This window comes from Aurantiacibacter sp. D1-12 (assembly GCF_028858515.1).
Classification (GTDB): domain Bacteria; phylum Pseudomonadota; class Alphaproteobacteria; order Sphingomonadales; family Sphingomonadaceae; genus Alteraurantiacibacter.
This window is the reverse complement of the sequence record NZ_JAPJZJ010000003.1, coordinates 519,783-575,109: the sequence shown is the minus strand read 5'-3', so window position 1 is coordinate 575,109 and position 55,327 is coordinate 519,783. Positions and strand designations below refer to the sequence as shown.

The 55,327-nt window shown below is 59.8% G+C and carries 61 protein-coding genes, 1 pseudogene and 1 riboswitch (2 of these 63 only partly in view); of the genes and pseudogenes, 18 read left to right on the top strand and 44 right to left on the bottom strand.

Annotated elements, in window-relative coordinates; genetic code table 11:
- Positions 1-1,367, top strand: the 3' portion of a protein-coding gene (locus tag OOZ52_RS09825; RefSeq protein ID WP_274698330.1) for a M3 family metallopeptidase. Its footprint begins 760 nt before the window's first position; only the last 1,367 of its 2,127 coding nucleotides appear in the window; the start codon falls outside the window, past its left edge; it ends in the stop codon at positions 1,365-1,367.
- A gap of 61 nt (positions 1,368-1,428) precedes the next feature.
- Here OOZ52_RS09825 and OOZ52_RS09820 read toward each other — a convergent pair whose 3' ends face one another.
- From OOZ52_RS09820 to OOZ52_RS09805, 4 genes are all read right to left on the bottom strand, one after another.
- Positions 1,429-2,166, bottom strand: a complete 738-nt coding sequence (locus tag OOZ52_RS09820) for an ABC transporter ATP-binding protein (RefSeq protein ID WP_274698329.1) — start codon at positions 2,164-2,166, stop codon at positions 1,429-1,431.
- Positions 2,163-3,125, bottom strand: coding sequence for a FecCD family ABC transporter permease (locus OOZ52_RS09815; RefSeq protein WP_274698328.1), 963 nt, complete (start codon positions 3,123-3,125; stop codon positions 2,163-2,165). Before OOZ52_RS09815 ends, OOZ52_RS09820 begins: the two co-directional genes overlap by 4 nt.
- Positions 3,122-3,853 (bottom strand): ABC transporter substrate-binding protein, encoded by a 732-nt coding sequence (locus tag OOZ52_RS09810; RefSeq protein WP_274698327.1) that lies wholly within the window; start codon positions 3,851-3,853, stop codon positions 3,122-3,124. The genes OOZ52_RS09815 and OOZ52_RS09810 overlap by 4 nt, the downstream gene beginning before the upstream one ends.
- 68 nt (positions 3,854-3,921) lie before the next feature.
- Entirely contained in the window at positions 3,922-5,817 is a 1,896-nt protein-coding gene (locus OOZ52_RS09805) for a TonB-dependent receptor plug domain-containing protein (protein WP_274698326.1), read from the bottom strand.
- A gap of 94 nt (positions 5,818-5,911) precedes the next feature.
- Positions 5,912-6,099: riboswitch (cobalamin riboswitch) on the bottom strand.
- Positions 6,100-6,233: 134 nt separating this feature from the next.
- Between OOZ52_RS09805 and OOZ52_RS09800 the strand changes: the two genes are divergently transcribed.
- The 14 genes from OOZ52_RS09800 (at position 6,234) to OOZ52_RS09735 (ending at position 21,927) form a co-directional block, all read left to right on the top strand.
- Positions 6,234-7,286 (top strand): cell wall hydrolase, encoded by a 1,053-nt coding sequence (locus OOZ52_RS09800; RefSeq protein ID WP_274698347.1) that lies wholly within the window; start codon positions 6,234-6,236, stop codon positions 7,284-7,286.
- Between the two features lie 157 nt (positions 7,287-7,443).
- Positions 7,444-7,749, top strand: a complete 306-nt coding sequence (locus tag OOZ52_RS09795; protein WP_274698325.1) for a hypothetical protein — start codon at positions 7,444-7,446, stop codon at positions 7,747-7,749.
- A gap of 107 nt (positions 7,750-7,856) precedes the next feature.
- Complete coding sequence (locus OOZ52_RS09790) at positions 7,857-9,458, top strand: putative bifunctional diguanylate cyclase/phosphodiesterase (protein WP_274698324.1); 1,602 nt, start codon at positions 7,857-7,859, stop codon at positions 9,456-9,458.
- 182 nt (positions 9,459-9,640) lie between these two features.
- A complete protein-coding gene (mdh, locus tag OOZ52_RS09785) occupies positions 9,641-10,603 on the top strand; it encodes a malate dehydrogenase (protein WP_274698323.1) in 963 nt (320 codons plus the stop codon).
- Between the two features lie 103 nt (positions 10,604-10,706).
- Positions 10,707-11,207, top strand: a complete 501-nt coding sequence (locus OOZ52_RS09780) for a hypothetical protein (protein ID WP_274698322.1) — start codon at positions 10,707-10,709, stop codon at positions 11,205-11,207.
- Between the two features lie 17 nt (positions 11,208-11,224).
- On the top strand, positions 11,225-12,115 hold the full coding sequence (sucD, locus tag OOZ52_RS09775; RefSeq protein WP_274698321.1) for a succinate--CoA ligase subunit alpha: 891 nt from the start codon (positions 11,225-11,227) through the stop codon (positions 12,113-12,115).
- A 19-nt stretch (positions 12,116-12,134) separates the two neighbouring features.
- A complete protein-coding gene (locus tag OOZ52_RS09770) occupies positions 12,135-14,972 on the top strand; it encodes a 2-oxoglutarate dehydrogenase E1 component (RefSeq protein WP_274698320.1) in 2,838 nt (945 codons plus the stop codon).
- A 22-nt stretch (positions 14,973-14,994) separates the two neighbouring features.
- Entirely contained in the window at positions 14,995-16,194 is a 1,200-nt protein-coding gene (odhB, locus tag OOZ52_RS09765) for a 2-oxoglutarate dehydrogenase complex dihydrolipoyllysine-residue succinyltransferase (RefSeq protein ID WP_274698319.1), read from the top strand.
- Between the two features lie 244 nt (positions 16,195-16,438).
- Positions 16,439-17,851 carry a dihydrolipoyl dehydrogenase gene (lpdA, locus tag OOZ52_RS09760; protein WP_274698318.1) on the top strand — a complete coding sequence of 471 codons (1,413 nt, stop codon included), beginning with the start codon at positions 16,439-16,441 and terminating at the stop codon, positions 17,849-17,851.
- A gap of 15 nt (positions 17,852-17,866) precedes the next feature.
- Positions 17,867-18,685, top strand: a complete 819-nt coding sequence (locus OOZ52_RS09755) for a hypothetical protein (protein ID WP_274698317.1) — start codon at positions 17,867-17,869, stop codon at positions 18,683-18,685.
- 98 nt (positions 18,686-18,783) lie between these two features.
- On the top strand, positions 18,784-20,127 hold the full coding sequence (locus tag OOZ52_RS09750) for a serine hydrolase (RefSeq protein ID WP_274698316.1): 1,344 nt from the start codon (positions 18,784-18,786) through the stop codon (positions 20,125-20,127).
- Between the two features lie 5 nt (positions 20,128-20,132).
- Positions 20,133-20,552, top strand: coding sequence for a VOC family protein (locus tag OOZ52_RS09745; protein ID WP_274698315.1), 420 nt, complete (start codon positions 20,133-20,135; stop codon positions 20,550-20,552).
- A gap of 32 nt (positions 20,553-20,584) precedes the next feature.
- A complete protein-coding gene (locus OOZ52_RS09740) occupies positions 20,585-21,298 on the top strand; it encodes a PepSY domain-containing protein (RefSeq protein ID WP_274698314.1) in 714 nt (237 codons plus the stop codon).
- Positions 21,295-21,927, top strand: a complete 633-nt coding sequence (locus tag OOZ52_RS09735; RefSeq protein WP_274698313.1) for a trimeric intracellular cation channel family protein — start codon at positions 21,295-21,297, stop codon at positions 21,925-21,927. The genes OOZ52_RS09740 and OOZ52_RS09735 overlap by 4 nt, the downstream gene beginning before the upstream one ends.
- Positions 21,928-21,936: 9 nt before the next feature.
- Here OOZ52_RS09735 and OOZ52_RS09730 read toward each other — a convergent pair whose 3' ends face one another.
- The 36 genes and pseudogenes from OOZ52_RS09730 to rpsL all read right to left on the bottom strand — a co-directional run bounded on the left by OOZ52_RS09730 (position 21,937) and on the right by rpsL (position 47,939).
- Entirely contained in the window at positions 21,937-22,710 is a 774-nt protein-coding gene (locus OOZ52_RS09730; RefSeq protein ID WP_274698312.1) for a hypothetical protein, read from the bottom strand.
- 91 nt (positions 22,711-22,801) lie between these two features.
- Positions 22,802-23,416 carry a hypothetical protein gene (locus OOZ52_RS09725; protein WP_274698311.1) on the bottom strand — a complete coding sequence of 205 codons (615 nt, stop codon included), beginning with the start codon at positions 23,414-23,416 and terminating at the stop codon, positions 22,802-22,804.
- 127 nt (positions 23,417-23,543) lie between these two features.
- Positions 23,544-25,691: a prolyl oligopeptidase family serine peptidase gene (locus tag OOZ52_RS09720; protein ID WP_274698310.1), complete on the bottom strand. Its 2,148-nt coding sequence runs from the start codon at positions 25,689-25,691 to the stop codon at positions 23,544-23,546.
- A gap of 77 nt (positions 25,692-25,768) precedes the next feature.
- Positions 25,769-27,151, bottom strand: a complete 1,383-nt coding sequence (locus tag OOZ52_RS09715) for a serine hydrolase domain-containing protein (RefSeq protein WP_274698309.1) — start codon at positions 27,149-27,151, stop codon at positions 25,769-25,771.
- A gap of 87 nt (positions 27,152-27,238) precedes the next feature.
- Positions 27,239-27,658 (bottom strand): 50S ribosomal protein L17, encoded by a 420-nt coding sequence (gene rplQ / locus OOZ52_RS09710; RefSeq protein ID WP_274698308.1) that lies wholly within the window; start codon positions 27,656-27,658, stop codon positions 27,239-27,241.
- A gap of 87 nt (positions 27,659-27,745) precedes the next feature.
- A complete protein-coding gene (locus tag OOZ52_RS09705) occupies positions 27,746-28,801 on the bottom strand; it encodes a DNA-directed RNA polymerase subunit alpha (RefSeq protein ID WP_274698307.1) in 1,056 nt (351 codons plus the stop codon).
- A gap of 113 nt (positions 28,802-28,914) precedes the next feature.
- Positions 28,915-29,304: a 30S ribosomal protein S11 gene (rpsK, locus tag OOZ52_RS09700; RefSeq protein WP_047005430.1), complete on the bottom strand. Its 390-nt coding sequence runs from the start codon at positions 29,302-29,304 to the stop codon at positions 28,915-28,917.
- A 54-nt stretch (positions 29,305-29,358) separates the two neighbouring features.
- A complete protein-coding gene (gene rpsM / locus OOZ52_RS09695) occupies positions 29,359-29,727 on the bottom strand; it encodes a 30S ribosomal protein S13 (RefSeq protein ID WP_274698306.1) in 369 nt (122 codons plus the stop codon).
- A gap of 293 nt (positions 29,728-30,020) precedes the next feature.
- Entirely contained in the window at positions 30,021-30,566 is a 546-nt protein-coding gene (locus OOZ52_RS09690; RefSeq protein ID WP_274698305.1) for an SRPBCC family protein, read from the bottom strand.
- Positions 30,567-30,609: 43 nt separating this feature from the next.
- Complete coding sequence (locus OOZ52_RS09685; protein WP_274698304.1) at positions 30,610-31,260, bottom strand: adenylate kinase; 651 nt, start codon at positions 31,258-31,260, stop codon at positions 30,610-30,612.
- Between the two features lie 43 nt (positions 31,261-31,303).
- The gene (gene secY, locus OOZ52_RS09680) at positions 31,304-32,674 is read right to left on the bottom strand and encodes a preprotein translocase subunit SecY (RefSeq protein ID WP_274698303.1); all 1,371 of its coding nucleotides are present in this window, start codon (positions 32,672-32,674) and stop codon (positions 31,304-31,306) included.
- Positions 32,675-32,776: 102 nt separating this feature from the next.
- Complete coding sequence (gene rplO, locus OOZ52_RS09675) at positions 32,777-33,262, bottom strand: 50S ribosomal protein L15 (protein WP_274698302.1); 486 nt, start codon at positions 33,260-33,262, stop codon at positions 32,777-32,779.
- Positions 33,263-33,311: 49 nt separating this feature from the next.
- Complete coding sequence (rpmD, locus tag OOZ52_RS09670) at positions 33,312-33,500, bottom strand: 50S ribosomal protein L30 (protein WP_274698301.1); 189 nt, start codon at positions 33,498-33,500, stop codon at positions 33,312-33,314.
- 5 nt (positions 33,501-33,505) lie between these two features.
- On the bottom strand, positions 33,506-34,342 hold the full coding sequence (gene rpsE, locus OOZ52_RS09665) for a 30S ribosomal protein S5 (protein WP_274698300.1): 837 nt from the start codon (positions 34,340-34,342) through the stop codon (positions 33,506-33,508).
- 1 nt (position 34,343) lies between these two features.
- Positions 34,344-34,688 carry a 50S ribosomal protein L18 gene (gene rplR / locus OOZ52_RS09660; protein WP_274698299.1) on the bottom strand — a complete coding sequence of 115 codons (345 nt, stop codon included), beginning with the start codon at positions 34,686-34,688 and terminating at the stop codon, positions 34,344-34,346.
- 1 nt (position 34,689) lies between these two features.
- Positions 34,690-35,223 (bottom strand): 50S ribosomal protein L6, encoded by a 534-nt coding sequence (gene rplF, locus OOZ52_RS09655; protein ID WP_274698298.1) that lies wholly within the window; start codon positions 35,221-35,223, stop codon positions 34,690-34,692.
- On the bottom strand, positions 35,223-35,618 hold the full coding sequence (gene rpsH, locus OOZ52_RS09650) for a 30S ribosomal protein S8 (protein WP_274698297.1): 396 nt from the start codon (positions 35,616-35,618) through the stop codon (positions 35,223-35,225). Before rpsH ends, rplF begins: the two co-directional genes overlap by 1 nt.
- Before the next feature lie 11 nt (positions 35,619-35,629).
- Positions 35,630-35,935 carry a 30S ribosomal protein S14 gene (gene rpsN / locus OOZ52_RS09645; RefSeq protein WP_274698296.1) on the bottom strand — a complete coding sequence of 102 codons (306 nt, stop codon included), beginning with the start codon at positions 35,933-35,935 and terminating at the stop codon, positions 35,630-35,632.
- A gap of 25 nt (positions 35,936-35,960) precedes the next feature.
- Positions 35,961-36,542, bottom strand: coding sequence for a 50S ribosomal protein L5 (gene rplE, locus OOZ52_RS09640; RefSeq protein ID WP_274698295.1), 582 nt, complete (start codon positions 36,540-36,542; stop codon positions 35,961-35,963).
- A complete protein-coding gene (rplX, locus tag OOZ52_RS09635) occupies positions 36,535-36,858 on the bottom strand; it encodes a 50S ribosomal protein L24 (protein ID WP_274698294.1) in 324 nt (107 codons plus the stop codon). The genes rplE and rplX overlap by 8 nt, the downstream gene beginning before the upstream one ends.
- Positions 36,858-37,226: a 50S ribosomal protein L14 gene (gene rplN, locus OOZ52_RS09630; protein WP_274698293.1), complete on the bottom strand. Its 369-nt coding sequence runs from the start codon at positions 37,224-37,226 to the stop codon at positions 36,858-36,860. Before rplN ends, rplX begins: the two co-directional genes overlap by 1 nt.
- Positions 37,227-37,413: 187 nt before the next feature.
- Positions 37,414-37,695, bottom strand: a pseudogene (rpsQ, locus tag OOZ52_RS09625) (30S ribosomal protein S17); the annotation flags it as partial.
- 10 nt (positions 37,696-37,705) lie between these two features.
- Complete coding sequence (gene rpmC / locus OOZ52_RS09620) at positions 37,706-37,924, bottom strand: 50S ribosomal protein L29 (protein WP_274698292.1); 219 nt, start codon at positions 37,922-37,924, stop codon at positions 37,706-37,708.
- Positions 37,924-38,361: a 50S ribosomal protein L16 gene (rplP, locus tag OOZ52_RS09615; RefSeq protein ID WP_274698291.1), complete on the bottom strand. Its 438-nt coding sequence runs from the start codon at positions 38,359-38,361 to the stop codon at positions 37,924-37,926. Before rplP ends, rpmC begins: the two co-directional genes overlap by 1 nt.
- Before the next feature lie 14 nt (positions 38,362-38,375).
- Positions 38,376-39,071, bottom strand: coding sequence for a 30S ribosomal protein S3 (rpsC, locus tag OOZ52_RS09610; RefSeq protein WP_274698290.1), 696 nt, complete (start codon positions 39,069-39,071; stop codon positions 38,376-38,378).
- Positions 39,071-39,448 (bottom strand): 50S ribosomal protein L22, encoded by a 378-nt coding sequence (rplV, locus tag OOZ52_RS09605; protein WP_197920906.1) that lies wholly within the window; start codon positions 39,446-39,448, stop codon positions 39,071-39,073. The genes rpsC and rplV overlap by 1 nt, the downstream gene beginning before the upstream one ends.
- The gene (gene rpsS / locus OOZ52_RS09600; protein WP_274698289.1) at positions 39,448-39,723 is read right to left on the bottom strand and encodes a 30S ribosomal protein S19; all 276 of its coding nucleotides are present in this window, start codon (positions 39,721-39,723) and stop codon (positions 39,448-39,450) included. The genes rplV and rpsS overlap by 1 nt, the downstream gene beginning before the upstream one ends.
- A 6-nt stretch (positions 39,724-39,729) precedes the next feature.
- Positions 39,730-40,566, bottom strand: a complete 837-nt coding sequence (rplB, locus tag OOZ52_RS09595) for a 50S ribosomal protein L2 (protein ID WP_274698288.1) — start codon at positions 40,564-40,566, stop codon at positions 39,730-39,732.
- A gap of 4 nt (positions 40,567-40,570) precedes the next feature.
- Positions 40,571-40,882, bottom strand: a complete 312-nt coding sequence (locus tag OOZ52_RS09590; RefSeq protein ID WP_274698287.1) for a 50S ribosomal protein L23 — start codon at positions 40,880-40,882, stop codon at positions 40,571-40,573.
- The gene (rplD, locus tag OOZ52_RS09585; RefSeq protein WP_274698286.1) at positions 40,875-41,510 is read right to left on the bottom strand and encodes a 50S ribosomal protein L4; all 636 of its coding nucleotides are present in this window, start codon (positions 41,508-41,510) and stop codon (positions 40,875-40,877) included. The genes OOZ52_RS09590 and rplD overlap by 8 nt, the downstream gene beginning before the upstream one ends.
- 3 nt (positions 41,511-41,513) lie before the next feature.
- Positions 41,514-42,365, bottom strand: coding sequence for a 50S ribosomal protein L3 (gene rplC / locus OOZ52_RS09580; protein ID WP_274698346.1), 852 nt, complete (start codon positions 42,363-42,365; stop codon positions 41,514-41,516).
- Positions 42,366-42,618: 253 nt separating this feature from the next.
- Positions 42,619-42,930 (bottom strand): 30S ribosomal protein S10, encoded by a 312-nt coding sequence (gene rpsJ / locus OOZ52_RS09575; RefSeq protein ID WP_274698285.1) that lies wholly within the window; start codon positions 42,928-42,930, stop codon positions 42,619-42,621.
- A gap of 440 nt (positions 42,931-43,370) precedes the next feature.
- Complete coding sequence (gene tuf / locus OOZ52_RS09570) at positions 43,371-44,546, bottom strand: elongation factor Tu (protein WP_274698284.1); 1,176 nt, start codon at positions 44,544-44,546, stop codon at positions 43,371-43,373.
- A 95-nt stretch (positions 44,547-44,641) separates the two neighbouring features.
- On the bottom strand, positions 44,642-46,777 hold the full coding sequence (fusA, locus tag OOZ52_RS09565; RefSeq protein WP_274698283.1) for an elongation factor G: 2,136 nt from the start codon (positions 46,775-46,777) through the stop codon (positions 44,642-44,644).
- Positions 46,778-46,841: 64 nt separating this feature from the next.
- Positions 46,842-47,312: a 30S ribosomal protein S7 gene (rpsG, locus tag OOZ52_RS09560; protein ID WP_274698282.1), complete on the bottom strand. Its 471-nt coding sequence runs from the start codon at positions 47,310-47,312 to the stop codon at positions 46,842-46,844.
- A 255-nt stretch (positions 47,313-47,567) separates the two neighbouring features.
- Positions 47,568-47,939 (bottom strand): 30S ribosomal protein S12, encoded by a 372-nt coding sequence (rpsL, locus tag OOZ52_RS09555; protein WP_197920898.1) that lies wholly within the window; start codon positions 47,937-47,939, stop codon positions 47,568-47,570.
- Positions 47,940-48,402: 463 nt separating this feature from the next.
- Here rpsL and OOZ52_RS09550 point away from each other — a divergent pair, with 463 nt between their 5' ends.
- Genes OOZ52_RS09550 through OOZ52_RS09540 form a run of 3 tightly spaced genes read left to right on the top strand, consistent with a single transcriptional unit; the run spans position 48,403 to position 51,289 of the window.
- Positions 48,403-50,121 (top strand): DUF6119 family protein, encoded by a 1,719-nt coding sequence (locus OOZ52_RS09550; RefSeq protein WP_274698281.1) that lies wholly within the window; start codon positions 48,403-48,405, stop codon positions 50,119-50,121.
- A 22-nt stretch (positions 50,122-50,143) separates the two neighbouring features.
- A complete protein-coding gene (locus OOZ52_RS09545; RefSeq protein WP_274698280.1) occupies positions 50,144-50,590 on the top strand; it encodes a hypothetical protein in 447 nt (148 codons plus the stop codon).
- Positions 50,591-50,632: 42 nt separating this feature from the next.
- Positions 50,633-51,289 carry a hypothetical protein gene (locus OOZ52_RS09540; RefSeq protein ID WP_274698279.1) on the top strand — a complete coding sequence of 219 codons (657 nt, stop codon included), beginning with the start codon at positions 50,633-50,635 and terminating at the stop codon, positions 51,287-51,289.
- Positions 51,290-51,676: 387 nt separating this feature from the next.
- Here the strand turns inward: OOZ52_RS09540 and OOZ52_RS09535 are convergent, their stop codons facing one another.
- The 4 genes from OOZ52_RS09535 to OOZ52_RS09520 form a co-directional block, all read right to left on the bottom strand.
- Positions 51,677-52,528 carry an SAM-dependent methyltransferase gene (locus OOZ52_RS09535; RefSeq protein ID WP_274698278.1) on the bottom strand — a complete coding sequence of 284 codons (852 nt, stop codon included), beginning with the start codon at positions 52,526-52,528 and terminating at the stop codon, positions 51,677-51,679.
- A 66-nt stretch (positions 52,529-52,594) separates the two neighbouring features.
- On the bottom strand, positions 52,595-53,854 hold the full coding sequence (locus OOZ52_RS09530; RefSeq protein WP_274698277.1) for a hypothetical protein: 1,260 nt from the start codon (positions 53,852-53,854) through the stop codon (positions 52,595-52,597).
- An 82-nt stretch (positions 53,855-53,936) separates the two neighbouring features.
- Positions 53,937-54,467 (bottom strand): GNAT family N-acetyltransferase, encoded by a 531-nt coding sequence (locus OOZ52_RS09525; RefSeq protein WP_274698276.1) that lies wholly within the window; start codon positions 54,465-54,467, stop codon positions 53,937-53,939.
- A gap of 69 nt (positions 54,468-54,536) precedes the next feature.
- Positions 54,537-55,327, bottom strand: partial view of a DODA-type extradiol aromatic ring-opening family dioxygenase gene (locus OOZ52_RS09520; protein WP_274698275.1) — the 3' portion only. The gene runs 16 nt beyond the window's last position; 791 of the gene's 807 nt are visible here — the last part of the coding sequence; its start codon lies off the right edge, out of view; the stop codon is at positions 54,537-54,539.

Genomic DNA, 55,327 nt, shown 5'->3' with positions numbered 1-55,327 from the left:
TCCCTGCCATAGCGCAGCTGCACAACCGTGAAGTGCGCGAGCGTCTTCACAGGGCCAGCGTTGATCGCAACCAGACGGGCGAGAACGCAACTCTGCCGATGATCCGCGAAACGATCGAGCTGCGTAATCGCCGTGCCGAGCTGTTCGGTGAACCGACCCACGCCAATTGGCAGATGTATGACCGCATGGTGAGCGACCCCGCCCGGGCCATCGGCTTCATGACCGATATGGTCCCTGCCCTGCGCGCGACGCAGGAACGTGAAGCCGCTTTGCTACAGGCGCGTCTCGAGCAGGACGGTCACGATTTCGAACTCGCCGCCTGGGACTGGCCGTACTACGCAGAGCTCGTCCGTCAGGAACAGTTCGCGCTCGATAACGAGGAAATCAAACAGTACTTCGAAGTCGACCGCGTGCTTGAAGACGGCGTCTTCTACATGGCCGGTGAGCTGTATGGCCTGACCTTCGAAAAGCGTGACGATATCCCGACCTATCACCCCGATGTGTCGGTCTACACCGTGTTCCATGACGGTGAAGAAATTGCTCTGTTCTACTTCGACCCGATGCAGCGTGACAGCAAGCGCGGCGGTGCGTGGATGAGCAACTTTGTCGAGCAAAGCCATCTTCTCGGCCTGCGTCCGGTTGTCACCAACACGCAGAACATCGCTCCGCCCGCGCCCGGCGAGCCACGCCTGGCCACCTGGGATGACGTGAACACGATGTTCCATGAGTTCGGTCATGCGCTGCACGGCATTTTCGCCGATCAGCAGTATCCGTCACTCTCGGGCACCAATACCGCGCGTGACTGGGTGGAGTTCCCCAGCCAGTTCCATGAAAACTTTGCGGCCCTGCCCGAAGTGCTGGAACGTTATGCCAAGCACCACGAAACCGGCGAAGTGATCCCGGCTGAACTGGTAGAGGCGATCGGCCGTGCCAGCCGCTTTAACCAGGGCCACAGCTTCGGTGAGATTATCGCTGCTTCGCTGCTCGATATGGAATGGCACTCGATGGACCCGAGCCAGGGCGCGCCGGACGATGTGATGGCATTTGAAGCCGAAGCGCTCGAGCGGATCGGCCTTCGCAGCGATCTGGTTCCGCCGCGCTATCGTACGCCGTACTTCCGGCACATCTTCGAGCACGGCTATGATGCGGGTTATTACGCCTACACCTGGACCGAAATGCTGCACCACGACGCCTACAGCTATGTCGAGGCGAATGGCGGCATGACCCGGGAAATGGGCGACCGCATCGTGTCGACCTTCCTCGGTCAGGGTCATTCGAAGACCTACGAACAGATGTTCCGCGACTTCACCGGCCGTGACCCGCAGGTCGAGCCGCTGCTGCGCGCTCGCGGCTTGCTGGACAGCTAAGCTTCAACGCAACGCTTAACGAAGGGGCCGGTCTGCAAAGACCGGCCCCTTTGCTTTGGGTTCAATAAATAAGTGCGCGACTGCCGGGTTCGCCGATCCATTTGGCCTCGACACCCCAGCCATTGGCAATGACCTCTGGCGACAGAGCCGCCTCCGGCGTGCCATCGGCGACCAGCTTGCCTTCGCGCAGCACCAGTACGCGGTCTGCATAATTCATCGCCAGCGAGAGATCATGCAGCACCAGCACGACACCGCTGCCCGCATCCGCCTCTTCGCGCAGCACTTTCAGCATCGCCAACTGGTGCGCGATATCAAGCGCGGCAAGCGGCTCGTCGGCGAGGATCCACTGTGGCTGTCCGGCAAGAACGCGGGCTAACAGCGCGCGTGCCTTTTCGCCGCCCGAAAGCGTGGATACCGGGCGATCCTGCAGCGCCTCAAGGTCGCACAGTCCGATCGCCTGCCGGATCTCCGCTTCTCCCGCGTCGCGGTGTGGCAAGCGCCCGAGCGATACCAGATTGCGCACAGAAACGTCCCACGCCACTTCTGCCGATTGCGGTAGATAGCCAATGTTGCGTGCGCGGGTGAGAGGGTGCATTTGCGCCACGTCACGGTCACTCAGCACCACCGATCCTGCCGCCGGAGTGACAAGGTTAGCCAGCGCGGAAAGCAGCGTCGATTTGCCAGCACCGTTCGGTCCGCAGATCGCGGTGATATCGCCCGGCATCAGCTGGCACTCGATCTGGTCGAGCACCAACGTGCTCTCGCGCTGGACCGACACACTTTCACACGACAGCATCATGTGAGGCCCCTCCGCATCCGCAGCAGCAGCCAGAGGAAGAATGGCGCGCCGATCAGGCTCAATGCAATGCCCAGCCGCAATTCGGTGACGAGCGGGAGAATGCGGCAGAGCACGTCCGCCACCAGCACCAGCAGCGCACCGGCAAGCGCACTCGGCACGATCAGGCTGGAAGGCCTCTTGTCTGTGAGCGGTCGCACCAGATGCGGGACAATAAGGCCGACAAAGCCGATGATCCCTGCCACCGCAACGCCGCTGCCCACGGTCAGTCCCGTTCCCAGCACCATCATGCCCATCAAAGCGCGCGGATTGACGCCGAGCGAGCGCGCGGCCTCTTCCCCAAGAGTGAGTGCGTCGAGCGCGCGGCCTGCCCGCCACAGCACGAGCACCCCGGCCAGCGTCAGCGGAGCAGCAAGCGTCACATCGTCCCAGCTGCGATCGGTCAGCGCGCCCATCAGCCACACGACGATGCTGCTCATGGCGAAGGCATTGGGCGCCAGGCTGATAGCAAGGCTGGTGAGCGCCCCTGCAAGGCTTGCGATCATCATGCCTGCAAGCGTGAACAGGGCGATGCCGTGTGCTGGATTGGCGGTCCTCCCCGCAATCAATGCAAGCAGAGCCATCGCACCACATGCTCCCGCAAGGGCGGAACCTGTCAGAAGCACGGTTGAGGCCGTGCCGAAATAGATGGCCAACACTGCTCCCAATGCCGCGCCGGGGGCAATGCCGAACAGACCCGGGTCGGCGAGCGGATTGCGGAGGTAGCCCTGCATAGCGGCACCGGCTGCTCCCAGACCTCCGCCGATCACAACGGCCAGCACCGCGCGCGGCAAGCGCAATTCGGCCAGGATAAGCGCTGCGTTGGGCGTCGTCTCGAGGTCAATCCAGACCCGCCCCGCCAAAAGCGACAGCGGGATCGCGATAGCGAGCAGCATGGCGAAGATCAGCGTTGCGCGGGTCACCGGGCCGCCTCCCGGATCTCCGCCAGCCGCTCCAGCGCGCGAGGTATCGTCGGGCCGCCGCAGTATAGGAGCGCGCTGTCGAATGTGTCGTATCGCACACCATCCAACTGCTCCAAGACCGGATGCGAGAGCATGCGCTCGTCTCCCGAGGCAAGGATCAGCTCGGGCGGGTCGGCCAGCACCTGCTCAAGCGGCAGATAGGTCCCTTGGCCCAATCCTCGCGCGGCGGAATGGCTGTCAAAACCACTTTGCTCCAGAAGCGCGAAAGCTAGCGAGCCTTCGCCCGCAACGATCCCGCCTTCCTGCCACAGCAGGGTGCTGATAACGGGCCCTTCGCTTGTATGGGTTACCCACGCCGCCTGAATGTCTTGGGCAAGACTCTCGCCGCGTTCCGGCTCCTGCGAAAGGCTGGAGAGCAATTCGATCTGCGCAAGGCTGTCTTCCAGCGACGTCACCATGCCCACTGTTACAATCTCGACGCCAGCTGCCTGCAGCGCCGAGCGGGTTGCGGGAGCGAGAAAGGTATCGGCAACGACCACGTCGGGATCGAATGCCAGGATCTCCTCCACTGTGCCGCCGGTTGGAGGATAGGCAAAGGCATCGCCAATCCGCATCGACGTAGCACCGGGATCATGGCTGTAATGCGAGACGGCCAGCAATTGTCCCGGTGCTGCGACCTCGTGCAGGATGGCATCGGCGCAAGGGTTGAGGCTGACGATAGTGGGCACCTCAGCCTCCCCCGGCCGGGCGTATCCGCTACACCCAGCCAGCAGGAAAACCGAAAGGCCAATCAACCTCAAAGCGCCAGCCTCGCTCCGACAAATACGCTGCGCCCGCGCGTCGCATAGCCGGCTGCGGTCTGGTAGTCCTCGTCCCACACATTTTCGATGCGACCGTAGAGCTGGACCTGATCGGTCACGTCATAGGCTGCGCGCAGGGTGAGCACTTCATACGGGTTGAGCGGGGTGAAGTTGCCCGCGTCATCGAAGCTGGAGGAGACGATGCGCAAGTCCGCTCCCAGCGACAGCGCGGCAAGTGGTTGCCACTCGCCGGTGAAGGTGGCCGCATGCCGGGGGCGGCGCGCAAGTACATTGCCCGTGTCACGGTTCTCGGTATCGGTCAGAGAATAGGCCGCGCCCAGCACCAATGTATCACCAATGCGGGTGCGCAATTCTGCCTCGACACCCTGAGCCCGGGTGCGAGCGACATTGTCGTAGGTGCCGAACGGGCGATTGTCGCAGATCGGATCGGTCGAACCAAAGCAGCTGACGAAGGCGATCTGGTCCTGCGTATCACGGCGGAACAGCGTCACTGCGGCATAGACATTCGTATCGTCCAACGCGCGGCCACCATAGGCGATGCCAAGATCGGCATTGGTCGACTGCTCGGGCGTCAGCGCAATATTGCCAAAGCCCGAATAGAGCTGGAACAACGAGGGTGCCTTGAAGCCCTCACCCGCGCTGCCACGAAGGCGAACATCGGGTGCAATTTCATAGCTGAGATCGGCACCAAAGCTGACCTCGCTGCCGAAATCGGCGTGATCATCCACGCGTGCGCCGAGATGACCCGAAATGCCACGCCACTCGATTCCCAACTGCGTATATGCACCGAAAATCCGTGTGTTATTGCCCGTATCGAACAATGTTTCGTAACTCGTCCACTCATTCTCGGCACCAAAGTTGACGATGATCGGCCCGATCGGGCGCCACTCACCGCGCAACGAGACCCGATCTGACCGCCCATCGCTGGTGAAGGTGGCCACGCCGCTTTCATCAAAGTTGTCGCGCGCAGTATCGGCGAAACTGTAGCTCGCCTGCAGGTAGAGCGGCCCGTTGTCGAGCACGAAGCCGGCCGAACCGAATGTCTGCCGGGTGTCTTGCACATCGTCCGTATCTGCGAGCGTAAAGGTCGGGGCCGGGAAGCCGTCGATCTCCAGCTCGCCCTCCGTGTGCCGCACACGGGCATAGAGCTCGACCGCCCATGAAAGGTAATAGCGGCCATAACCTCCCAGCGACCACTGCTCGAAGCCGTCTGCTTCGGTACCGCTTTCGGCAGCGGAAAACCCGTCCGTGCGCGCAAAGCTGGCCGAAGCGCCAAGGAAACCCGTCTCCGCGTCCGCAATGCCGCCCGAGGCAGCAGCGATGAAACTGTCATCCGCGCCGTACTCGATCATGCCATCAAGCCCGGTATCTGCACGGCTGGAGGCGACGAGCACGCCGCCAATCGCGTCCGATCCCCAGATCGTCGAATTGGAGCCACGCAGCACCTCTACCTTGGCAAGATTACCCGAAAGCAGATTACCGAAATCGAAGCCACCGCCGGGCGAAGCCGGATCGGCGACACGAACACCGTCAATTACGGTCAGCAATTGCTCGGCCTCTGCCCCGCGAACACGCACCCCGGTAAAGCTACCGAGCCCGCCGTTGCGGCTGAATGTGAGGCCCGGTACACGCTCCAGCACGCGAGTAAGGTCCGGTCCCTGCAGGCTGGCAATCTCGGCCTGACCCAGCACTGTAATCGCCTGACCGCTGCCGCTGACATTGCCGCGTGTACCGGTCGCGGTGACGGTGATCGTCTCCTCGCTCGTCTCCTGCGCCTCGCTGGAAAGAGTGATAGGCTCTTCCCTGTCCTGTGCAGCGACAGGCACCGAAAGAGCCGCAAGTGAAACACCGAAAAACAGATATTTAGACATTATTCCTCCAATCAAATGCGAACTTGCCGCCTTGACGGAGGATACGCCGGGATTGGCGCTCTCCCGCTGACTATCGGTACACCCCGCCCGAAGCCTCAAGCGACCGTCACCGGCAGGTCTCCTGGCTCCCGGATCGTCGCTCTCCCGCCGCCTTCCCGGCCCAAGGACCAGTGGCATGTAGCAGGATCGCTCCCCGGTCACAGTTGCGGGGGCAGCGGAGGATTGGCACCCCCTTCCCTCTTAGGCCTGCTTTCACAGACAACCCGTGACGTCACACCCGCCCTTAATCGCGCCTGAAATGCGGCGCAAGTCTTGCCCGGCGTTAACTCCTTCTCGCAAGGATAGTCCCGCCATGATACGCAGGGTATTCGTCAAGTGTTTGGCAACGCCTGTCAGGCTATGGCAGCTATGTGGAAATGTCCCCCGCCTTCCCCGCCCAGCCGCGGCGCGATTTTCGCACCCAGCGCGTGCCGCTGCGTGAGCGTGCAAAATCGTGGGGTTTAAAGCTGGGCGTGATCGCGCTGGCGATCGGGATTCCCACACTGGCGTCAACCGACAGTGTCGCTGCATTTCGCGCAGACCCTGAGCCCCAAGCGGTCGAACCGATGCCGTTCGAGATCCCGGGTTACAGCTTTCCGGGGTCCGCCTTCTATTACCTCGAACAATCGCCCGAACTGATGGCCTACGCCGGATCTGCCGATCCGGTCGAGGTGATTGGCCAGCCTGCGCTTTACGAGACCGATGACGGAAGCACCGCGCTGCTCGCAGCCCCATCACTGCGCGTTGTCGGGAGCGACCGCGACCATGTACGCGCGCAGCAGTGCATGACGCAGGCGATCTATTACGAAGCTGCAAGTGAAAGCGATTCCGGCCAACGTGCGGTCGCGCAAGTGGTGCTCAATCGCGTGTCGCACCCGGCCTATCCGCGCAGCGTGTGCGGCGTGGTGTTCCAGGGAAGCGAACGCAGCACGGGTTGCCAGTTCAGCTTCACCTGTGACGGGTCACTCGCGCGGCGCCCCTCTCAAGCTGCATGGAACCGCGCCAGCCGTATCGCGCGCGAGGCGCTGGCAGGCGTGGTCTATGGTCGCGTCGGCACGGCAACACATTACCACACGCTGGCAGTGAACCCCTATTGGGCGAGCAGCCTGGAGAGCGTCGGCGTGATCGGCGCACATATCTTCTACCGCTGGCCCGGCAGTGCCGGACAACCTAGCGCGTTCAGCGCTGGCTATGGCGGAAGCGAACCCGCGCCGACCCGTGCCCGCGCCGCAACTCCGGCCGCTCCCGATCCAGTGACGCCCGATGCGCTGTCGCGCTACGATATCCCGGAAAGTCCTGCCGCGGCCGCCGTGGCAAACCCGCTGACACCTCCACCGCAGCAGCCGAGCGAGGCCGACACGATCCGTCCCGGCAGCGGCAGCGTTCGGCCCGAGTTTGAAAACAGCGGTCGATGGATCGAACGGCCATAAGCTGCGACTTGCGCAAACCACCGGAAAACAAAGCTAAGATTTCGGAAACCATGCTGTCCAACGCTTGTTTAGCCAGTGCGTTTTACAAGTGTCACCAGTCGTAACGCGGCATTCCCCGTTGCAACACCATTGTGAGCTGACAGGACACAAATCTTCGATGTCGATCAAATTTGCCGCCCCCAGTGCAAAGCTTCGTCCGCGCATGTCGGCGGACAGGGTTCGCGCGATCCGGCCAGTACATGATAACGACAATGGCGACCTGGTGGGCGAGACGCATATGCATGCTGCTCTGCGCCACTTTGCCAAGTATGGCCTGAACGCTGCACAGCATGCGCGAGAACAAGCGATTGCAGCAGCGCGTAACGGAGATAGGCGAACCTTCGAGTGGTGGCTGGAAATCTGCCGCGCGCTCGATCGACCGATGGCGCGCAAGCTGGATAGGGCGACCAAGAACGCCAGCTAGTCGGCCACACTGCATCGTGGTTATTATTTCATTCCGGCACCCTAGGTAGGCAAAGCGTAAGGCAGTGCTTAACCATTGGGTGATGTGCGCGCCCTAGGTTACGAGCGATGGAAAAGCTCTCGGCATCTTCCGGATTACGACGCTGGAAAGCGCGCCTGCGGCTGCTTGCGAAACAATGGGATTCGCGCCTGCTCGCCCCGATCTTTGTGGTGCTGTCCCCGCTCTTCACAGCAGCCCTGTTCGTTTCCGGCCTGACAAGCGTGCCACTGATTGTCGGCATGGGCCTGCTGATGGCGGGCGTCATGGCCTGTGCACGCCTGACATACCGCCAAATTGCAGAGCACATGGCCGTTGCCAGATCCAACCGCCTTTACGCCGAAACCATGCGCGATACTGCGCGCACCGATCCGGTCACCGGGCTGACCAATCGCATGGGCTTCGATCAGGATCTGGCAACAATGGCAGAGGACTTACCTCTCGGCACCAAGCTCGTTCTGATGTGGATCGATCTGCGCAGGTTTCAGGAAGTCAACGATTCGCTGGGCTACGAAGTGGGCGATGCGGTATTGCGCAAGGCAGCAGACCGGATTGTCGCCGTCGCCCCTGCTCATGCCGCGATTAGCCGTTTCGCATCAGACGATTTCCTGATCGCAACCTACTTGCCGGATGCGACAAGAACCGAACAATTGGCGGCGGAAATCGGCAAAGAGCTTGCGCGACCCTATCGCGTCAAAGGACATCGCATCGATAGCGGTGCCATGATCGGCATTGCCAACATGCCGGATGACGCGATCACCACGGATACGCTGATGCAATGCGCGGACATGGCACTTTACCAAGCCAAAATCGCGGGCGGGAACGAAGTGCGCTTCTTCCACGAATCCATGACCCGTGCCCTGGCTCGCAAGAAAGAGGTGGAAGCCGAACTGCGCGCCGCGATCCAGCGCGACGAACTGTCGATCTTCTTCCAGCCGATCATCGATCTGCGCACCGGGCGTATCCGCAGTTTTGAAGCGCTGGTGCGCTGGTTTCATCCGGACAAAGGAGAGCTCTACCCTGAAGAGTTCATTCCCGTTGCCGAGGACACCGGGCTGATCATCACGCTGGGCAACTGGATCACCGCGCAGGCAGCACGCGCGGCAAGCACCTGGCCCGATGATGTAACGCTCGCGGTCAATCTTTCACCGGTGCAGATCAAGGCGCCGGGGGCTGCGCTAGGCGTGCTCGCTGCCTTGCGCGATGCCCGCCTCGACCCCGCTCGGCTGGAACTGGAAGTGACCGAGAGCCTGTTTCTGGAGGACGACGAGCATACCTCCGCCTTTATCGACCAGCTATCGGAACACGGCGTGCGTTTTGCGCTCGATGACTTCGGCACCGGATACTCCTCGCTGCATTACATCCACCGCCACCCCTTCCGCACGATCAAGGTCGACCGTAGCTTTGTCTCGGGCGCGAATACAGGCGTCCGCAGCGATGCCATCATCCGCGCTGTTGCCGAAATGGGGAACACTCTGGATATGGAGATTGTTGCAGAAGGACTGGAAACGATCGACCAGGTCCACGCAGTGCACTCGGCAGGATGCACTTTGGGACAAGGATACTATTTCAGCCGCGCTGTACCAGATTTTACAGCCGCGATGATGCTGGCGAAAGAAGCCGAAGAGCGTGGTGAAACAGGAGGGGAAATCCCGCATCGCCGCGCGAGCTGAACCAAGCATTATTGCTATTGCGAACTGATAGCAAAAACAATTCCCTAAACACGGTTGCCAAGCCGTTTTTGACGTCCTAGGGCACCATCCGAATTCGGATTCTTGTCCCGCCGGGCGCATGGGGCATGATCTGGCAAGTCGAATGGTTCGCGCCCACCGCACTAAAGGACTTGGCTTACCCAATGGCACGCAAGAAAATCGCGCTTATCGGCTCCGGCATGATCGGCGGCACCCTCGCCCACCTCGCAGCGAAGAAGGAAATGGGCGACATCGTCCTGTTCGACATTGCCGAGGGCATGCCGCAGGGCAAGGCGCTGGACCTTTCGCAGTGTGGCCCGATCGAAGGTTTTGACGCCAAGATCACCGGCTCTAACGACTATGCCGACATCGCCGGTGCAGACGTTGTGATCGTAACCGCAGGCGTGCCGCGCAAGCCGGGCATGAGCCGTGATGACCTCCTCGGCATCAACCTTAAGGTGATGAAGGCCGTTGGCGAAGGCATCAAGAACAACTGCCCCGACGCTTTCGTTATCTGCATCACCAACCCGCTCGATGCGATGGTCTGGGCGCTGCGTGAATTCTCCGGCCTGCCGCACAACAAGGTGGTTGGCATGGCTGGCGTGCTCGACTCCGCACGTTTCGCGACCTTCCTCGCTTGGGAATTTGACGTGTCGGTGAAGGATGTGAATGCTTTCGTCCTCGGCGGCCACGGCGACACGATGGTCCCGGTCCTCTCCTACTCCACGATCAATGGCATCCCCGTGAAGGACATGGCCAAGATCAAGGGCGTGTCGGACGAGCGCCTCGACGAGATCGTGAAGCGCACGCGCAGCGGTGGCGGCGAAATCGTCGGCCTGCTCGGCAACGGCTCGGCATACTATGCTCCCGCAACCAGCGCGATCAGCATGGCCGAAGCCTATCTGGGCGACCAGAAGCGCGTGCTGCCCTGCGCCAGCTATGTCGAGGGCAAGTACGGCGTGGACGGTCTCTACGTCGGTGTGCCGACCATGATCGGCGCTGATGGCACCGAGGACGTGATCGAAATCGAACTGTCCGACGAAGAGCGCGATAACCTGAAGGTCAGCGTCGATGCGGTCGAGGAACTACTCGAAGCCTGCAAGGGGCTGGATAGCAGCCTTGCGTAGTCAATTGCGACTCGCTGCAGCATTTGGCGCAGCCATCGGTTTCGCGCTGAGCGCGACGGCTTGCAGTGGACAAGAGGGGCCCACACAAGCTCCGCAAGAGACGATGGTCGAACCATTGAGCGAGGTCGCACCGACGCAAGAAATCCTTGATGGCGTATCAGCTTGCAGAGCTGCGCTCAGCGATGGTCCTCGTCTCAACGATGCCACTCTTGAGCACCTTGGCTGGACGAGCGGAACCCATGTCGATGACCGAGGGCGACAGCGAAAGCTCTTTTCGAAGCAAAATCTTCTCATCGAGATTCAATCTCTGGCCGTGCTCGACAACTGTATAGTAAACGGTCAAATTGCCAATGAGGCACAGTTGGATGAGCTAAGGGCTGGAGTAGCTGGTCAACTTTCAGCTGAGCAAGTTAGCGAAGGCAATACACCTCCCGGACTGCTCAATGCAATACGCAGTCAATACGGAGAGAACGCGCCTGACAGTGTGCTTGATAATCACTTCATCGCTGAAGATTTCGTATATGATATTGCGACTTACACCCGCCCCGATGGCCTATATGCGTACGTAATCACCACGTCGTTGGCCCATTCACCAAACCCATAATTGTCGGAGCTTCTTCATTGTCCATCCTCGTAAACAAAGACACCAAGGTCATCACGCAGGGGATGACCGGTAATACCGGTACGTTCCACACCCAGCAGGCGCTCGATTACGGGACGCAGATGGTTGCGGGTGTGACGCCGGGCAAAGGCGGCTCCGAACATCTCGGTCTGCCGCAGTTCAACACCGTGCGTGAAGCCAAGGGAGCGACCGGAGCTACCGCGAGCTGCATCTATGTTCCGCCGCCCTTTGCGGCCGATGCCATCCTCGAAGCTATTGAAGCCGAGGTCGAGCTGATCATTACGATCACAGAAGGCGTTCCGGTGATGGACATGGTGACCGTGAAGCGCGCGCTGACCGGCTCCAAATCACGCCTCATCGGCCCGAACTGCCCCGGCGTGCTGACGCCGGAAGAATGCAAGATCGGCATCATGCCGGGCAAGATTTTCCAGAAGGGTAGCGTTGGCGTGGTTTCGCGTTCGGGTACGCTCACCTATGAGGCCGTGCACCAGACGACCGCCGTTGGCCTTGGCCAGACGACCGCTGTCGGCATCGGTGGTGACCCGGTGAACGGCACCAACTTCATCGACGTGCTCGACCTGTTCCTCGACGATCCCGAAACCAAGTCGATGATCATGATCGGCGAAATCGGCGGCAGCGCCGAAGAAGAAGCCGCTGAATTCCTCAAGCAGGAAGCGGCCAAGGGTCGCAGCAAGCCGACCGTTGGCTTCATCGCTGGCCGCACGGCGCCTCCGGGTCGCCGTATGGGTCACGCGGGCGCCATCGTTTCGGGCGGCAAAGGCGGCGCGGACGACAAGATCGCGGCGATGGAAGATGCGGGCATCCGCGTCTCCCCCAGCCCCAGCGAACTGGGCACCACGCTCGACGCGCTGCTCAAAGAACTGGCGTAACTCTCAAGCGAGAACCCCGATGGGTAACGAACCGAAGAACTTGCTTCCTGAACTGCCCGGCCAAGAGGGTCCGCAAGCAGGCCCTAGCTGGGGCAATCCGCGCTGGCCATTGACGGACGACACCGCCGATCTGAACGCGGCGATGGACCCGACCGATATGGTCGCGGTGGTGAAGGAAGCTGCGGCCAAGGCCGGCAAGCCGACGGACACGGTGTCTCTGCAGCACGCAGCTGATATCTCCAACAAGGCGATGACGCTGGTGCGGCTATACCGCGTTCGTGGACACCTGGCGGCCGATCTCGACCCGCTCAATCTCTCGCACAAACAGGGCGACCCGCAGGACCTGACGCTGGAGTTTCACGGCCTGGCCGGCAAGGAAGACGAGGAAGTTTACCTAGGCGACGTGATGGGCATGGGGTGGACCACCGTCGGCGCCCTGTATGAGCGACTGCGCGAAGTTTATTGCGGCAAGGTCGGCCTCGAATACATGCACATCGCCGACACGAAGGAGCGGCGCTTCCTGCAGGACAAGTTCGAAAGCCCCGGCGACACCATCCAGTTCACACCCGAAGGCAAGCAAGCAATCCTGAAGGCGGTGATCCGCGGCGAGGAATACGAAAAGTATCTTGCCAAGAAATATGTCGGCACCAAGCGCTTCGGCCTTGACGGCGGCGAAGCCATGATCCCTGCACTCGAAGCAGTGATCAAATGGGGCGGCGTTACCGGCGTGCGCGAGATCATCTACGGCATGGCACACCGCGGCCGGTTGAACGTGCTCGCCAATGTCATGGCCAAGCCATACCGCGTAATCTTCCACGAATTCTCAGGCGGCTCTGCCAATCCTGACGATGTCGGCGGGTCGGGCGATGTAAAGTATCACCTCGGCACCAGCACCGACCGTGAATTTGACGGGATCAAGGTTCACATGAGCCTGGTTCCCAACCCCAGCCACCTGGAAGCGGTAAACCCCGTCGTTCTCGGCAAGACCCGCGCGCAGCAGGCCATGCACGATGATCTTGCCGCGCACGAGAAGGTCCTGCCGGTCCTCATCCACGGCGATGCGGCCTTTGCAGGACAAGGCGTGGTCTGGGAAAGCCTGAGCCTTTCGGGTGTCGCAGGATACGACACAGGCGGCTGCATACACTTCATCATAAATAACCAAATCGGTTTCACGACCAGTCCAAAATTCGCCAGAAACTCCCCTTACCCGTCTGACGTGGCCAAGGGTGTGCAGGCCCCGATCCTGCACGTAAACGGCGATGATCCCGAGGCTGTGACCTTCGCATGCAAACTCGCGGTCGAGTACCGCCAGACGTTCAAGCGGGACATCGTGATCGACATGTGGTGCTATCGCCGCTTCGGTCACAACGAAGGTGACGAGCCGAGCTTTACCCAGCCGCTGATGTACAAGGAAATCCGCAAGCATCCGCGCGTGTCGGACATCTACTCGGAACGGCTCAAGGGCGAAGGCGTGATCGACGAAGGCTCGACGCCGGGAATGCGGCAGGAATTCATTGCCCACCTCGATGAGGAATTTGAGAAGGGCAAGGATTACAAGCCGAACGAAGTCGACTGGTTTGCCGGACGCTGGAGCGGCCTGCACAAGCCGGTCGATCCCGAAACCGCGCGGCGTAATGTCGATACAGCGATCCCCAAGAAGCTGTTTGACAGCCTCGGCCGCACGCTGACCACGGTTCCGGACGATCACACCGTCCACAAGACATTGAACCGCGTGCTCGATGCCAAGCGAGAGATGTTCAAGAGCGGCGAAGGCTTCGACTGGGCCACCGCAGAGGCACTCGCCTTCGGCAGCCTGGTGACCGAAGGGTTTGGCGTGCGCCTTTCCGGCCAGGATTCAGGGCGCGGCACCTTCAGTCAGCGCCATGCGATCTGGGTCGACCAGAACAGCGAAGAAAAATACATCCCGCTCGCCACGTTGCCGCACGGCAAGTTCGAGGTCTACGATTCCACGCTTAGCGAATTCGGCGTCCTCGGCTTCGAGTACGGTTTCGCCATGGCAGATCCCAAGACCTTGGTAATGTGGGAAGCGCAGTTCGGCGATTTCGCCAACGGCGCGCAAATCATGATCGACCAGTTCATCGCTGCGGGCGAAGTGAAATGGATGCGCGCCAACGGGCTCGTGATGCTGCTGCCGCACGGTTATGAAGGCCAGGGACCGGAGCACTCCTCCGCCCGCCTCGAACGCTTCCTGCAGCTGTGCGCGAACGACAATATCCAAGTTTGCAACATCACCAGCCCGGCGAACTATTTCCATGTTCTGCGCCGCCAGATGCTGCGCCCGTTCCGCAAACCGATGGTTATCATGACTCCCAAGAGCTTGCTGCGCCATCCGGATGCCAAATCCACCGCCGAAGAGTTCCGCGGCAAGAGCCACTTCATGCGCATCCTCTCGGATCGCAAGGATATTGACGACAAAAAGGTAAAGCGCCTTGTGCTGTGCAGCGGGAAGGTCGCCTATGATCTGATGGATAAGCGCGATGATGAGAAGATCGACGATGTGTCGATTGTCCGCATCGAGCAACTCTATCCGTTCCCCGGCGAACCGCTGGCCGTGCGCATGAAGCGCATGACCAACCTCGAAGAGGTCGTCTGGTGCCAGGAAGAGCCTCACAATAACGGCGCATGGTTCTTCGTGCAGAACCGCATCGAAGAGGCGCTGACCGCTGCCGGTCACAAGGGCATGCGCCCAAGCTATGCTGGCCGCGAGGAAGCGGCATCGCCCGCCACCGGCTTTGCTGCTCGCCACCAGGCGCAGCAGGAAGCACTCGTCTCCGTCGCACTTGGCCTGTCCGAGCGTGGCGCAACCAATGCCAAGCGCCAAGCGCGCAAGAAATAACTGGAAGCCAAGGGAAAAACACATGGCAACCGAAGTCAAAGTTCCAACGCTGGGTGAATCGGTCACCGAAGCAACAGTAGGTGAATTCCTGAAGCAGCCTGGCGATGCCGTGGCGGCGGACGAGCCGATCATGAGCCTCGAGACCGACAAGGTCGCGGTGGAGGCCCCCTCCCCCGTTGCGGGCGTGATCAAGGAATACAAGGTTAGCGTGGGTGACACGGTTGAGGTCGACTCGGTAATCGCGGTGATCGAAGAAGGCGCTTCCGCTTCAACGCCCGCTCCCTCGCCTGCCCAATCGGCTGCGAAGGCAGACAGCAGCGATGCCAGCGTCACCATGTCGCCCGCCGTGCGCCGCGCGGTGATCGAGCACGGTGTCGATCCGACCACGATCAAGGGCACCGGCAAGGATGGCCGTCTGACCAAGGAAGATGTCGTCGCTGCCGCCAAGGCCAAGAGCGAAGGCGGCGCAACTCCTGCCGCTGCCGAGGCCGCTCCTGCTACACCTGCCACCATCAAGGGTGATCGCCGCGAAGAGCGCGTGAAGATGACGCGCATGCGCCAGACCATCGCCAAGCGCCTCAAAGGCGCGCAAGAAGAGGCCGCGCTGCTCACCACCTTCAACGATTGCGACATGACTGCCGTGATCGAGGCGCGCAACGCATACAAGGACATGTTCGCCAAGAAGCACGGCATCAAGCTCGGCTTCATGAGCTTCTTTGCCAAGGCTGCGGCGCTGGCGTTGAAAGACGTTCCGGCGGTCAATGCGCAGATCCAGGGCGATGAAATCGTCTATCACAACTACGTCGATCTCTCGGTCGCGGTCAGTGCACCGAATGGCCTGGTGGTTCCTGTGGTACGCAGTATCGACGCGATGAGCTTTGCCGAAATCGAGCTCGCCATCGCCGACTACGGCAAGCGCGCCAAGGAAGGTACGCTGACGATGGAAGACATGAGTGGCGGTACCTTCACCATTTCCAACGGCGGCGTGTTCGGATCACTGATGTCGACCCCGATCATCAACCCGCCGCAAAGCGCCGTACTCGGCCTGCACCGCATCGAGGACCGCCCCGTCGCCGTGAATGGCGAAGTGGTGGTGCGCCCGATGATGTATCTCGCGCTGAGCTACGACCACCGCATTATCGACGGCCGCGAAGCCGTGACCGCGCTGAAAATCATGAAAGAGGCAATCGAAGATCCCATGCGGATGCTGATTGATTTGTGATGCCTGACCAGCTTCTCCCCCCTTGGCTTAAATACCCCCACATCGGTCGCGGATCGATTGGGTGGCGAATGGGATATGGTGAAGAATATATAATTGAATTCAATGATTTTTATAGATCACTCGATCAAGGTCAGAAAGCTGCATATAGAAAAAAATACCCGGAACCTTCTGAGGTTTCGCAAGGTTTATCGTGGGTCGGCTTTTACGACCTTTACGACCTTTACGACCGTAGAGAGAGCAAATAATGGCTGAATACGATTACGACATCCTTGTTATTGGTGCTGGCCCGGGTGGCTATGTTGCCGCGATCCGTGCGGCGCAGCTGGGACTGAAAACCGCTTGCGCCGAGGCGCGTGAAACGCTTGGGGGCACCTGCCTCAATGTCGGCTGCATCCCCTCCAAGGCGATGCTGCACGCGTCCGAATATTTCGATGCGGCTGCCAATGGCGCGATGGAAAGCATGGGTATCAACGTTAGCCCCAAACTCAACCTGCTCAAGATGCATGAACAGCGGCTCGATGCCGTGGGCGGGCTCACCAAGGGTATCGAATTCCTGTTCAAGAAGAACAAGGTGGACTGGAAGAAGGGCCTCGCCACTTTCGTCGATGCGCACACGGTTGAAGTTGGCGGTGAGAAGGTGTCTGCCAAGGAAATCGTCATCGCCACAGGTTCCAGCGTGACGCCGCTACCCGGTATCGAGATCGACAATTCCAAGCATGTGGTGGTTGATTCCACTGGTGCGCTCGAACTGCCCAAGGTGCCCAAGCACATGGTTGTGATCGGCGGCGGTGTCATCGGATTGGAGCTGGGCTCGGTCTGGCGTCGTCTTGGCGCGCAGGTAACGTGCGTGGAATTCCTCGACGAAATCCTGCCCGGCATGGATGGCGACGTGCGCAAGGAAGCGCGCAAGATCTTCAAGAAGCAGGGTATCGAATTCAAGCTCGGTACCAAGGTCACCGGCTGCACCGTGAAGGGCAAGAAGGCCACGCTGACGATGGAACCGGCCAAGGGCGGCGATGCGGAAACGCTCGAAGCCGATTGCGTGCTCGTTTCCATCGGTCGCAAGCCGAACACAGAGGGGCTGGGCCTCGAGAATATCGGGCTGGAAGTGAACCAGCGCGGCCAGATCGAAGTCGATCACGAGTTCAAGACCAGCGTCAATGGCGTGCGCGCAATCGGTGATGTCGTCCCCGGCCCCATGCTCGCGCACAAGGCCGAGGATGAAGGCATTGCGGTGGCCGAATGGATCGCTGGCGAGACCGGCATCGTGAACCACGATGTGATCCCCAGCGTCGTCTACACCCTTCCCGAGATCGCCGGTGTCGGGCTGACCGAAGAGCAGGCGATCGAGAAGATGGGCGGCGACAAAAAGGCGATCAAGACGAGCAAGTTCCCGATGATGGCGAACAGCCGCGCGAAGACCAATCACGAGGGCGATGGCTTTGTGAAGATCATTGCCGAGGCAGAGAGCGACCGCGTTCTGGGTGTCTGGGCGATTGCCTCAGTCGCAGGCACAATGATCGCCGAAGCCGCGCTGGCCATGGAATTCGGCGCGACTAGCGAAGACATTGCCTACACCTGCCATGCCCACCCGACCCATTCGGAAGCTCTGAAAGAGGCTGCGATGGGCGTGCAGGGCAAGCCAATCCATATCTGATGGGGCGCAGCTGACATGACATTACGGGATCGCCTGCCCGCCATTGCGGCGCTCGCGATCCCGGTCATGGTGGGCGCTGCATGGATGGCTACGAGCGGTGCTCCGTCGCACTATCCGCTGACCAATCTTGCCGCGCTGGCGCTCGTCAGCCTTTGGATCGCGTTCGGGCGCGGACCGCATACCGCGCTTAGTCGACACATCCTCCTTGCCGCGCTTATTCTCATCATGCTTGCTGCGATAGCCGTTGGCCCAGCGGTTGAAGGGCTTGGCGGACAGAAGATCATGCGCTGGTTTCCGTTGGGCCCGCTTAATCTCCATACTGGGATGATTGCCGTGCCACCGTTGGTCGTGCTCGCTGCACGAAATCGCGTTATGGCCGCCCCAATGCTGCTTGCGGGAATAGGCGCGGCCTATCTGCAACCTGACGCCGCCGCCGGCTTCGCCCTCACTTTCGCAGCTATCGGCATCCATCATGTCACACGCGATTGGAAAGTGGCGGCGACAGCGATCATAGGCTTCGTCGCGTCGATCCGAATGGCACTGATCGGGGAGCTGCCACCCCAGCCATTCGTCGAGCGTGTATTTGTCGATGCCGCTGAGCAAAGCCCGGTGCTTGCGATCCTCTTGTTGGCAACACTACTTACCAGCTTTGCGCTCCTGCTGTTCGCCATCCCTTTCGCGCGCGACAAGCGCTTCGGCCTCGCCGGCGCGCTTTTCGGTTTCACGGTAATCGCCGCGATGAACCACTACCCCACACCGTTGATCGGTTACGGGACAGCACCGATTATCGGTTTTGGCCTTGCCTTAGGCCTGCACCGGATTCCACAGCGCTAACATCGCTGTAGGCGGGCCCGATTGAAAGATGGTTGCAATTGCAGGCTATAGTGTATTATTGTAGTGATACACCTGTTCGGAGAGCAAGAATGTCGTTTATGTCCCGTAGTTTGCCGCTGACTGCCGCCGCGCTTGTTTCGATCACCATCTCCTCGGCCCCCGCGCTGTCGCAAGATGTCGATCGCATGGAACAGATCGTCGCGGCAGAGGCCGACACCGGAGCATTCATCGGCAATGTTCTCGTCGCCGTGGACGGTGATATCGTGTTCGAGAACAGCCAGGGCATGGCCAACTACGATTGGCAGATCCCCAACAGTCCGAATACGCGGTTCCGCATAGGATCCGTCACCAAACAATTCACTGCCGCCAGCATCCTGATGCTGCAGGAACGTGGCATGGTCGATATCGAGGCACCGGTAGCGACTTATTGGCCCGAAGCGCCCGAATCTTGGGAAGCGATCACCGTTCGCCAACTGCTGCAGCACACTTCAGGGATTCCCAACGTCACCTCGCTTGACGGGTTTGCGACGATGAAATTCCTCCCGACATCGCCTGACGAGCTAATCGCGACCTTTTCCGATCTCCCACTGGAGTTCGAGCCTGGCGAACGGTGGAGCTATTCCAATTCGAACTATCTGATCCTGACCGAAATCGTCGAAGATGTGTCCGGCTTGTCCTACGCTGAATTCGTGCAGACCAATATTTTCGACCCGCTTGGCATGGACTCTACCGGCGTGGACAACAATGCTGCCGTAGTCCCGCACCGCGCCACCGGATATTTCCCGGGCGGCGAAGGGCCTAGGCCCGCCGATTACGTCAATATGGACATTCCGCAGGGCGCAGGGGCACTCTACTCGACGACACACGACCTGCTTCGCTGGCAGCAGGCGCTCTTCGCCGGCGAGGTGCTTGAAGCCGAGAGCGTGGAACTGATGACTACGCCAGGTCTTGGCAACTACGCGCTTGGCGTGATGATCGACGACAACAACGGCCGGCTTGTGTGGCACGGTGGAGGCATCGAAGGGTTCAACGCATGGCTTGGCCACGATACCTCGCGCGACATCACCGTTGTGGTCCTTGCCAACCAGAATGGCGGCGCAGCGAACAACATCGCACGCGATCTCGTCGCGCATGCCCGCGGCGAAGAGGTTTCCTTGCCCGGCGAACGCGCCCGGTTGCAATTGCCAACCGAAACGCTCGACGAATATGTCGGCACATTCGCCATCACCGCGGACTTCAAGATCGCAATCTTCCGCGAGGGAGAGACTCTGATGACACAAGCGACGGGCCAAGGCGCATTTCCCGTCTATGCTGCGGGAGACGATGTGTTCTACCTTGAGGTTGTCGCAGCAGAGCTGCACTTCACCCGCGATGATGATGGCACGGTAACAGGCCTTGTCCTGCATCAGGGCGGGCAAGAGGTGCCGGCAATCAAGGAATAACCGGCATGGCCCTCTCACCCTTTCATCTCGCATTTCCCGTGCATGACCTCGCGGCTGCGCGGCAATTCTGGGGTGATGTGATAGGTTGTGCAGAGGGGCGTTCCTCAGATCACTGGATCGACTTCGACTTCTACGGCCACCAGATCGTCACCCACCTGTCGCCGGGGGCGGGTGATGCCGCCAGCAATCCGGTGGACGGGCACAACGTCCCGGTGCCGCATTTCGGCGTCGTACTCGGCATGGCGGAGTGGGAAGAACTGGCCGAACGCCTCAAAACCAAGGGCGTGACCTTCGACATCGAACCCTATATCCGTTTCAAAGGCGAGCCGGGCGAGCAGGCGACCATGTTCTTCCGCGATCCCAGTGGCAATGCCATCGAGATGAAGGCCTTTGCCGATCAGTCGAAATTGTTCGCCAAAGACTAGGCGCAGACAGCAAGCCGCGTTAGCACGGCGGTATGGCACAACAGAAGTTCATGCGACTCTTCGCGAAATGGCACATCTGGCTTGGCTGGCTGGTGGGCTTCCCCGTTCTCATGTGGACCGTCACCGGACTGGTCATGGTCATCACCCCTATCGAGGAAGTGCGCGGGAGCCACTTGCGGGTACCGCAGGCTTCAGAGCCGCTGACGGGCATGGCGGAATACCCACGTGTCGGTCCGGAAGAGGGCGTGATGTCGATTACGCAGCGCATGGCGCACGGCGAACCGATTGCCATCCTGACAATGAATGACGGATCGCAGCGCCGCTATTCGCTGGAAACGGGCGAAGAGATGGAACCTGTCGAGCGCGAACAGGCTCTTGCCATCGTTGCGCGTGACATCGTGGGCGGCGAAGATGCGGTCGGCGCAGAATTCTTCGCCGCTGACGAGGCGCCCTTCGATTTCCGCCGCCCGATCCCCAGCTGGCAGGTCGCGCTGGAGGACGGCACGCATATCTACGTGAATGCCCAGACTGCCGAGGTTGCAGCTGTACGCACGCGCTGGTGGCGCGTGTTCGACTTCATGTGGGGCCTGCACATTATGGACCTGCAAACGCGCGAGCTCGATCAGCAAAGCCCGTTCAACTATTTCATGCTGGTGTCCTTCGCTGTGCTTGGGGTCCTGGGTTCGCTGCTCGGCTGCGTGCTGATGTTTCGCCGGCGCAAGGCGCGGGTCAAAGCGCCATCATGACCACGACGGTTGAGGTCATAACTCCGGTTCTGCCGCCAATCCTCGATCTTGGCGGGACTGCGGTGTTTGCGTTGTCCGGCGCTCTGCTCGCCGCACGGCTCAACCAGACGTTTGTGACCTGCGCCTTCTTCGCGCTTCTGACCGGGGTTGGCGGCGGATCGGTGCGCGATGCTTTGCTGGGCGTGCCAGCCTTCTGGATACGCGATTTCTGGGTGCTGCCCGTTGTTCTTGGCGCTTCGCTAGTCGCCTGGTTTATCCCGCGCAAATGGTGGGAGGGGCGCTGGCTCGAATGGGCCGATGCGTTGGGTCTCGCGCTGTTCTGTGCGCTCGGTACGGCAAAGGCGCTCGCGTTTGATGTCGCACCGCTAGCGGCGGTTGTGCTGGGCGTCATCACCGGATGCGTGGGCGGAATCATCCGCGATGTGATCGCCGGCGTGCCGAGCATCATCATGCGGCCGGAGCTTTACGTTACAGCCGCAGCTCTCACTGCCGGATCCTGCGCAATCATGATCCTGCTCGGTGTGCAACAACCCGTCGCAATGACAGTGGCCGCGGCGGCAGGCTTTACCCTACGCGGCGCGGCGATGATCTGGTCTATCGAACTTCCCGCCTATTCGCGCGAAGCCTGAGCCAAGCGTTCAGCGAAGGTCAGCGTCGACTTCGCCATAGCCCTCTTCACCCGGCAACGGCCCGCCCGGATAGTCCGGTTGCGGTCCTTCAGCCTGCGGGGCCTCTGCAGAGCGATAGGAATAGCTGCCCTGCCCCGGCGTCACCGTGGTTGCCCGTGCGCGGGCATAGTCCTGATCACTCCATTGATCCCCCCCTGAGGAAGGCGTAGAGGCATCATATTCGCCCGGGTACCCAACCGCACCGAAATCGACACTGCGGATGCGGCCTTCATTATCGATCCAGCATGTCCACCCCGATCCGCCTTCCAGCGTTCCGGCCACATGCCAGCCATCGCTACGGCGCGCAGCCTGCGTTACGTCGCTGACACGGTCCTGGCCGCGTTCGATCTGCTCGACACACATGTCAGCCGCGCGCTCGACACCATTGCTGTCGTAGCGATCACGGCGATCCTCATAGTTGCGATTGTCGCGCTCACGGTAGTCGCGATCATCACGGCGACGCTCGCGGCGGTCATTGTCGCCATCGAAGACACCTGCGATGGCTGCGATAGTGCCGAGCACAAGCACGCCCGCAACGACGTCGCCCGCATCAACACGGTTGCGATGGCGGTGGTGGCGACGCCAGCGGTGGTGGTGATTCTGCTCTGCAGCTTCGCCATTGTGAGCGATTGCCGGGCCGCTGCCGATGCCTGGCAACTCCACTGCCGCAGCGGGCGTTGCGCCAAGCGAGAGCGCGGCTGCCATCGCCGCCGCAGATGCGAATTTGGAAGTTTTCAAGGTCATTTGAACCAATCCCCTGCTGGTATTGCGAATATGACTAGGCGGCCCAGGCTGAAACCAACCTGAACCGCCTATCGTCTGGGGCTATCCGGTCTTAGAGGCCACGGATGCCTCGGAAATCAACGTCAACCACCCGTCCACGACGGAACTGGCATTCAAAGCGGCCAGTATCCCAACCATCGTTGCGGTAGCCGCGACGGTAGTCACGATAACGTCCGCCGCGATATTCCTGAACCGCGATACGGCCTTTGACTTCGAAGCCGCGACGTTCACGATCAATATCGCGGATCTCGTAAACCTCGGCACGCGAGCCAGTCCAACGCTGGGCGCGACGCTCGGCAGCACGGACACAGGCCTCTACAGCGCGGCGTGCACGGTTCTCGCCGCGGCGATAGTCATCGCGATAGTGGCGGTCACGATAATCACGGTCGCGATAGCGACGATCACGATAACGGTCATTGCGGTAGTGACGATCACGATAGCGGCGATCGCGGTGGTCGTAGCGGTCATCGTCACGACTCGACAAGATCGCTGCCAGTCCACCCAGGATCACAGCACCGGCGATAACTTCACCGGCAGAAATGCCGTCATCATCGCGGTCACGATAGCGGTCCTGCGCGCTGGCGGGAGCAGCCGCGGAAACTGCCATCGCACCAGCGGCGACGGTTGCAAGCGTTCCCTTGGCCAGGCGTTTGGTCAGACTATTCATCAGGGCTTCTCCTTCTCACCAGCAGCATGATTGCCGCCGATGAGAAGGGTTCTAGATGATTCGCCCTGATGGCAGACTGAACTCGCGTGTTAGCCGATGTTCAGAAAACTATGCACTTTTCTGAACATCAGTCTTCTTGCGGGTTGAGGCCGGTCCAGTAGGCAAGGAATGCAGCAATATCAGATGCTTCCTCAATAGCCTTATCGGTCGGCTTGCCCGATCCGTGACCCGCGCGGGTCTCGATACGGATCAATTGCGGGCGCTCGCCAAGGTTGGCTGCCTGCAGAGCAGCGGTGTATTTGAAAGAGTGTCCGGGCACCACGCGGTCATCGGTGTCTGCCGTTGTCACCAGCAGCGCCGGGTACTCAGTATCGGCCTGAATGTTGTGATACGGCGAATAGGCACGCAGGATGCGCCAGTCCTCCTCGCGGTCAGGATAGCCGTAGTCATCGACCCAGTAGCGCCCGGCTGTCCACTGGTCGAAGCGCAACATATCCATCACGCCCACAGCAGCATTACCGGCTGCAAAGAGATCGGGGCGCTGGTTCGCCACAGCACCCACCAGCAGGCCGCCGTTGGAACCGCCCTGGATAGCAAGGCCATCTTCCGGCGTGATACCTTCGTCGATCAGGAACTCGCCTGCAGCGATGAAATCGTCGAACACGTTCTGTTTGTTGGCGCGACGACCGCCATCATGCCAGGCGCGGCCATATTCACCGCCACCGCGGATGTTGGCCATGACAAAGGCACCGCCTGCCTCGACCCATGCAAGGCGTGTGGAAGAGAAGCCTGGGGTGAGCGAAATATCGAAGCCACCATAGCCGTAAAGCAGTGTCGGTACCGCCTCACCGCTCTCCACCACATCTGCGCGGCGAACGATGAACATCGGTACGCGCGTGCCATCACGGCTTTCATAGAAGCGTTGCTCGACAACGAAATCTTCCGGATCGAAGCTGACTTCCGGCGCGGCGAAGGTATTCGTCTCGCCCGTCGCGACATCGTAGCGGTAGATCGTGCCGGGGCGGTTGAAGCTGGAGAAGCTGTAGAACGTCTCGTTACTGTCTGCGCTGCCGCCAAAGCCGCCTGCCGAACCAAGCCCGGCAAATTCGATTTCGCGAACCAGCTCGCCTTCCAGCGTCATCACGTATGCGCTGGAACTGGCGTCTTCGAGATACTCGACGATCAGGTGGTCACCCACCATGCTGGCACCGGCAATCGGCTGATCACGCTCGGGCACGATTACATTCCAGCCCGCCTGCGGGTTGTCCATGTCGATCGAAACGATGCGATAGAGCGGCGCATCATTGTTGGTGGTGAAATAGATCGTGGAGCCGACATTTCCGATAGGGTTCCATGCGTAGTCGAACCCCTCAACCAGCGGAATGACCTGCCAGCCATTGGTGTCGCGCGCATCGAGATCAACAAGATTGACCTCATAACGTGAATCCGTGCCGGTGGACGAAAGGATCGTCATCCAGCGGCCATCTTCGCTGACGCCGCCGAAGTTGTTCTGCTCGGGCGCATCAGGAGTGGCGAATACGAGTTGGTCTTCCGACTGGTCGGTGCCCAGATCATGGTAGTAGATCGACTGGTTGAGGTTGAGTGCCTGGAAATCCTCACCCTCCTCCGGCTCGGGGAAGCGCGAGTAGACGAAACCTTCTTCGCCCACCCAGCTGAGGCCGGAGAACTTCACCCAGCGCACATCGCCGCCGATCTGCTCACCCGTCGCAACATCAAGCACGCGGACGATACGCCAGTCGCTGCCACCGTCCTGCACGCTGTAGAGCAGCTTGGAGCCATCGGGAGATGGCACCCAGCCCGCCAGCGCGGTTGCACCGTCGTCAGCCCACTCGTTCGGGTCTATCAGCACACGGCGCTCACCCGTCAGACCGTCCTGCACGTAAAGCGGCGACTGGTTCTGCAGGCCGGAATTATGCGTGAAGAAATAGCGGTCGCCGCGTGCCACAGGAATGCCGAAACGCTCGTAATCGAACAACTCGCCAATGCGGTCGGCAAACCACTGGCGTGCGGGCAGTCCGTCGAGATAGGCGTCGGTGACTTCGTTCTGCGCATCAACCCATGCGGCCACTTCCTCGCTGTTGCGAACATCCTCTTCCAGCCAGCGGTAGGGGTCCGCGACCTCTTCACCGAAGATCGTCTCGACCACATCACCCGTACGGGTTTCGGGATAGTCGGGCGCTGTCATGTCCTGTGCGTTAGCGACGGGCGCAACAATCGCGATGGCCGCTGCCGCGGCGAGAAGATGGCGTGTCATAAAGCCTCATGTGTTTGTGCAAAGTCCTGCGGGGATAGTTGGCAACGAAACTTGTTCTGATCAAGGCAAACTGATGGCTATTCGTCGAGCGCAGCCAGCACATCACGGGTGAAGGCGACAATATCGAAGCCTGAGCCGCCCGCAGGGTCCTCTCCCCGCCGTACGATCACAACATCACGGCTAGGCACCACGACAATGTACTGCCCGCGATTACCCGCCGCCATGAAGGTGTCCGGCGGAATGCCCTCGCTATTGTTGAGCAGCCACCAGCCGGCGCCATAGCCCCAACCGCGCGAGCCACCTGGCTGAGGGCCTGCGGGTGATGAGATGTACTCGACCCAGCCTTCGGGCAGGATGCGCTCTCCTCCCCAAACCCCGTCACGAAGGTGCAGTTCACCAAGGTTGAGGAGGTCATTTGCGGTAGCCCACACTTGGGAGGATAGCACGTAATTGCCCTGCCAATCAGTCTCGGCAACTGCACCGGTCATGTCGAGGCGGTCAAAGAGTTCGGCAGGTGAATGTTCCTGAAAGGTATGCTCAATAGCCGCGATCGCCGCGAGTGTGTCGTTGTTGGCATAGCGATAGACGCTTCCCGGCTCATGGATCAGCGGCCAATCTAGAGCAACTTCGTCAACCGTTGCCCCGCCGAAGTAGAGCGGATCAGTCCTGTTGCCGGGCGTATCCGAATAGCGGCCCGATGCCATGCGCAGCAGTTGATCAATCGTTATTGCGCGCCGCGGATCTTCATCGCTTTCGCCAAGTCCCGCGCTGTCCATCACATTGACTTCACCCCGTTGAACGGCAGCGCCGACGAGTGTTGCGGCAATACTCTTGGCTACCGACCACGTCCTCTGCGGACCGGGCTCCCAACCGTCGGCCGTCGCATAAGCAGCCAACCGCGTATTGTGTCGAATTAGGATTTGTGTGGTTCGGGCATCCACCCCGTATTGATCAGTGAGAGCCAGATCGGCCACCGGCTGCGTTGGCGAAGGCATGGTGTGCACAAACATTCGAGGAGCTAACGACCTGGCACGTTCACCCTCAGGCGTTTCAATGTCTTCAGTGCCAATTGGATAGATTGCGCATCCCCGACCGCTTAGATGTCGGGCAACCCGTGGTTCGGCACCTTCTGCCCATTCTACCGCAACCATATCGACTTCAGGGGCCATCTGCGGCCGCTCTGGATCAATGCGATAGGTGATACGGTGGGGAAGCCTACGAACGATATCGTCCAGCGGAGCTTGAATTCCCGTTAGTTCCCACTCCATCACGCTTTCGGGTGTGCGAGTTGCCCCATTGCGCTCCGCATTGGCAATCGCACTGCACAGAAACATCGCTTTGTACCCAGCAGCCAGCGCGCGGTCATAGCGGTCTTGCAGGTCGCTTTGCGAGATGCTCTGCGCGTTGGCGGGAGCGGCGATCAGCAGCCCAGCGGCTGCGGCGAGTGTGATGCGGATCATGGCGCGCACTCTGCCACTATCCGCGCAAAAGAAAAGGGCCGGTGAATTGCTCCACCAGCCCTTTGCTTGCTTCGCGTTGACGCGCGCTTACGCGTCTTCGAAATCGTCCTCGGTCATCACCGGACCGCTGTCCTGGCCTTTCGCATCTTCGTCACGATCGACGAGTTCGATATAGGCGATGGCAGCAGCGTCGCTCTGACGGTAGCCGGCCTTGATGATGCGGGTATAGCCGCCGTCGCGATCCTTGTAACGCTCGGCCAGAACGTCAAACAGCTTGGTCAGCTGCGTGTCATCCATCAGGCGAGCGGCCGCAAGGCGACGGTTCGACAGGCCGCCACGCTTTGCCAGCGTGATCAGCTTTTCGACATAGGGGCGAATTTCCTTCGCCTTTGCCGTGGTGGTGAGGATCTGCTCGTGCTTGATCAGCGCAGCAGCCATGTTGCGGAACAGGGCGGTGCGGTGCTGAGACTTACGGCTGAGCTTACGGCCAGAAATACCGTGACGCATATTACTTACTCCAGTTCGTAGGGGGCCCGTATGAGGTAGCCCGATGCAGGCCGGAAAAAGGGGTCCGGCCCATGCCCCATTTGGCTATTAGCCGAGCAGTTCCTGCTCCAGCTTCTTGGCCATTTCTTCGATGTTCTCAGGCGGCCAGCCAGGGATGTCCATACCGAGGCGCAGACCCATGCTGGAGAGAACTTCCTTGATCTCGTTCAATGACTTGCGACCGAAGTTCGGCGTGCGCAGCATCTCGGCTTCGGTCTTCTGGACCAGGTCGCCAATGTAGATGATGTTGTCGTTCTTGAGGCAGTTTGCCGAACGCACCGACAGTTCCAGCTCGTCCACCTTCTTGAGGAGGTAACGGTTGAGTTGGTTGGTGTCGCTTTCCTGCGGCTCTGCAGCAACGCCGATCATGGCGGCCTGCGGCTGCGGGATGCCGTCTTCGAAGTGGACGAACAGAGTCAGCTGGTCCTGCAGGATGCGCGCTGCGTAGGCGATCGCATCTTCAGGGGTGACGGTGCCGTCAGTCTCAATGGTGAGGCTCAGCTTGTCGAAGTCGAGTTCCTGACCAACACGGGCGTTCTCGACCTTGTAGCTCACCTGCTTGATCGGCGAGTACAGGCTGTCGACCGGGATCAGGCCGATCGGCGCGTCTGCCGGACGGTTGGCAACGGCCGGGGCATAGCCCTTACCGGTGTCTGCGGTCAGCTCCATGTTGAGCGTTGCGCCTTCGTCAAGGTGGCAGATCACGAGATCCTTGTTGAGGACTTCGATGTCGCCCGAAACGGCGATGTCGCCAGCCTTCACTTCAGCCGGACCGGTAGCGGAGAGCTGCAGGCGCTTGGCACCTTCGCCTTCCATCTTGAGAGCGATCTGCTTCACGTTCAGCACAATGTCGGTCACGTCTTCACGCACACCGGCAAGCGAACTGAATTCATGCAGCACGTTTTCAATCTTGATCGAGGTGATCGCGGCACCCTGAAGGCTCGACAGGAGCACGCGGCGCAGGGCGTTGCCGAGTGTCAGGCCGTAACCGCGCTCAAGCGGTTCGGCAACGAAGGTAGCCTTGCGCTTCTTGTCGGCACCTTCCTTGATGTCGAGCACGTTGGGCTTCTTCAGTTCCTGCCAGTTCTTCGTATTGACGGACATGGACTTCCCCTAAAGGTATCTAGGTTGCGCAAAAGCCGCGGGGCGCTGGTACCGCCGCGGCTGATGCGATGACTGTGTTTGCGAAGGCGACGTGCCCCCGCGGCAGGCTTCGATCAGACGCGGCGACGCTTGGATGGTCGCACGCCGTTGTGCGGGATCGGCGTTACGTCACGGATCGAGGTGATGGTGAAACCCACCGCCTGCAGAGCACGAAGCGCGCTTTCGCGGCCCGAACCCGGTCCCTTGATCTCGACTTCCAGGGTGCGAACGCCGTGTTCGGCGGCCTTCTTGCCGGCATCATCCGCTGCAACCTGTGCTGCATACGGAGTAGACTTGCGGCTACCCTTGAAGCCCATCATGCCCGCGCTGGACCAGCTGATAGCATTGCCCTGCGCATCGGTGATGGTGATCATGGTGTTGTTGAAACTCGCATTGACGTGTGCCACGCCGCTGCTGATGTTCTTTTTGTCGCGGCGCCGTACCCGGCCTGGTTCGCGTGCCATTTTCTCGTTTCCTCGTTAGTCGAAAGAAGGGAAAAGCTTGGGGGTTGCCCGAGCTTACTTCTTCTTGCCGGCGATCGGCTTGGCCTTACCCTTGCGGGTACGGGCGTTGGTGTGGGTGCGCTGGCCGCGGGTCGGGAGACCCTTACGGTGACGCAGACCGCGATAGCTGGCGAGGTCCATCAGACGCTTGATGTTCATCGCGGTTTCACGACGCAGGTCGCCTTCCACGGTGTAATCGGCATCAATGGTTTCACGGATCTGCAGAACTTCAGCATCGGTCAGGTCCTGCACACGTGCAGAGTAATCAATGCCAAGCTTGTCGACGATCTTCTTGGCAGTCGTCGAACCGATTCCGTGAATATAGGTGAGCGCGATGATAACGCGCTTGTTTGTGGGGATGTTTACCCCGGCAATACGAGCCACTTAATTCTCCATGCTCCACAGGGATTTGCCAATTCCGTCAAACGGTTAGCACGCCCCTATCTCAACGCTTCATTCTCGCCCAGTTACCGGGAAAGGCATGATTACGACGCGGAAAGCGCGCACGACAAATCACGCAAATCTTTGCAATTGAACGAATGAAAGGCGCAGATAGGGTGATTCCCTCTCTACGTCAACAGGCGAAAGCGAGCTTGCGGCATTGCGCAGCCCGATTTGTTATTCCCGTGTTGTGCTCACACTTATAGCGCCGTGTTACACGCTAGTCAAAATTGGCGTTAACCCTCGATGCTACCGCCACCCAAATTCTCCACCAATCCGCCCAGGAATTCGGCCTGAACACTGTCCACGACCGGAGCGATCTGATCGAGCGGGAAGCGCGACTGTCCGCCGGTAATGTACTCCCAGGTGATACGCGTGCCCTCGCCTTCATCGGCAAGGCTGACCGACAACGTGCCAGCCAACGCTTCTGTCTGCAGTGGACCGAGCGAACCGGACATCCGCAGTGTCGAGCCAGGCTGTACAAAGACAACACGCATGTGTTCGACAGAGCCGGCCGGCCAGCCATCGTTTGCAGGTAATGTCTCGCAGAAGCATCCGCCCGCAAACGCATCGAGCCGCAGGTTCGCCGAACTGTCCGACCAGGTGTGGCTCCACCAGTTCTCGGGATGCAGCAGCGCCTGCCATACCGTTGCGCGGTCCGCCTCCACCACCGCGGTGTGGCGCGTGGCAAAACCGTCTCCATGACTCTCGACGATTTCCGCCGACGCGCTGCCCGCGGTGCAGGCCAATGCCGCAGCAACAGTGATGCCCAGAACTTTCATGCAAACTCCCTCCCGTTGAGTGACGGAAGGGGTAGCGCGAGTGTCAGGCCGAAGCCAAGACCTTCTCGATCGCCGTCGTCACATCATCGATAGACGCCATGCCGTCAACGCGGTGAACGATGCCGCGCGGCTCATAAACCGGAAGGATCGGCGCTGTCTTGGCGCGGTATTCCTTCATCCGCGTACGCACGGTCTCTTCGGTATCGTCCTTGCGGCGCTTGAATTCGGTCGAACCACAGCGGTCACACACACCTTCAACTTCAGGCTGCTTGTGCCGATCGTGATAGCCCTCACCGCAGTTGGCGCAGGTGAAGCGGCCGGTGACGCGGTCAACCAGTGCCTCTTCATCGACAACCAGCTCAACCACCAGGTCCAGTTTGCGATCATGCTTGGCGAGGATTTCTTCCAGAGTTGCAGCCTGCGCGGGCGTACGAGGGAAACCATCGAAGATCGCGCCGGTGTCAGCATCCATTGCAGCGAGCTCGTCATCGATCAGCGCTGAAACGATGGCGTCGGATACCAGCTCGCCGCGTTCCATCACGGCTTTCGCTTCAAGCCCGACCTCTGTTCCCGCCTTCACCGCGGCACGCAGCATGTCTCCGGTAGAGAGCTGCTTCATGCCGTGATTGTCGACGAGCAGGTTGGCCTGTGTGCCCTTGCCTGCGCCCGGAGGGCCGAGAAGGATGATATTCATGAAGCTCGCGAATCCCCGTTAGCCTGAAGTCGCCGACGCTAGCTTAGCGCATCCGGCCCTTCAACTTCGCCTTCTTGATAAGATCACCATACTGGTGGGCAAGCAGGTGCGACTGGATCTGGCTGATCGTATCCACCGTCACGTTCACCGTAATCAGCAGGCTGGTACCGCCGAGAAGCAGCGGGAGGCCGTTGGATGCGATGAAGTATTCGGGAACCACACAGACAGCAGTCAGGTAGATCGCGCCGACCACGGTAATGCGGCTCAGCACATAGTCGAGATAGTCGGCGGTCCGCTTGCCTGGACGGATACCCGGAATAAAGCCACCCTGCTTCTTCAGGTTGTCAGCCGTGTCTTCCGGATTGAAGACCACAGCGGTGTAGAAGAAGCAGAAGAACATGATGCCGACGCCGTACAGCAGCATGTAGAGCGGCTGCCCGTGCTGCAGATATTGGTTGAGCGTCTGGATCACGCTACCACTGGCACTCGTCGTATCGATCGAGTTACCCGCAAACTGCGTGATCGTCAGCGGCAGCAGCAGCAGCGAACTGGCGAAGATCGGCGGGATCACACCAGCGGTGTTGAGCTTCAGCGGCAGGTGCGAACGGTCTGCCTGCATACCACCGCGCTGCGTCGCGCGCTTGGGATACTGGATCAGCAAACGGCGCTGGGCACGCTCGAAGAAGCAGATGACCAGAATCAGCGCAATGATCATGATGACCAGGAAGGCGATCAGCGCGCTGCTGATAGAGCCCGAACGGCCGCCTTCGAACAACTGCGCAGTAAAGGTCGGGAACTGGGCGACAATGCCCGCCATGATGATCAGCGAAACACCGTTACCAATGCCGCGCGCGGTAATCTGTTCACCCAACCACAGCAGGAACATGGTGCCACCGATCAGGTTGATGACGGCCACGACCTTGAACATCATGCCCGGATCAACAACAGGCTGGATGCCTGCCTGTGCGCCGAATGCTTCCAGACCCGACGCCAGGAACCAGCCCTGGATCGCGCAAAGGAACACTGTGCCGTAACGCGTATACTGGTTCAGCTTCTTGCGGCCAGCCTCGCCTTCCTTCTTCAGCGCCATCAGGCTCGGATGAAGCGAAGAAGCGAGCTGCACGACGATAGAGGCCGTAATGTACGGCATCACGCCCAGCGCGATCAGGCTCATGCGCTCCAGCGAACCACCGGAGAACATGTTGAACATGCCGATGATGCCGCCGCCGAGTTCCTGCTGCGAGTATAGCTCTGCCAGCGCGGCCGGGTTAACACCGGGCAGCGGCACAAAGCTGAGGAAACGGAACACAATCAGCGCACCAATGGTGAACCAGATGCGCTGCTTGAGTTCGGTCGCCTTGGAGAAGTTGGCGAAGCTAAGTGAGCTTGCGATATTATCGGCGCGTGAAGCCATGAGAAATCTTTCAGATCCAGGTCAGAACGCCGGTCCCTCCCGGCTCAGGAAGGCTAGATAGGGACGCGCGAGCCCGATGTCGAACCCGCGCGCCCTAAAAATTTATTCAGCCGAAGCCTTTTCCTTCTTGGCAGCGGTCTGTTCGACCTTGCCGCCAGCCTTTTCAACGGCTGCAACAGCCGCCTTGGAGGCGCCGGCAACCTTGAAGGTCAGCTTTGACTTGATTTCACCCTTGCCGAGAAGACGCACGCCGTCCTTGCCACCGCGGGCAACGCCGGCAGCCTTCAGCGCGGCGTGATCGATGTCCTTCTTGGCGTCGAGCTTCTTGTCATCGACAAGCTTCTGCACGGTGCCAAGGTTGACCTCGGCATAGTCCTTGCCAAACGGGTTGTTGAAGCCACGCTTCGGCAGGCGCATGTGCAGCGGCATCTGGCCGCCTTCAAAGCCCTTGATGGCTACGCCCGAACGGCTCTTCTGGCCCTTCTGGCCGCGACCGCCGGTCTTACCCTTGCCCGAACCGATGCCGCGTCCGACGCGGATACGGCCCTTGCGAGCACCTTCATTGTCACGGATGTCATTCAGTTTCATAATTTGCACTCGCTTTCGCTGTTTTCGCGCTGGCAGAGCCGCCGAAGGGTTATCCTTCGACGATCTCAACCATGTGCGGCACCTTCTTGATGGCACCGCGCACTTCGGGGGTGTCCTGCAGTTCGACAACCTTGTGCATCTTGTTCAGCCCGAGGCCGATCAGGATCTTGCGCTGGTTGGCAGGACGACGGATCGGCGAACCGATCTGCTTGATCTTGATTGTTTTCTTGGCAGCCATCTGGATTACTCCGCAATAGCTTCAGCGTCGGCTTTGGCCTCGGCTTCGCTCGCGCCACCACGGCCGAGAAGGTCTGCAACCTTCTTGCCGCGACGCTGTGCAACGGCCTTCGGAGAAGACTGGTTGCCCAGGCCATCAAACGTGGCGCGGATCATGTTGTAGGGGTTCGAGGTGCCGACCGACTTGGTCACAACGTCGGCAACGCCGAGCGCTTCGAACACGGCACGCATCGGACCACCGGCGATGATACCGGTACCCGGAGGCGCCGAGCGAACGACCACGCGGCCTGCGCCGAAATGGCCGGTGCCATCGTGGTGCAGCGTGCGGCCTTCCTTCAGCGGAACGCGGATCATCTTCTTCTTCGCGGCAGCGGTTGCCTTGTTGATGGCTTCCGGCACTTCGCGAGCCTTGCCGTGGCCGAAGCCAACGCGGCCCTTGCCGTCACCAACCACAACCAGTGCGGCGAAACCGAAGCGCTTACCGCCCTTCACCACCTTGGCGACGCGGTTGATGTGGACGAGCTTTTCAATCAGCTCTTCGCCATCATCATCACCGCGGCGATCATCACGACGGCCACGACCACGACCGCGGCCACCGCCACGGTTGTCATCACGTCCACCGCGACCACCACGGCCCCGAGGCTTTTCTTCTGCCGGAGCAGCTTCAGCCTTGGCCGGAGCGGCTTCAGCAGGAGCCGCCTCGGCAACTTCTTCAACCTTGGCCTCTGCTTCAGGAGCAGCAGCTTCCGGCGTTTCGGTCACAGCTTCCGCCTTGGTTTCTTCAACCTTGGTTTCGGCCTCAGTGGTTTCCGGGGCCTTTTCGGTTTTCTTCTTGTCAGCCATCTTAGAACTCCAGCCCGCCTTCACGAGCGGCATCGGCCAGCGCCTTAACGCGGCCATGGAACAGGAACCCGCCGCGATCGAACACGACAGTCTTCACGCCGGCCTTCTTGGCGGCAGCGGCAATGTCCTTGCCCACCTGCGTGGCAGCATCGACATTGGCGCCCGACTTCTTGCCGCCCAGCGTAGACGCTGCTGCGACGGTGCGGCCGTCCTTGTCGTCAATGATCTGCGCGTAGATGTGCTGACCAGTGCGGTGCACCGACAGACGCGGCTTGCCACCGGCACGCTTGCGGAGCGCGGTGCGCACCCGGCGGCGGCGACGTTCAAAAAGAGAAAGCTTTGCCATCTTACTTCTTCTTCCCTTCCTTGCGGAAGATATATTCGCCGCGATACTTCACGCCCTTGCCTTTGTAAGGCTCAGGCTTGCGCCATTCGCGGATCTCGGCAGCGAACTGCCCGACCTTCTGCTTGTCGATGCCCGAAATCTCGACCGTAGTCTGATCGGGCGTCTTCACATCCAGACCTTCAGGAACATCGAGATCGATGTCGTGCGAGAAACCAAGCTGGAGCTTGAGCTTCTTGCCCTGGGCCTGTGCACGATAACCAACACCGTTGATCTCGAGGACCTTGGTGAAGCCTTCGGTCACACCGTCGACCAGGTTCTGCACGAGCGTACGCTGCATGCCCCAGTACTGGCGCGCCTGCTTGGTCTTGTTCGCCGGGTTGACGGAAACTTCACCTTCTTCGACCTTGTAGTCGATGAGGTCGGAAGTGCTCATCGAAAGCTCGCCCTTGGCGCCCTTCACGATCAGCTTGCCGTCTTCGATCTTGGCGGTCACTCCTGCGGGGAGCACCACCGGCTTTTTGCCAATGCGGCTCATCAGAACACCTCCGCCAGCACTTCGCCGCCGACGTTGTCGTTGCGCGCTTCGATGTCCGAGAGCACGCCCTTGGGCGTCGAGACGATGGTGATGCCAAGGCCATTGCGGACAGTCGGAAGTTCTTTCGAACCCGAGTAGATCCGGCGACCCGGCTTGGAGACGCGGGCGATGTGCTTGATAGCGGGCTCGCCCTCGAAATACTTCAGTTCAATCCGCAGTGCGGGGTGCTTGCCCGAAGAGTCTTCGCTGTAGCCACGGATGTAGCCTTCGCGCTGAAGCACTTCGAGAACGTTTGCACGCAGCTTGCTGGCGGGCGAGAGGACAGAGTCCTTCTTAGCCTGCTGGCCGTTGCGGATGCGGGTGAGCATATCACCCAGGGGATCGGTCATAGCCATTGTCTAATTCCTCACCAGCTCGACTTGGTCACACCCGGGATCAGGCCCTTGTTGGCCAGATCGCGGAGCTCGATGCGGTTAAGCCCGAACTTGCGGTAGTAGCCGCGCGGGCGGCCGGTGGTGTTGCAGCGGTTGCGAACACGCGTGGGGTTCGCATTGCGGGGAAGTTCAGCCATCTTCAGGCGTGCAATCAGACGCTCAGAATCGTCGAGCGATTCATCGTCTGCGATAGCCTTCAGCTTGGCGTATTTCGCCGCGTACTTCTTGACGAGAGCCTTACGCTTCTCGTTCTTGTTGATGGAACTCAGTTTCGCCATTGGACTTAAGCTCTCCTGCAGCGGCTTACGCCGCTTCCTTTTCTTCGTCGGCCTGTTCAGCCGGGAACGGGAAACCGAAAAGACGCAGCAGTTCGCGTGCTTCTTCGTCGGTCTTGGCGGTGGTGGTGACGATAATGTCCATGCCACGCACCTTTTCGATCTGGTCGTAGCTGATCTCTGGGAAGATGATCTGCTCCTTGATGCCCATGGCGTAGTTGCCATTGCCATCAAACGACTTTGCATTGAGACCACGGAAATCTCGGATACGCGGCATGGCGATGGTCACCAGGCGATCCAGGAATTCATACATACGGTCACGACGCAGGTTGACCTTGCAGCCGATCGGCATGCCGTCGCGCAGCTTGAACTGTGCAATCGACTTCTTGGCCTTGGTGATCACCGGCTTCTGGCCAGCAATCGCTTCCATTTCGGCAGCAGCAGTCTGGATCTTCTTCTTGTCCTGGCTCGCTTCACCCACACCCATGTTGAGCGTGATCTTGGCAAGCTTGGGAACCTGCATCGGGTTGGCATAACCGAACTTGTCGGTCATCGCCTTCACGATTTCGTCCTGATACTTCGTCTTCATGCGAGGCGTATAATCAGCCATCGATGGTCTCCCCGGACTTGACAGCAACGCGCACCTTCTTGCCATCCTTCTTCGTTTCGAAGCGGACGCGGGTGGGCTTGCCATCCTTGGGATCGGCGACGGCAACCTTGCTGATTGCCATCGGAGCGGGAATGCGGTCGATACCACCCTGCGGGTTGGCCTGGTTCGGCTTGCGGTGGCGGGTCATCACATTGACGCCTTCCACAACAACCTTGCCATCCTTCGGCATAACCTGCTGGACAGTGCCGGTCTGGCCCTTGTCCTTGCCGGAAAGCACGACGACGGTATCGCCCTTCTTGATCTTAGCGGACGCCATTACAGCACCTCCGGAGCGAGCGAGATGATCTTCATGAAGCCCTTGCCGCGCAGTTCACGCACGACCGGGCCAAAGATACGAGTGCCAATCGGCTCCTCGGTCTTGTTCACGAGCACCGCGGCGTTGCTATCGAAGCGGATCACGCTGCCATCGGGACGACGAACGTCCTTCTTGGTGCGCACGATCACGGCGCGGTGAACATCACCCTTCTTAACACGGGCGCGCGGCTGGGCTTCCTTCACGGAAACCACGATCACGTCCCCAACGCTCGCGGTACGACGCTTAGAGCCACCCAGCACTTTGATGCACTGGACGCGCTTTGCGCCGCTGTTGTCCGCGACGTCGAGATTGGATTGCATCTGGATCATTGATCCGGTTCCTTCTCATTGGCTTGCCGGAACCAGTCCGGCAGTTCCTAACGTCTGTTCCCCACCGAAGCGGGAAACGAATTCCTTATGCTTCGGCTTCGGCCTCTTCCTTGGAGGCTTTTTCCTTAGCGGGCGTCTTGGGCTTGGCAGCTGCCTTCTTCTTCTCTTCCGGAGCGCCCGTGGGGGTTGCTTCCTTCACATCGAGATCGGCGGCTACGGCCTGGCCCTTGCTGGCGGCGATACGGTCCTTGACCGCCCAGGTCTTGGTCTTGGAGATCGGTTTGGTCTCCTCGATACGGACCTTGTCGCCCACAACATATTCGTTCTTCTCATCGTGCGCGTGATACTTCTTCGAACGCTTGATGATCTTCCCGTACAGCGGGTGCTTCACGCGGCGTTCGACCAGCACGGTCACGGTCTTGTCGGTCTTGTCGGAGGTGACGGTCCCGATCAGGATACGCTTCGGCATCGTTAGCTCCTTAAGCCTTTGCAGCTTCGCGGGCGCGTTCGCCCTGAAGCGTCTTGATCTGCGCAATTGCGCGGCGAACTTCCTTCACGCGGGCCGGGCCCTCGAGCTGGTTGGTCGCAGCCTGAAAACGCAGATTGAACTGCTCTTTCTTGAGCATGACGAGCTGCTCTGCGAGCTGATCGTCAGTCTTCGTACGAAGATCTTCCATCGTGTTCGTTGTCTTGGCCATTACTTGGTTCCTCCAAGGTGCGAGGTGTCGCCCAGACGAGCGATGACCTTGGTCTTGATCGGCAGCTTCATGGCAGCGCGGCTGAAAGCCTCTGCCGCGAGCGGACCGGGAACACCGTCGAGTTCGAACAGCACGCGGCCCGGCTTGACGCGGGCAGCCCAGTATTCGACCGAACCCTTACCTTTACCCTGACGGACTTCGGCAGGCTTCTTCGAAACCGGAACATCGGGGAACACACGGATCCACAGGCGTCCCTGACGCTTGATGTGGCGCGTGATCGCACGACGTGCAGCTTCGATCTGACGTGCGGTGATACGCTCGGGCTCCAGAGCCTTGAGGCCGTAGGAGCCAAAGTTGAGCTCGGTTCCGCCCTTGGCATTGCCGTGGATCTTGCCCTTGAAGGCTTTGCGGAACTTGGTTTTTTTCGGTTGCAGCATCTTATCTACTCACCTCAACGTGCCGGGCGGACGCCGGACGTCTGCGATTCCATCATCAGGCGGTCCTGTGCGGTCGGATCGTGACCCAGGATCTCACCTTTGAAGACCCACACCTTGATGCCGATGATGCCGTAAGCAGTCAGTGCTTCGGCTTCGGCATAATCGATGTTGGCGCGCAGGGTGTGCAGCGGCACACGGCCTTCACGATACTGTTCGACACGGGCGATTTCCGCACCGCCAAGACGGCCGCCGCACATGATCTTGATGCCTTCAGCACCAAGGCGCATGGCCGACTGCATGGCGCGCTTCATCGCACGGCGGAAAGCCACACGGCGAACGAGCTGGTCTGCAATGCCCTGAGCGACGAGCTTGGCGTCGATTTCCGGCTTGCGGATCTCAACGATGTTCAGCTTCACTTCGCTTTCGGTCATCGTGGCGAGCTTGGCGCGCAGCTTTTCAATGTCTGCACCCTTCTTGCCGATGATGACGCCGGGACGCGCAGCATAGATCGAAACGCGGCACAGCTTGGCCGGACGCTCGATCACCACCTTCGAAATCGCTGCCTGCGGCAGGTTCGTGGTGATGTACTTGCGGATCTCGATGTCTTCCTTGAGCAGCTTCGCATAGTCGCCACCTTCGGCGTACCAGCGGCTATCCCAGGTACGGTTGATCTGCAGGCGCAGGCCAATCGGATTGCTCTTATGACCCATTACGCTTCCTCCTGCTCGCGCACGACGATCCGGAGCCGGCTGAACGGCTTCAGGATGCGGGTGGACTTGCCACGGCCGCGCGTTGCGAACCGCTTCATCGTGATCGACTTGCCGACACTGGCTTCAGCGACGACGAGTGCGTCCACGTCGAGATCGTGGTTGTTTTCTGCGTTGGCGATCGCCGAAGCGAGAACCTTGCTGGCGTCACGAGCCATGGCGCGCTTGCTGAACGAGAGGATGTTAAGAGCCTCTTCAGCCTTCTTGCCACGGATCAGGGCGGCCACGAGGTTCAGCTTCTGCGCCGAACCACGGATAGTGGTGCCGACAGCCATTGCCTCGTTTTCGCCGACGCGACGGGGGGACTTTGCCTTGCCCATTATCGCTTACCCTTCTTGTCAGCTGCGTGGCCCGGGAAGTTGCGCGTTGGAGCGAACTCGCCAAGCTTGTGGCCGACCATTTCCTCGTTGACCGAGACGGGGATGAACTTCTGACCGTTGTAGACGTTGAACGTCAGGCCAACGAAATCCGGCAGGATCGTAGAACGACGCGACCAGGTCTTGATCGGCTTCGTGCTGTTTGCTTCCTGCGCGTCCTGCGCCTTCTTCAGCAGGTGAAGATCGACGAACGGACCTTTCCAGACGGAACGTGCCATTGTCTCTTACCTCTTCTTCTTCGCGTGACGCGACCGGATGATCATCTTGTCGGTCTGCTTGTTCTTACGGGTACGGGCACCCTTGGTCGGCTTGCCCCACGGGGTAACCGGGTGACGGCCACCGCTGGTGCGGCCTTCACCACCACCATGCGGGTGGTCGACCGGGTTCTTGGCGACACCGCGCGTCAGAGGCTTGATGCCCATGTGACGGCGGCGACCTGCCTTGCCCAGGTTCTGGTTCTGGTTGTCGGGGTTCGACACGGCGCCAACGGTGCCCATGCAGTCGGCGCGCAGGTAACGCTGCTCACCACTGTTCAGGCGTACGATGACCATACCGCGGTCACGACCGACCAGCTGCACATAGGTGCCTGCCGAACGGGCGATCTGACCACCCTTGCCCGGCTTCATCTCCACGTTGTGGCAGATGGTACCGACCGGCATCTGACCGAGCAGCATGGCGTTGCCAGGCTTCGTGTCAGTCTTCTCACCGGCGATGACCTTGTCACCCGGAGCCAGACGGTTCGGAGCGATGATGTACGCCAGTTCACCGTCGTCGTACTTGATGAGCGCGATGAAAGCGGTGCGGTTGGGATCATATTCGATCCGTTCCACGGTGCCTTCAACGTCCCACTTGCGACGCTTGAAGTCGATGAAGCGGTACTTCTGCTTGTTACCGCCGCCCTTGCCGCGCGAGGTAACATGGCCCTTGTTGTTGCGGCCACCGGTCTTGCGCTTGCCTTCGGTCAGCGACTTGACCGGGCCACCTTTGTGGAGGCCGGTCTTGTCGACCAGAACGAGGCCACGGCGCGCCGGGCTTGTCGGTTTATAGTTCTTCAGTGCCATCGGATCAGCCCACGCCTTCGGTGATGTCGATCGACTGGCCTTCGACCAGCGTCACGATCGCTTTTTTCTGATCGGTGCGCTTGTAGGGCTTGCCCTTCCAGCGCTTCGACTTGCCCTTCACCACGATGGTGTTCACGCCTGCGACCTTCACGTCATACAGCGCTTCGACCGCAGCCTTGATCTGCGGCTTGGTGGCATCGTTCGCCACCTTGAAGACGACTGCGTTGTTCTCGGACAGCAGTGTGGACTTCTCGGTGATGTGCGGGGCACGGATCACGTCATAGTGACGCGAGTCGATTGCTTGCTTCTTAGCCATTGAAACGCGCCTCCAGCTTTTCGACAGCGTCCTTGGTCAGGACCAGCGTGTCGTGGTTGAGGATGTCGTAGACGTTCGCGCCAACAGCCGGCATCACGTTCACGCCCGGCAGGTTACCAGCAGCCTTCTTGAAGCTGTCGGTAACGGCATCGCCGTCGATCACGAGAACCTTGCCGTTCCAGCCATTCTTGTCGAAGTGGCCTTTAAGCGCCTTGGTCTTGGCATCCTTCACTTCAAGACTGTCAACGATCACGAGACCGTCCTTCGCCTTGCTCGAAAGAGCCATCTTGAGGCCGAGCGCGCGGACTTTCTTGTTAAGCGACTGCTCGAAATCACGCTTGCGGGCACCGTGCGCCTTACCGCCACCGATAAAGATCGGAGCAGAACGGGCACCGTGACGTGCGCCGCCCGAACCCTTCTGCGCGCCGAACTTCTTACCGGTGCGGGCAACGTCGGAACGCTCACGCGTCGGACGCGCCGTACCACGGCGGTTTTCCAGCTGCCACGTCACAACGCGGTGCAAGATGTCGGCACGCGGCTCAACACCGAACACGGAATCGTTGAGTTCAAGCTCCCCGCCCTTGCCCGATACGGCCTTGCCGTCGATTTTCTGGACCTTCACCTTCATGGCTTAGTCTTCCTTGCTTTCGTCAGCCGCCGGAGTGCCGCCTTCGGTACCCGCGCCTGAATCCTGCTCAGCAGCCAGCTTTTCCTGCGTCGCTGCATCAACTTCTGGTTTCACTTCGTGTTCTGCTGCGCTTTCCACGAGGCCGGGTGCGGCATCTTCGGTAGCGGTTTCATCAGCATTACGACGCATGGCGCCAGGGAACGGTACACCCTCAGGCAGAGGAAGCTTCACAGCATCCTTCACCAGCAGCCAGCCGTTCTTCGAACCGGGGACAGAACCCTTCACGAAGATCAGACCGCGCGCAGCATCCGTACGCACAACCTCAAGGTTCTGCTGGGTGCGCTGACGATCGCCCATGTGACCAGCCATCTTCTTGTTCTTGAAGACCTTGCCCGGATCCTGGCGGTTACCCGTCGAACCGTGCGAACGGTGCGAGATGGAAACGCCGTGCGTTGCACGCAGACCACCGAAACCCCAGCGCTTCATGGCGCCGGCAAAGCCCTTACCAACGGTGTGACCCGTGATATCGACCTTCTGGCCCGCAATGAAGTGGTCCGCCGTGATCGTCGCGCCGACAGGAAGGAGACCTTCCTCGTTATCGACACGGAATTCGGCAACCTTCTTCTTCAGGCCGACTTCAGCCTTCGCGAAAGCTTCGCGCTGCGGCTTGTTGACATTCTTGTGCTTGGCATCGCCTGCACCAAGCTGGACGGACCAATAGCCGTCACGCTCTGCAGTACGATTACCGGTGACCTGACACCCTTCCAGCGACAGAACGGTCACGGGAACGTGACGTCCATCCTCCTGGAACAGGCGGGTCATCCCGACTTTCTTAGCGATCACGCCAGTGCGCATCACGCAAACTCCTTCACAGAGGCACCCACGGGCCCATCCCAAGGGTGCATGCCAGCCCGAATTGTCGATACGTCGCCCCGTCCGGGCTGAGTTACTCAAGCAGCAAGCTGCGAGAGCGAGACGGGGGACGCAGCCCGGATAAATCCGGCGGTATCCCTATGTCTTGCCAACCTTGCGGTTAGCGGGGCCGTAGGAGCCCCTTATCTCTCTGACCGTTTAGGGTCCCGTCAGAAGGACCGGTCGAAATCGCGGCTTAGGCCAGCTTGATTTCGACGTTTACGCCAGCTGCCAGGTCGAGCTTCATCAGCGCGTCCACGGTCTGGGCGTTAGGCTGCACAATGTCGAGCAGCCGCTTGTAGGTGCGCACCTCGAACTGCTCGCGCGACTTCTTGTCGATGTGCGGGCCGCGGTTCACGGTGAACTTCTCGATGCGCGTCGGAAGAGGAATCGGACCACGAATAAGAGCGCCGGTGCGCTTTGCAGTCTCCGCAATCTCACCAGTTGCCTGGTCGAGTACGCGGTGATCAAAAGCCTTGAGGCGAATACGGATATTCTGTGCGTCCATAATTCCAACTACCAATGCGAAAGAGCCAAGGGATCACAACCCGAAGGCCAAAACCCCAAAACAAAAAGGCCCGCCCCGCTTAGCCCGGTTTCCCGGAACGGGCGGCCTTCCCGTAAAATTCGTTACAAACGAGACGAATCTCGTTCGGTTCGGCGCGCGTATACGGGGGAGAGCCCCGTCTGACAACCCCCTGATTGGGAGATTTTTGAATGCTTTTTTGGTGCGGTCAGGGCGTCCGCCCTTCCCTTGCGGCTCCAGCCCGACTCCCCCTCCCAACCACCCGATACCGTATCGGACAATGATCGGGTGGTTGGGAGGGGGAGTCGGGCTGGCACCGAGGCCGCCACGGACGTGGTGGCCGCACTAAACAAGAAAGCAAAGGCCCGCCCTTCCCTAAGGAAGAACGGGCCCTCATCTCATCGCCCTGTTGGGGCAACGAATTACTTGGTGATCTTGGAGACCACGCCCGAGCCGACGGTACGACCGCCTTCACGGATTGCGAAGCGCAGACCTTCGTCCATAGCGATCGGAGCAATCAGCTTGACGTTGATGGTCACATTGTCGCCCGGCATCACCATTTCGGTGCCTTCCGGCAGAATCACTTCGCCGGTCACGTCAGTCGTACGGAAGTAGAACTGCGGACGGTAGTTAGCGAAGAACGGCGTGTGACGGCCGCCTTCGTCCTTCGACAGGACGTAGACTTCTGCGCTGAACTCGGTGTGCGGTGTAACCGAACCCGGCTTGGCCAGAACCTGACCACGCTCGACTTCTTCACGGCCAACGCCACGGATCAGGGCACCGATGTTGTCGCCAGCTTCACCCGAATCGAGCAGCTTGCGGAACATTTCAACGCCGGTAACGGTCGTCTTGGTGGTGTCCTTGATGCCAACGATTTCAACTTCGTCGCCAACGTTCACAACGCCGGTTTCAACACGGCCGGTAACAACCGTACCACGACCCGAGATCGAGAACACGTCTTCGATCGGCATCAGGAATGCCTGGTCAACCGGACGCTCCGGCTGCGGGATGTGCTCGTCAACGGCAGCCATCAGTTCCTTGATGGAGTTTTCGCCGATTTCCGGATCACGACCTTCGAGAGCGGCCAGAGCCGAACCCTTGATGATCGGAATGTTGTCACCGTCGAAATCGTAGCTCGAAAGCAGTTCCCGAACTTCCAGTTCGACGAGCTCGAGGATTTCTTCGTCGTCGACCTGGTCAACCTTGTTCATGTACACGACCAGAGCCGGCACACCGACCTGACGGGCCAGCAGGATGTGCTCGCGGGTCTGCGGCATCGGGCCGTCAGCAGCGTTCACAACCAGGATAGCGCCGTCCATCTGGGCAGCACCGGTGATCATGTTCTTCACGTAGTCAGCGTGACCCGGGCAGTCGACGTGTGCGTAGTGACGTGCGTCGGTTTCGTACTCAACGTGAGCAGTCGAGATGGTGATACCACGCTCGCGCTCTTCCGGAGCCTTGTCGATGTTGCCGAAATCAACAGCAGCACCCTGAACCTTGGTGATTGCAGCAGTCAGCGTGGTCTTGCCGTGGTCGACGTGACCGATGGTGCCGATGTTGCAGTGCGGCTTGTTCCGCTCGAATTTTTCCTTCGCCATTTTCTCAATAACCTCTGTTAGTCAAAATTGAATTTCACCGGGGGAGGAAGCGGCACCCGTTGAATCAGGCGCCGCCCCTAGCTGTATCGCTCGCCTTAAGCAAGCTTCTCCTTGACCTCTTGTGCCACGTTTGCCGGAACTTCGTCATAGTGGCTGAACTGCATCGTGTACTGCGCACGTCCCTGAGTGAAGGAACGCAGCTCGTTCACGTAGCCGAACATGTTGGCCAGCGGCACGTGGGCTTCGACAGCCTGGGCGTTACCGCGGCTGTCTGTGCCCTGGATCTGACCACGACGCGAGTTGAGGTCGCCGATCACGTCGCCGAGGTAGTCCTCGGGAGTGACGACTTCAACCTTCATGATCGGCTCAAGTAGCTTGATACCGCCACGTTCTGCCGCTTCACGCATCGCACCGCGACCCGTGATTTCGAACGCCACCGTGCTCGAGTCGACGTCATGGTACTTGCCGTCGATCAGGCGGATGGTGAAGTCGATGATCGGGAAGCCGACGAGGTAGCCGCTTTCAGCCTGCTCACGCATGCCCTTTTCGACCGACGGGATATATTCGCGCGGAATGTTACCGCCCTTGATCTCATCTTCGAAGATGATGCCCTGGCCGCGTTCACCCGGAGTGACGACAACCTTGGCTTCACCGAACTGACCCGAACCACCCGACTGCTTCTTGTGCGTGTAAGTGATTTCGACTTCGCGGGCGAGCGATTCACGGTATGCCACCTGCGGCGCACCGACGTTCGCTTCGACCTTGAATTCGCGCTTCATGCGATCAACGAGAATGTCGAGGTGAAGCTCGCCCATTCCTTTGATGATCGTCTGACCCGATTCGTGATCGGTCGTCACGCGGAAAGAGGGATCCTCGGCTGCCAGGCGGTTGAGGGCAACGCCCATCTTTTCCTGGTCGGCTTTGGTCTTCGGCTCCACCGACAGTTCGATAACCGGATCGGGGAATTCCATACGCTCGAGAATGATCGGGTTCGACGGATCACAGAGCGTATCACCGGTCGTCGTTTCCTTCAGACCTGCGATAGCAACGATGTCGCCAGCAAATGCTTCTTCGATGTCCTCACGGTTGTTGGAGTGCATCAGCAGCATACGGCCGATCTTTTCCTTCTTGTCCTTCACCGAGTTCAGGACAGCGCCCTTGGCGAGCTTGCCCGAGTAGATACGGGTAAAGGTGAGCGAGCCGACGAACGGGTCGTTCATGATCTTGAAGGCGAGAGCTGCGAAAGGCTCGTCATCAGACGACGGACGCGTTTCTTCCACGGCATCTTCGCCCGGAAGAACACCCTTGATCGCTTCCACGTCGGTCGGAGCCGGCATGTAGTCGATAACCGCGTCGAGCAGAGGCTGCACACCCTTGTTCTTGAACGCCGAGCCACACAGCACAGGCACAAAGTCACGCGCCATGGTGCCCTTGCGGATCAGGCGCTTGAGCGTTGCCACGTCAGGCATTTCGCCTTCGAGATATTCCATCATGACATCGTCGTCCTGCTCGACGACGGTCTCGATCAGCTTCTCGCGATATTCGGCAGCCTTGTCGGCCATGTCGTCAGGGATCGGACCGTGGCTGTAGCTCGCGCCAAGCTGTTCGTTGTCCCAGACAATCGCACGATTGCCGACGAGGTCGACGACGCCCTGCAGATTGCTCTCTGCACCAATCGGCAGATACAGAACCAGCGGCGTTGCGCCGAGGCGGTCGATGATCGACTGTACGCAGTAGTAGAAGTCGGCGCCGGTACGGTCGAGCTTGTTGATGAAGCACATCCGCGGAACGCGGTACTTGTCGGCCTGGCGCCAAACGGTTTCGGACTGCGGTTCCACACCAGCTACGCCGTCAAAAACAGCAACCGCGCCGTCGAGCACGCGGAGCGAACGTTCGACTTCAATGGTGAAGTCCACGTGGCCCGGAGTGTCGATGATGTTGATGCGGTGCTTTTCCTGACCTGCACGCAGATCTTCCGGCGAGGACATCGGGTCCATCGTCGGGTCTTCGGCGGTCCAGAAAGTGGTCGTCGCAGCAGACGTAATCGTGATGCCGCGCTCCTGCTCCTGCTCCATCCAGTCCATCGTCGCGGCACCATCGTGCACTTCGCCGATCTTGTAGGACTTGCCGGTGTAGTAGAGAATACGCTCGGTAGTCGTGGTTTTGCCGGCATCGATGTGCGCCATGATGCCGATATTGCGATAGCGCTCCAGCGGATATTCGCGGGCCATATCAGTTACTCCAAATCAGTTTTGCGAGAGCCGCCACAGGTGCGGCCCCATTGTTACCGGCGTTTTACCAGCGGTAGTGCGAGAAGGCGCGGTTGGCGTCGGCCATGCGGTGCGTATCTTCGCGCTTCTTGACAGCGTTGCCACGGTTGTTGGCAGCATCCATCAGTTCAGCCGAGAGACGCGCGCTCATGGTCGTTTCCGCACGACCGCGCGCAGCACCGATCAGCCAGCGAATGGCGAGAGCCTGCGCACGCTCGGGGCGAACCTCGACCGGCACCTGGTAGGTAGCACCACCCACACGGCGCGAGCGAACCTCGACCTGCGGCTTCACATTGTTCAGCGCTTCATGGAACAGCTCGACCGGGTTGGTCTTCGCCTTGGCTTCGACGGTGTCGAGAGCCGAATAGACGATGCCCTCTGCAACGGCCTTCTTACCGTCCAGCATGAGGTTGTTCATGAACTTCGACAGCACCTGATCACCAAACTTGGGATCCGGCAGGATTTCCCGCTTCTCGGGACGACGACGACGTGACATTCTTCATAACTCCTTCGGAGTGCGCCTCGATGTCCATCGAGGCTTGCGGCTCCGGCCCACTCCCCCTCCCGACCACCCAAAGACTACCGTGAAGGTGGTCGGGAGGGGGAGCGGACCAAATCCGCGATTGAAACTAACCTGTGTCGGTCCGGCTTCTCCTCCCAACCACCCGATCCGTGATCGGAAAATCATCGGGTGGTTGGGAGGGGGAGACGGGCCGGCACCGAGGTCAGGCGGACGCCTGACCGCACCAAATCATTTGGGCCGCTTGGCGCCGTACTTCGAACGGCTCTGCTTGCGGTCCTTCACACCCTGCGTGTCGAGCACGCCGCGCAGCACGTGGTAGCGCACACCGGGAAGGTCGCGCACACGGCCGCCGCGGATCAGCACCACGGAGTGTTCCTGGAGGTTGTGACCCTCGCCCGGGATATAGGCGATGATTTCACGCTGGTTGGTCAGACGGATCTTCGCAACCTTGCGCAGTGCCGAGTTCGGCTTCTTCGGGGTCGTCGTGTAGACGCGGGTGCAAACACCACGCTTCTGCGGAGCGGACTGCATGGCAGCAGACTTGCTCTTCTTGACAATCGGCTTGCGCGGCTTGCGCACCAGCTGGTTAATAGTCGGCATATTTACTCTTCACCGTGTTACGATGATGCTACCAGCGCCGGATGGAATGTTCTGAAAGCCGTCATCCCAGCGAAAGCTGGGATCGCAGTCCGCAAGCGCGGAGCGAGAGGCACGAGACCCCCGCTTGCGCGAGGGCTGCGCTCTGACGAGCTTGAACTCTCCACTCGACGCTTTCGAGCACCGGGTTACTTTGGCGGCCGCCCCGAGCGGCCAAATGCTATAAACGCATCAACCGCCCCAATAGAAAAGAGCCCCTCGCATGAATGCCGAGGAGCCCGGGACAAAACCGGCAATGTTCAGCTCTATCTACCCGCAGCGATTCCCGAAGGAGAGCCACGAATGGGCGCGCACTTAGGGGGGATTGGTGGTGGGGTCAAGCACCCATCATTTTGCACTAAGAAAGTCTCTAGTGGCGAAAGTGCAAAATGGACGTATAAAGTATTGAAGGTATGGGATTGAATATATGGCAGATCAACGCAAAGCGACAGTCTTTCGCATAAAAGACGGCATCGATTTTGAAGATGCAGTTGATGGCTTTCCAAATGCCTTCAAGACAATCCCGGATATCGACGGTCTCTCGGTTTGGGTGTGGTTCGATGTAATTCGCTCAAGAAAGAACGCTGAACAGGTACCTTGGTTGAATTTTATCAACTCCGGACTCCCAGATGACCCGTTCGAATTTGAATCGTTCAACAGTTTTCCCAGAGCGCTCGTGCTCCTCCAACGTAATTTGGAAGATGAAGTTAGGCGATATGCTTTGGTCTTCGGTATGCATGCTGATCAGCCCCTCGATAAGGAGAAGATCGTCCATGATTTCGGTTTGAGAGTTGGAATGAATATCTGCGATAGCGAAGGTGGAATCAAGCGCCTCCAGACAGCCGCACATGAAGCTATCAGTCTCCAAACGGAGCGACAATCGTCGGCCGGAACAACATTGGGTGGATTTGCAGTTGATCTAGATGCCGAAAATATCAGGACATTGTCCGGCATCGCCAAAGGTGAGTTTAGAGATCAAATTGAGAATATCAGAGGGAAAGACCAGCTGAGCTTTCTTTTGCCGCGGGAAAGCAAATTGGAATGGCCTACACTCTCACGATACTTGGACATCCTCGAAACGAGATACCTATCACGAGAATACGAAAACACTGATTTTCGTGACTTTGACCGTTTTCGACTCGAAAACGATCCGGAAGTCATTCAAAGGCTTGACAATATCGTCGCGGCAACCATCGAAGAAAGAGATTTCTCGAGGATCCATCTGGCTCCCCCAGAATTCATTGAAGGCGATGACCCTCTGTTTGCCTACAAGCCTCGTGGCGAAGCTGGATTGCCACCGTTGTATGAGGATTTGCGGATCGATGATCTAGTAAATCAACCTCGGCGTCGCATGGCAGACCTTACTGCCGATCGCCTCAAAGGCTGGCCAATCTATCGATATGATCCCGACCGAGATTATCTTGGAAAATTCTCAAATGCATACAAATGTTTGGTTGCGGAGGTGGACTGGGAGGGACGCACATTCGTGCTGTCTGGGGGAAGGTGGCGTGAAGTCTCTCAAGAGCTGGTCGATGAAATCTCCTCCTATATCGAAGAGGAAATCGATATCTGTGAACGTGATTATCTTGTTAACGACATAAATATTTTTGACCCTGTTTCACGTAAGAACCGTGAGGCAATCTTCTGTCGGAAAACGGCAGTCGACAATGAGAATGTATACTGCTTCGACCAGGCTAACATATTGATCGCAGGACGAGCACAATACGAAGTTTGTGACCTTTTTTCGCTTGGCGGTGATCTGGTCCAAGCGAAGCGATACTCTTCGGGCTCGGCTTCAATTAGCCATCTTTTTCTACAGGCACGCTTCTACGCGCATGCGTTTACGAGTGATCAGAACACTTGTGCGGACATGCGCCGCTGGCTGGGAGAAGACGAGCGAGAATGGAACCAAGGAAAGCTAAAGCAAACTTTCCTGGATCTCATACCGGAGACTCGCGAAGAAGTTGAAGAGCAGAATTTCTGCGTGCTGTTTTGTATTCTGCATACTAAACCTGCCTTGGGCGTTGGCGACCTGCCATTTATGGCACGGTATGAGCTTGTTAAAACACATCGCTTCCTGACGAAAGACCGCAAATTCCAATCTGGTATCGCCTTTCTCAAAGTCGAAACAGGCGCTGGTGATTAGTGTGTCACATAACTTTGAAAGGTTGAAAGCTCATATTCTTCCGCTGTCACAAGCGGGCATTTTTGATGTCGCGAAGACCGAGTGGAATCTTGTCGCGGTAGAAATCTCCGAAGAATGGGATACCTGTCCTTGCGGACAAGACATCAAAGAGCACTGCTATATCGAAAACAAGCTGACGGGGTCCAAAACATACGTTGGAAATGTTTGCATAAATCGATTTATTGGAATCGACACGGGTACGCTGTTTGATGGGTTGAAACGCATATCCAATGACCCCGAAGCCAATCCAAATATCGCCGTGATCGAATATGCATGGGAGCGAGGCTTTCTCTTTGGTGAAGATGAATATCGATTTCTCTTGAGCACAGCACGAAAACGATCCTTGTCTGAGCGTCAGGCATCATGGAAAAGAAAGATCAATCGGCGCATTCTTAATCAGACCGTTGTGAAAACACGGACTAAACGATAATCGACTTTCCTACAGCTCTCACCCCCTGCTCCAACCGCGAGCATGAAAAACACACGCGCCCTCCCCGCCCAAGCCACCTCCTACGTCACCGCGCCCGCTGCCGAGCCGCTGGCGGAGGACGATCCGCTCCTCTCCTTCACCCCCGTCCCGCATGTCGCTCCGCGCAAGAATTCCATCACGGCGGACCGGCAGCGCAAGTTTATCGCGCATCTGGCGGCCACCGGCATCGTCAGGCAGGCCGCCAGGCATATCGGGGCTTCGCTCGAGGCGCTGTACAAGCTGCGCCTGCGGCCCGGGGCGGAGGAGTTTCATGCGGCGTGGGAGGCAGCGGTGGATCGCGGGGTTTCGCGGCTGGAGGACTGCGCGCTCGCCCGCGCGATTGCAGGGGAGGAGCGGATGGTCGTCTCTTCGGGCAAGGTGCTCGGCACCGAGGTGCGGCATAACGAGGCGCTGGTGATGTTCTTCCTGCGCCAGCGGCGTGCGGAGCGCTATGGCGGGTCTGCCGCGCTGTCGAGCGTTGTGCCGGGGCACCCACTCTACGAGCGCATCCGCGAGGAAGTGAAGGCCGAAATCCGCGCCGAGGAGCGCGCCCGCCGCCCCGAAGCGCTCGCCAGCCTCAACGCCAAGATCGACAAGATGATGGAGCGCAAGGCGGCGGCAAAGCGGTTGTTGGAAGGTAGTGAGGGGAATGATTGCTGACGGTGGCGCGTGGGGAGAGGAATTGTTTGTTTTCCGCACCGAGAGCGCTGGTCCAGGTTTCCGCGGGATTTGTTTGTTTCATGAACCCGCCTCCGCGGGTTCGTCCTCGGTGCTGTTCCCTCCGCTGCGCTGCGGGGCACCTGCGGTCGGGCGGTCGCCCTCTGTCGGTCGCTGGTCGCGCCCGATTACAACGCCAGATAGCTACTGTGTCGCGGAGCTCGCTCGGCGCCTAGCCGAGGGCAAGGGCGACTGCCCGCCCGCAGCGGGCGCAGCTATGCTGCGCGTCTAGCGAGGACGCGCCGACGGAGGTCGGTGCGAAAAACAAACAAACAGCGCGAACCAGTCCCCCTCCCGCTTGCGGGAGGGGTTAGGGGTGGGCCTTACAAACTACTCCCTCACCATGCTCCAGTCCCCGCCCTCGTCCGGCACAACCCTGTCCCCGCGCACCGTGCCGTCAAACACCAGCGCCTGCTCTCCGCCCAGATCAAGCGTGAAACGCATCGCGGTGCCATTGAGGACAGAGCTGAAGACCAGCTGCTCCCCGCCAACCGCCGCGAAACCCTGGACGCGCTGGAATTGCTGTTCAAGCCTGATGGGGATGCTCCGCCCGTCCACTTCCAACCGCCATGTGCCCGCCACTTGCGCGGGGACCACCCAAGCATAGGCGTTGTAGCCGCCCACGCGGCGCACATCGTCCGGCCGCCAGTCGCCCATGTCGAAGCGGTTGGAGACCACACGGCTGCCGGGGGCGAGCTCCTCCAGCAAGCGCGGGCGCAGGCGCAGGTTGACCTCTGGGAGGAGGAACATGGTGACGACCGTTGCTTCGGAGAGCGGGGTGTCGAACAGGTCCTGCTCCACGAACTGCACGCGGGTTTCGAGGCCGAGGTCTTCGGCAGTGCTGGTGGCTTCGCGGATCAACGCCGGGTCGAGATCAACGCCCAACCCCCTCGCCCCCCGATCCTGCGCGGCAGCGATCAGGATGCGCCCGTCACCCGTGCCAAGGTCGATGACATAGTCCTCTTCCCCCACCCCGGCCATATCGAGCATGGTGTCCACCATCGCGCTGCGCGTCGCGACATAGGGCACGTCGAGCTCGGGCGTCAGGCCAAGGAACACGCGCACCGCGCTCGCATCAAAGCCCCATGCGGCGGCGAAGAACAGCGCGAGGGTGAACACACCCGCGAGCGCGAACTTTCCGGCGCGACGCCAGAGCGGTTGGGGTGTGTCGTCTTCGATCATCGCCTTGCGCCTCTAACGACAAAGGGCGGAGGAGCCCCCCGCCCTTCGTGCACTCATGTCAGCCGATCACTCGGACGGCGGAGGTGCCGGAGGAGCGATCTGGATCGGCGGCGGCGGCACGGCAAAGTCAACCAGTGGCTCTGCCCGCGCTTCCATGCCCTCGGTGATCTCGAGCGTGTAAGCCCCGCCCGATCCGCCAAAGCCCTGCACGCGGATGCGCAGCATGCTCAGCAACTCGGGCGTATCGGCCAGCAGGCCAAGGTCCAGCGGCAACATCGAATCGAGCGTGCCCGATCCGTCATCGTCCGCGGCCACAACCGCAAAGCCGAGTGGCGTATCGAATCCCACGTCGACATAGGGATCGAGCCCGCCGCCGAAATCCTCGTCAGTCTCACCCACCGCGTTCATGCGGATGGTCACATCGCCATCGCCGCCCAGGATCGTCGCCATCGCTTCTTCGCTCAGCTGGTAAGAGATGGTCGTCGGGCGCAGTTCATCCTCGACATACATGCTCGCCAGCTCGCCCGAAGCCTGATCCTCGATCCCGATCACCTGCAACGGCAGCTGCGCCACCGCTTCGCGACGTTCGCGAATGCGCAGCACGAAATCGCCCGTGCTTTCGCCATAGCCCGTCGCGGCAATGGTGTAGGTGCCGTCCGCCTCAAACACATGCGTAATCAGCGAGTTGAGACCGTTGCCGCCATCATCGTTGTAGGCGACAATCTCTCCACTCGCATCGCGCATTTCAAGCAACGGATCGAGGAAGCTTTCCTCCGGTGCGACGAGCGAGATTTCCACCCGCTCTCCGGCAACACCCACCATTTCAAACAGGTTCGGCTCACCATCGACGGTGCCCGTTTCGCGCGAACCATAGGTGACGGTGCGCGTGACCGGCGGCGACCAAGCGCGCGTTTCCAACCGCAGGTCAAAACTGCCGCCATAGCTCTCGCCCTCGCCAACCCAGTCGGCATCAAAGCTGTTCACCGCGATGGAAATGCGGCGGCCGTTTTCTTCGCCGCGAATGCGCACGCGCGAATTGAGCCCGTCGCCGCCGTCATCATCTTCCGCAATCACCTCGCCCGAGGCGAGATCGGTGACCGAAACGATCGGGTCGAGATCGGATGTGGTCATCACATCAATTGTCATGATGGAGTTGGCCGGGATCGAAACTTCGAACACCGCCTCTGCACTGTCGACATTGCCCTGGAACACCCGAACATCGCTTTGCGCGCTGTCAAGATCACGCGCCTGCGCGGCCGCGGCCACGGGCGTGAGCAGCGCCGCGGCACCGATCATCAATGCTGCCTTGTGAAAACCGAATCGCATCTGAAATTCCCCCTTATGGATCTTGCCGCAGAGCATAACCGCAGCGATGCGGGCACGCTAGGGATGTCTCGCTGAATCAGCCCTATGCGGGCCATTCATCTGCCAGCAGGCCCCACAGCCACGTGTCGCACCAGCCGATATGGGTCTTCATCGCACTGCGTAAGTGAGCCTCCCGCGTGAAGCCGAGCGAGGCTAGCAGACGGTTCGACGGCGTGTTGCGCGGATCAACATCCCCGAAAATGCGCACAAATCCCTCCTCGTGAAACAGATGGGTGATCAGCGCGGATAGGCACTCGCGCGCAATGCCCTGCCCCTCGTTTCCGGGCACCATGATATAGCCGATCTCGGCCACTTGCTCGCCCGGAGAACTCGCGACCATGCGGAACACCGGAGCGCCGCCTTCGCGCGGCTCGGCAATCCACGTCCGCCCGCCCCAATCGGTGTCGAACAGATAGTCGTGAAACTTGTCCTTGTCGGTGAAGGGCGCGCACGACCAGTAGCGCATATGCTCTTCGCTGGAGAACGCGGGCCAGAACGCGTTGTCGTCTCCTGGCTGCAAGGGGCGGCAGGTGAAGCGGGGAGTGGTGAGGGTCGGGATGTCAGGATTGGTCACGTGACCCTATTGTCCCAAAGCTGTGCGGCAAGCTAGCACGGAGTTGAGGCCGCCTATCGTGGCCGCCGATTACCAGAGGTACATGCTGGCCTTCTTGTTCATTATCATGAGTTCAATGGTTTGACTGCTTGGCCGGTCAAATGCGCCGTAACAAACATGCAGTGGTAACAGGTGTTCTTCGCGTGGATGACAATATCGTGCGAACGGTGCCTCTTCCCAAGATCTGAGTCGTTCTGCCCTTTCTTCCTCTCCTATCAAACCGTTCGAACACGTTTCGATTAGCCAGCTTTCGAAAGCTTCGTTCTGAGCTCGCGATTGCGGAGTATCAGAATCTCGAAACGCCCGCATATTGTGGAACGAGAATCCGGAGCCAATAATCATTGCACCCTTGCCAGTCGCAAAAGCCAATGCCTTGCCAAGCGCCAGATGCAATGCGGGATCAAGCGATTTGGCAAGCGAGACCTGCACGCACGGAATATCTGCATCCGGGTACATCAACATAAGCGGCACGAACATGCCGTGGTCAAAACCGCGATGGGCATCGAGCCTGCATTCAATGCCCGATCGGACGAGAGACCGGGCTATTTCGGAAGCCAGCTCAGGGTCTCCAGGAGCTGGATACTGGTAACGATATGTTTCCTCTGGAAAGCCACCGTAATCGTAAATGAGCTCGGGTGACTGTCCCGAAGTGATCGAAATAATCGCTGCCTCCCAATGAGCGCTGATCATAATGATCGAGGAGGGGCGTCGCACTTGACTCCCGATTGCCTGCAGGTGCTCCACCATCTCGCGGTGGCCCACATCTCCCATTATCGGAAGGGGACCACCGCCATGAGACAGATAAAAGCCTGATACCGTTT

Coding starts and splice junctions, on each gene's coding strand:
- OOZ52_RS09820 (WP_274698329.1), bottom strand. CDS start 2,166: ATGATGCTGTCGTGTGAAAGTGTGTCGGTCCAGCGCGAGAGCACGTTG.
- OOZ52_RS09805 (WP_274698326.1), bottom strand. CDS start 5,817: ATGTCTAAATATCTGTTTTTCGGTGTTTCACTTGCGGCTCTTTCGGTG.
- OOZ52_RS09800 (WP_274698347.1), top strand. CDS start 6,234: ATGTCCCCCGCCTTCCCCGCCCAGCCGCGGCGCGATTTTCGCACCCAG.
- OOZ52_RS09795 (WP_274698325.1), top strand. CDS start 7,444: ATGTCGATCAAATTTGCCGCCCCCAGTGCAAAGCTTCGTCCGCGCATG.
- OOZ52_RS09790 (WP_274698324.1), top strand. CDS start 7,857: ATGGAAAAGCTCTCGGCATCTTCCGGATTACGACGCTGGAAAGCGCGC.
- mdh (WP_274698323.1), top strand. CDS start 9,641: ATGGCACGCAAGAAAATCGCGCTTATCGGCTCCGGCATGATCGGCGGC.
- OOZ52_RS09780 (WP_274698322.1), top strand. CDS start 10,707: ATGGTCGAACCATTGAGCGAGGTCGCACCGACGCAAGAAATCCTTGAT.
- OOZ52_RS09770 (WP_274698320.1), top strand. CDS start 12,135: ATGGGTAACGAACCGAAGAACTTGCTTCCTGAACTGCCCGGCCAAGAG.
- odhB (WP_274698319.1), top strand. CDS start 14,995: ATGGCAACCGAAGTCAAAGTTCCAACGCTGGGTGAATCGGTCACCGAA.
- lpdA (WP_274698318.1), top strand. CDS start 16,439: ATGGCTGAATACGATTACGACATCCTTGTTATTGGTGCTGGCCCGGGT.
- OOZ52_RS09755 (WP_274698317.1), top strand. CDS start 17,867: ATGACATTACGGGATCGCCTGCCCGCCATTGCGGCGCTCGCGATCCCG.
- OOZ52_RS09750 (WP_274698316.1), top strand. CDS start 18,784: ATGTCCCGTAGTTTGCCGCTGACTGCCGCCGCGCTTGTTTCGATCACC.
- OOZ52_RS09745 (WP_274698315.1), top strand. CDS start 20,133: ATGGCCCTCTCACCCTTTCATCTCGCATTTCCCGTGCATGACCTCGCG.
- OOZ52_RS09740 (WP_274698314.1), top strand. CDS start 20,585: ATGGCACAACAGAAGTTCATGCGACTCTTCGCGAAATGGCACATCTGG.
- OOZ52_RS09735 (WP_274698313.1), top strand. CDS start 21,295: ATGACCACGACGGTTGAGGTCATAACTCCGGTTCTGCCGCCAATCCTC.
- OOZ52_RS09730 (WP_274698312.1), bottom strand. CDS start 22,710: ATGACCTTGAAAACTTCCAAATTCGCATCTGCGGCGGCGATGGCAGCC.
- OOZ52_RS09725 (WP_274698311.1), bottom strand. CDS start 23,416: ATGAATAGTCTGACCAAACGCCTGGCCAAGGGAACGCTTGCAACCGTC.
- OOZ52_RS09720 (WP_274698310.1), bottom strand. CDS start 25,691: ATGACACGCCATCTTCTCGCCGCGGCAGCGGCCATCGCGATTGTTGCG.
- OOZ52_RS09715 (WP_274698309.1), bottom strand. CDS start 27,151: ATGATCCGCATCACACTCGCCGCAGCCGCTGGGCTGCTGATCGCCGCT.
- rplQ (WP_274698308.1), bottom strand. CDS start 27,658: ATGCGTCACGGTATTTCTGGCCGTAAGCTCAGCCGTAAGTCTCAGCAC.
- OOZ52_RS09705 (WP_274698307.1), bottom strand. CDS start 28,801: ATGTCCGTCAATACGAAGAACTGGCAGGAACTGAAGAAGCCCAACGTG.
- rpsK (WP_047005430.1), bottom strand. CDS start 29,304: ATGGCACGCGAACCAGGCCGGGTACGGCGCCGCGACAAAAAGAACATC.
- OOZ52_RS09690 (WP_274698305.1), bottom strand. CDS start 30,566: ATGAAAGTTCTGGGCATCACTGTTGCTGCGGCATTGGCCTGCACCGCG.
- OOZ52_RS09685 (WP_274698304.1), bottom strand. CDS start 31,260: ATGAATATCATCCTTCTCGGCCCTCCGGGCGCAGGCAAGGGCACACAG.
- secY (WP_274698303.1), bottom strand. CDS start 32,674: ATGGCTTCACGCGCCGATAATATCGCAAGCTCACTTAGCTTCGCCAAC.
- rplO (WP_274698302.1), bottom strand. CDS start 33,262: ATGAAACTGAATGACATCCGTGACAATGAAGGTGCTCGCAAGGGCCGT.
- rpmD (WP_274698301.1), bottom strand. CDS start 33,500: ATGGCTGCCAAGAAAACAATCAAGATCAAGCAGATCGGTTCGCCGATC.
- rpsE (WP_274698300.1), bottom strand. CDS start 34,342: ATGGCTGACAAGAAGAAAACCGAAAAGGCCCCGGAAACCACTGAGGCC.
- rplR (WP_274698299.1), bottom strand. CDS start 34,688: ATGGCAAAGCTTTCTCTTTTTGAACGTCGCCGCCGCCGGGTGCGCACC.
- rplF (WP_274698298.1), bottom strand. CDS start 35,223: ATGAGCCGCATTGGCAAAAAGCCGGTGGTGCTCCCCGCAGGAGTGACC.
- rpsH (WP_274698297.1), bottom strand. CDS start 35,618: ATGGCTATGACCGATCCCCTGGGTGATATGCTCACCCGCATCCGCAAC.
- rpsN (WP_274698296.1), bottom strand. CDS start 35,935: ATGGCGAAACTGAGTTCCATCAACAAGAACGAGAAGCGTAAGGCTCTC.
- rplE (WP_274698295.1), bottom strand. CDS start 36,542: ATGGCTGATTATACGCCTCGCATGAAGACGAAGTATCAGGACGAAATC.
- rplX (WP_274698294.1), bottom strand. CDS start 36,858: ATGGCGTCCGCTAAGATCAAGAAGGGCGATACCGTCGTCGTGCTTTCC.
- rplN (WP_274698293.1), bottom strand. CDS start 37,226: ATGATCCAGATGCAATCCAATCTCGACGTCGCGGACAACAGCGGCGCA.
- rpmC (WP_274698292.1), bottom strand. CDS start 37,924: ATGGCCAAGACAACGAACACGATGGAAGATCTTCGTACGAAGACTGAC.
- rplP (WP_274698291.1), bottom strand. CDS start 38,361: ATGCTGCAACCGAAAAAAACCAAGTTCCGCAAAGCCTTCAAGGGCAAG.
- rpsC (WP_274698290.1), bottom strand. CDS start 39,071: ATGGGTCATAAGAGCAATCCGATTGGCCTGCGCCTGCAGATCAACCGT.
- rplV (WP_197920906.1), bottom strand. CDS start 39,448: ATGGGCAAGGCAAAGTCCCCCCGTCGCGTCGGCGAAAACGAGGCAATG.
- rpsS (WP_274698289.1), bottom strand. CDS start 39,723: ATGGCACGTTCCGTCTGGAAAGGTCCGTTCGTCGATCTTCACCTGCTG.
- rplB (WP_274698288.1), bottom strand. CDS start 40,566: ATGGCACTGAAGAACTATAAACCGACAAGCCCGGCGCGCCGTGGCCTC.
- OOZ52_RS09590 (WP_274698287.1), bottom strand. CDS start 40,882: ATGGCTAAGAAGCAAGCAATCGACTCGCGTCACTATGACGTGATCCGT.
- rplD (WP_274698286.1), bottom strand. CDS start 41,510: ATGAAGGTGAAGGTCCAGAAAATCGACGGCAAGGCCGTATCGGGCAAG.
- rplC (WP_274698346.1), bottom strand. CDS start 42,365: ATGCGCACTGGCGTGATCGCTAAGAAAGTCGGGATGACCCGCCTGTTC.
- rpsJ (WP_274698285.1), bottom strand. CDS start 42,930: ATGGACGCACAGAATATCCGTATTCGCCTCAAGGCTTTTGATCACCGC.
- tuf (WP_274698284.1), bottom strand. CDS start 44,546: ATGGCGAAGGAAAAATTCGAGCGGAACAAGCCGCACTGCAACATCGGC.
- fusA (WP_274698283.1), bottom strand. CDS start 46,777: ATGGCCCGCGAATATCCGCTGGAGCGCTATCGCAATATCGGCATCATG.
- rpsG (WP_274698282.1), bottom strand. CDS start 47,312: ATGTCACGTCGTCGTCGTCCCGAGAAGCGGGAAATCCTGCCGGATCCC.
- rpsL (WP_197920898.1), bottom strand. CDS start 47,939: ATGCCGACTATTAACCAGCTGGTGCGCAAGCCGCGCAAGCCGATTGTC.
- OOZ52_RS09550 (WP_274698281.1), top strand. CDS start 48,403: ATGGCAGATCAACGCAAAGCGACAGTCTTTCGCATAAAAGACGGCATC.
- OOZ52_RS09540 (WP_274698279.1), top strand. CDS start 50,633: ATGAAAAACACACGCGCCCTCCCCGCCCAAGCCACCTCCTACGTCACC.
- OOZ52_RS09535 (WP_274698278.1), bottom strand. CDS start 52,528: ATGATCGAAGACGACACACCCCAACCGCTCTGGCGTCGCGCCGGAAAG.
- OOZ52_RS09530 (WP_274698277.1), bottom strand. CDS start 53,854: ATGCGATTCGGTTTTCACAAGGCAGCATTGATGATCGGTGCCGCGGCG.